Below are 57671 nucleotides of genomic sequence, written 5' to 3'. Positions count from 1 at the left end.
TCGAAGATATCGACGCCATCTTCCTGACCCACTTGCACCCCGACCATTGCATGGACCTTTGCGGACTGCACGTGGCCGTCCGCTGGAAGCCGGGCGGCTGGGGACGGGACAGGATCCCCGTCTGGGGCCCCGCCGCGACGGCCGACCGTATGGCCACGGCCTACGGCTTGGAGCTGGACCCCGGAATGCACGAGGAATTCGACTTCAGCAACTGGAGCGAACGCCAATCCGTGCGGCTCGGACCGTTCACCGTGACGCCGTATGCCGTGAACCACCCCGTGGAGGAGGCCTACGCCTTGCGCGTCGAGGTCACCGAGCCGGACAAAGAAGGCAAAGCGGTGAGCAGGATCCTCACGTACTCGGGAGACACCGACTCGTGCCCGGGCCTTGAGGACGCCGCCCGCAACGCCGATCTCTTCCTGTGCGAGGCCGCCTTTGAGGAAGGGCGCGACGACGACATCAAGGATGTGCATTTGACCGGCAAGCGCGCGGGCCAGGCTGCCAAAGCCGCCGGAGCCCGACGCCTCCTGCTGACCCACATCCCGGTCTGGACATCGCAGACCAAAGTCATGGCGGAGGCGCGGCCCGAGTTCGCCGGGGATGTCGCCGTCGCGGTTGCCGGAGTCCACTACACCGTCTGAACCCGGAGTCCGACTGCGCAGTCCGGCGAGGGCCGGGGGATCGCTAAGCTTGCAGTATGACTTCCGAAGCCACATCTGTCCCCGTCATCCGTGCCGACGGCCGTACGCCCGATCAACTCCGTCCCATCAGCATCACCCGAGGCTGGTCCAAGCAGGCCGAAGGTTCGGCCCTGATCGAATTCGGCAACACCCGGGTGCTGTGCACGGCTTCCCTGACCGAGGGCGTCCCGCGCTGGCTCAAAGGCGAAGGCCGCGGCTGGGTCACGGCCGAATACGCCATGCTGCCGCGGGCCACGAACACCCGTTCCGACCGTGAATCCGTCAAAGGCAGGATCGGCGGACGCACGCACGAAATTTCGCGCCTGATCGGGCGCTCGCTGCGTTCCATCATCGATACCAAAGCCCTCGGCGAGAACACGATCGTGCTGGACTGCGATGTCCTGCAGGCCGACGGCGGCACCCGCACCGCCGCGATCACCGGCGCCTACGTAGCGCTCGCTGAAGCGATCCGCTTCGCCCGCGAGAACAAGATGATCGCCAAGAACGCACAGCCGCTGATCGACACCATCGCTGCTGTCTCCGTGGGAATCATTGACGGTATCCCGATGCTGGACCTGCCCTACGTCGAGGACGTTCGCGCGGAAACCGACATGAACGTGGTGGTCACAGGCTCCGGCAAGTTCGTGGAAGTCCAGGGCACCGCCGAGGGAGCCCCCTTCGACCGCGATGAACTGAATGCCTTGCTGGACCTTGCCCTCATCGGCACGGGGGAGTTGGCAGCAATCCAGCGCGAGACCCTGGCCGAGGCTCCGTGAGCGAGGCAATTATCGCAACTACGCCGCGCCTCGTTCTTGCCACCCACAACAAGGGAAAACTGCGTGAACTCAGGGAACTCCTGAGGGGGCAGGTGCCAGGACTCGACGTCGATACCCAAGTGATTGACGCGGCCGCGGCCGGAGCCCCGGATGTTGCCGAGACCGGCGTGACATTTGCCGAGAACTCGCTGCTTAAGGCGCGGGCCGTGGCCGAGGCCACCGGGATGGTGGCGATTGCCGATGACTCGGGGCTGGCCGTGGACGTCCTGGGTGGAGCCCCGGGCATCTTCTCGGCCCGCTGGTCCGGCCGGCACGGTGACGATGCCGCCAACCTGCAGCTCTTGCTCGCGCAGCTCTCGGAAGTCCCCGACGCACACCGGGGGGCCGCGTTTGTCTGCGCGGCAGCGCTCGCTGTACCGGACGCCGTCGACGGCGGGGCGCGCGAGGTGGTCGAGTACGGCCAGCTGGAAGGCACTCTTTTGCGCGAGCCCCGCGGTGCGGGTGGATTCGGTTACGACCCCGTGCTCCAACCCCAGGGGCTGGACCGCAGTTGCGCGGAGCTGAGTTCCGAGGAGAAAAACGCCATCAGCCACCGCGGCAAGGCGTTCAGGGCGCTGCTCCCGGCGATTGTGGACGCCCTGCGCTGAAACTGGCTTATAGGACAAAACGTGGGTAAATCCCGGGCGCGTCGTGTCCGTCCCGGGATCGTCTTCGCCCGGATGTTGGATTCTGCTCAATCATTCGAATGGACAAATTCCGGGCCCGCGGAATCACGGGACTGCCAACTTCGGCGAAGAGAATGATCCAGCAGAATCCGACGGTGTCCATGAGCCGTCGTAGATCCCGTCGACCTGGATCTGGTCATGGATCCCCCGGCGCCGGGATCCGCAGGCAATGTCGGTCAAGCGCTAAAGAATGAGGCACCCCGCAAACGAACTGCGGGGTGCCTCGTTCCATGAGCCAGTGGGCTTAGCGCTCGCCGTGCTTTCCGGCTTCGTGTCCCTCGATGAACTCTTCGACGGGTTCAGTTCCGCGGTCCGCGGCCCTGCGCTTGGCCAGCAAGCCGCGGATGACCTCGACGGCCACGGGTACCACCGAGATAAGGACGATGACCACGAAGATGATGTCGAGGTTGTCCCGGACCCACGGCACCTTGTCGCCGAGCAGGTAGCCGAGCAGCGTGACGCCACCGCCCCAGAGCACCGCCCCGATGACGTTGAAAATGAAGAACTTGCGCTTGTCCATCTGCGCGACGCCGACAATCACCGGGACGAAAGTGCGGATGATCGGAACGAAACGGGCCAGGATCAGGGCCTTGCCGCCGTGCTTTTCGAAGAAGGCGTGCGCGCTCTCGACGTTCTCCCGCTTGAACAGCTTGGAATCAGGCTTGTTGAAGATGGCTGGTCCGGCTTTGGAGCCAATGAGGTAGCCGCTCTGGTTGCCGATGATCGCCGACACGACGATGAGGGCGGCGAGTGCCCAGATATTGAACTTGATGGTGTCAGTGGCGACGAGGAGCCCAGCGGTGAAGAGCATCGAGTCGCCGGGCAGGAAGAAGCCTACGAGCAGTCCCGTCTCGGCGAACACAATGCCGCACACGAGCAGGACCACCCATGGAGCCAAAGCGGGGTCGGCAAGGAAGATTTGGGGGTTCAACCAGTCTGGGAGGAGCGCAGACATATGCGGCTGCACCTGTCCTGCACCCCCCAAAGCGGATACGGCAAAGTCGTTCATCGCAGAAAGGGTCACCCTTCAAGGGTACGGGACAACCGCCGTCGGGCCCTTGAGACATCCGCTGGGGGTGTCTGACAGACACTGCCTCCAGTCGCCTGGTGTGGGTAGCGTGGTGGAGGTGGACAGCAGACACGAAGACTTCTGCGTCCGCAGCTAACTGAACATGACTGACGAGGAAGAACTTTGAAGCGAGACGCAGCCATATCCAGGACACCGGCGGCGGTCGCTGCTGCGTCAGCCCCGGCGTTTCCATGGGGAGGTCTTCTGGTCCTCGCCGCTGCAGGCTTCACCGCTGTCACCACTGAACTCCTCCCGTCCGGCCTGCTGCCCCAGATCAGCCAGGACCTGGGAGTAGACGAATCGGCCGTAGGGTCGCTCACGGCCGCCTATGCGGCAATCATCGTTTTCACAGCGCTTCCCTTGTCGAGGCTGCTCGGCGGAAGAGTCCCCCGCAAGGCGTTGTTGATCGCCACCGTGCTCGCGTTCGCACTTAGCAATGTGCTGCTGGCGTCCAGCCCGAGCCTGGGATTTGCCGTTGCCGCGAGGCTCCTCGGGGGCGTGGCCCATGGGATGTTGTGGTCAAGCATGGCCCCCTACGTTGCCAGGATCGTTCCAGCACACTCCGTCGGAAAAGCAATGGCCATGGTCTTCAGCGGTAATAGCATCGCGCTGGCCGTCGGCGCTCCGATCGGCACACTCATGGGATCGGTCCTCACCTGGCGCGCTTCTTTCATGATCCTCGCCGGGGTCGGCGCGGTTCTCGCCTTGCTGGCCGTTTGGGTGCTCCCCTCCGCCCCCGACGAGGACGGCAAGACGACGCCGACGCTCCGCGGAGCCCTGAAGCTGCCCGGCGTCATCGCCGTGGCCACGGCCTGGCCGCTCTTGCTCTTGGGCCACTTCACCCTCTTCACTTACATCGCGCCGTTCCTCCACGTCTCCGGACTGCCGGATGCCTTCACGAGCATTTCGCTGTCAGTGGTGGGGGCCTCAAGCCTCGTGGGGATCTGGATCGCCGGCCTCACTGCCGATTCCCATCCGCGGCGTTCCTTGCTTTCCGCGGTCTCCCTGCTCGTGCTGGCCTTTGGCCTCTTGCCGCTACTTGGCGGCACATGGGTGGGCGAACTCTTGCTGGTGACCATGTGGGGAACCGCCTTTGGGGCCATCGGTATCTACAACCAGGCAGCAATCCTTCGCGCTGGCGGAGAGCACAAGGACGCCGCGAACGGTTTGACCGTGGTGACCATTCAACTCGGCATCGCCGTCGGCGCCGGTTATGGCGCTCTGGCCCTGACTACCGTCGGCGCCCTGTGGGTGCCACTAGCTGCAGCCGTCCCGACGGCGGCAGCGCTCGCAATCATCCTGGCCAGCCGCCGTGGCGGCTACCCTGCCGGTCCCCGGGAGACGAAACCCCCAGGAACTCGGTAAGTCCCACCCGTGCCGGGGAGGCATTGCGGGGCGCGGCGAGCAATCTGGAGGACTCGTTACCGGGCGTGATGTTGTTTGCCTTCGCCGGGGGCGCCGCGGGAGCGGTCATCCATGTCCTGGCCCAAAGAGCAACCAAGAAGGCGTTGACCAGGCTGCAGGAGACAGCTGACGAGGTCTGAAAGGCGATCCGTGGCTGATGGCGGCCATCACCAGCGCTATTGGGGCCCCTTTCCACCTGTAACCTTGACCAGTGGCATTGGACTTTACGGCGATCGACTTTGAAACTGCGAACGGCTTCAGGGGTTCCCCGTGCTCTGTCGGTCTGAGCAAAGTCCGTGGCGGCGTGGTGGTGGAGGAAGCCTCCTGGCTCATGCGGCCGCCGGAAAACCATGACCACTTCGAATACCACAACACCCGGATCCACGGCATCCGGGCGGAGGATGTCGCGGGCGCACCACGCTTCGGCGAGCTCTTCCCTGAAATCGGGGCTTTCATCGGCGGGGATATCCTTGCCGCCCACAATGCGGCATTCGATCTGGGCGTGATCCGTTCCGGGCTCGAAGTTTCCGGCCTGCCGGGCCCCGCTTACGAGTACGTCTGCACGGTGATGTTGTCCCGGCGCTGCTACTCCTTGGTGTCCAATTCCTTGCCGTACGCCGCGGAGGAGGCGGGCGTGCCCCTCGTGAACCATCACGACGCCGCCGAGGACGCCCGGGCCTGCGCCGGAATCCTGGTGGACATCGCGCACCGGAACAACGCCAACAGCATCGCCGAGCTCTACTTGTCCCTCGGCCTGGCCATACCCAAACAGCAGGCCTTCCAGCCAGGAGACGGACTGTCCAAGCAAACGCTCGCCGCGCTCGCCGCCGTCGGTGGAGGGCGCGACGCGGTCGCTGGCCAGTCCGGCGTCGGGCGTAGTGCGGGCCAGCTTGGGCGCGCTTGGAGCAATTGGCCGGAAGAAGGCACCAATCCGGCGCCCAACCCCGCAGCGGAACCGGGCCACCCTCTGTTCGGGCAGACCGTCGTCTTCACCGGTGAGCTTGCGATTGCCCGGCCGGAAGCGAAACAGCGGGCGGCGGAGATGGGCGCGCGTCCGGAGAGCCGCGTGACCGGTAGGACCACGGTCCTGGTGGTAGGTGACGGCTTTGTGGCCGGCGATCTCCGGAACGGTCGTCTCACCGGCAAAGCAAAGCGCGTCCTGGAGTTGCACAGCCGCGGCCAGCAGATCGAGGTTCTCTCCGAGGGTGAGTTCCTGCAGATGGTCGGCGGACGTTAGCCGGGCCAAAATTCACACGGAGCAACAAAGCTTCCCGTAGCTTGCCTGCGCTCCTAGCCTTGAGCCATGACACAGGGAAATCGGCCTGACACTGTGCGGCCCACCGCAGGGACGCCGGCTCCGGCGGCCACCGGTTGGCGCGCCGTCTTCGCTTTCCCCAATCCCGTCAATGAGTACGCTGCGAGGATCACGGCCGGCCTTGTGGTTTTGGCGGCGGTGGGCACCCTCGTGAGCGGCTTTGGCTGGGGACTCGTGCTGATTGCTACCGGTTTCTGGTTGCGGGTCCTGTTTGGGCCGCGGATCTCGCCGTTTGCCTTGTTGTCCGTCAAGGTGCTGGCTCCCCGGGTCGGCCCTGCCAAACTTGTCCCGGGTCCACCCAAGCGCTTCGCACAGGGAATCGGTGCGGCGCTCAGCACAGCGGCCGTGGTCTTGTTCTTCGCCGGTTTCGCGCTGGGTGCGTGGATCCTGCTCGCCGTGCTGATTGTGGCCGCGTCGCTTGAGTCGTTTGTAGGATTCTGCCTCGGCTGCGCGATTTTCGGCTTACTGCAGCGGCGCGGGTTCATTCCCGAGGGCGTCTGCGAAGCGTGCAACAACATCGCGCTTCGCAGGCTTTGACCCGTTTGCCTCCTAGCCCACGGTGACGGCGATAAGCCGCTGCGCCATCCCGCGGATGACGTCAGGAGCTTCGAGGGCTTCAAGCCAGTCCGGGGGCAGGGCTTCTTCGCCATGGAGTGCACCGAGGATATTGCCCGCGATCGACGCGGTGGAGTCACTGTCGCCGTTGTGGTTTAGTGCCACGGCTATGGCCTGGCGGAAATGGGCTGCCGGATCACGCTGTGTCTCCGCTGCCGCGGTGGTTGCCAACACTGCATAGAGCCCGACGGCGAGTGCCTCCTCTGCGACCCAGCCTTCGCCCAATTGCCCAGTGAGTTCCTCCGGGCTGAGCAACGTGCCGGCGGAAGACAGTTCCAGCGCCTCACGGAGGCGGTCCAGAAGCTCGGGAGCTGGATCCGGCAGTGCTGACACCACGCTCAAGGCATGCTCAGCGGCAGTCCGTACATCCTCGCCCGCGCTCAGTCTGTGCACCAGCACGCTGAAGGCACCTGCACTTTGCCGCGCTGAAGGGTGTCCGTGGGTCAAGGACGCGGCATCGGTGCTCAGCTTGTAGACCGTGGCTTCGGAAATATGCGGGACAAGGCCAAATGGGGCGGACCGCATCACCGTGCCGCAGCCCTTCGATTCCGGATTGACAGGGCGGAACTTGGTCCCCATCTGTCCCGTGGCGAGCCCGCTCAGGCACGCTTTGCCGGGATGCCTGCGGTGCCGGAGTACGTCCTGGCTGTCGATCCAACGCGGTTGGGGAACCGGGGCCGACGACGGCAAGGCCACACCTTGGGTGGCGAGCCATCGCAGGTAAGCCAACCAGAGACATGCAGTTTCATCCGCCGCTACGCCGTCGTTGGCCCACTCAAGGGCTTCTACGAGGCCGTCAACGGTGTACAGCGTCATCTGGGTATCGTCGGAGAAGTGGCTGCCGCCGTCGAGCTGGCCAAAAGAGGTGAGGCCCGCGGCGCCGAAGCGGGAACGGATGGTGGCTACGTCGTCGAACTCGACGGCGTAGCCGAGCGAATCGCCCAAGGCGCCTCCCAGCAGGCAGCCGCGAACCCGGGACTCGAAGGATGGCACGGCGGTGGGGGACGATTCAGCACTCATAGTGGTAATTTACCGTGGCTGCTTCGTCGGTCTTCACATCCCCGCTGATACGGTGGCTCGTGAACCAGGAGGCAGTGATGCGTGAACCCGCGTGGCGGAAAACCGGAAAGACCCCGGACTACAGATTCTCCCTCGCAAACGAGCGGACCTTCCTTGCATGGATCCGTACCTCGTTGGCGCTGCTGGCTGGTGCCGTCGCCATCGACCAGCTTGCTCCGAACATCGCGCCGCAGCCCGTGCGCATCGTCTTGTGCGTTGTGCTTTCCATGATCGGCGCGGGCCTCGCGACGCTTGCCTACCGCCGGTGGGCGCAAATGGAGGCAGCGATGCGCAACGACCAAGCCCTGCCGTTCTCACGGGTCATGCTGCTGATGACCATCGTGGTTGCCGTGGCAGCCTTCACCTTTGCCGTGCTGATCCTGGTGGCGCGTTGACCATTGACGCCAGGGATCCGGGGCTGCAACCTGAGCGCACCACGCTCGCTTGGCGCCGGACCCTGATTTCGCTTCTGGTGGTGGATCTCTTCATCTGGCGCAGATGGTTGACGGCCAAGTCCGGCGCGGGACAACTTCCCACCGGTATACCGGGACTCGACTACCAGGGAATCTGCGCCCTGACGGCCGCCGCAGCGACGATCGTCCTGGGCTGCGTCGTCTGGGTCAGGTCCTATCAGCTGCACCATGGCGCGGATGAAGCGTCGGCTGTCTTGATGCTTGCAAGCGCCCTGTCTATTATTGCGCTCGCCTGCGCTGCGGTCGCCGCAATCGCGTTGGGCGGCTAGGCTCGGATTCAGGAAGCGTCCAGACTCGGCTGACAGGATGCCAGCAGGGCAAATGCGCGGTCCGCAGCATGGCTCGTTGCCGTGCGTGGAGCATTCTCCTCGGCAACAGACCACCCGAACCTCGAACTAAGGAATCATTCGACATGACCACAACTATGTCCGTTCCCTCCTCCCGCGGTACCCGGCTCCTTGCCCGGGCGTCCGCTGAAGCTCTGGGGACGCTGTTCCTTGTGGTTATTGGCTTGGGTGTGCTGATCTTCATCAACCCCCAGGCGGTTCCGATGCCGGCGTCGCTGGCCAGCGGCCTGACCGTTACTGCTGCCATGCTTGCCTTCGGCTATTTGTCGGGCGGGCACTTCAACCCGGCCATCACGGTTGGCCACTTGGTTGCCGGCCGGATGAAGCTTGTGGATGGGGCCGCGTACCTTGGGGCCCAGATCGTGGGCGGTTTGCTGGGCGCACTGGCGATTTTCGCCGTCGTGCGGACCGTTCCCGGGATCACCGACAGCCGGACTGTCTTTGATACGGCAACGTCCGGATTCGGCACCCATTCAAGCTTCCAGGTTCCCGTGACCGGCGTGATGCTCATTGAGGTCCTCGGCGCAGCGCTCCTGGTGGGGGTCTTCCTGGGCGTCACTGCCCGACGCAATCCCAGCAAGATCGCGGCACCGTTCGCCGTCGGCCTGACGGTCGCAGTCCTGCTGCAGCTGGGCCAATCAACTGGAAACCTTGCCTTCAACCCGGCCCGGGCCACTGCATCCGCCATCTTCAGCTCCAGCTGGGCCGTGGAGCAGCTCTGGCTCTTCTGGGTCGCGCCGCTGGTGGGAGCAGCGATCGCAGGCCTCATCTTCCGCGGTTTCGGCGAAACCACTCCGGCTACCGTGGCTGAGGTCGAAGAACCGTTGCCGGCCGACGGCTGGGACGAAAAGTCCGACGACGACGCCGAAGCGGCTGCCCCGGAACGTGCGGCCGAGGCTTCCACGCCGGCTGCGGCGCCCGCCGCGGCCCCAGCCGAAGAAAAGCCCGACGTTGACCCGGCCCGTGACTTCTTCGACGGCAAACGGGGCTGACGCAGGAATTCAGCTGCCCGGAGGGTCCTGTTACGGCCGGTGCCGCCGCGCCGCGCCAATAATGTCCGTGCCTCCGGTTAGCTTGAAAACATGAGGCTTTTGCACACTTCGGATTGGCACCTGGGACGCTCGTTCCATGGCGTCGGGATGCTCGACGCCCAGCGCGACTTCATCGAGCAGTTGCTCGCAGTCATCCGGGAGCAATCGGTGGACGTCGTCCTGATTGCGGGGGACGTCTATGACCGTGCCCTTCCGGGCCTGGATGTCGTTAAGCTGCTCGACGACGCCCTCGTGCGGATCACGGACGCCGGTGCCAAGGTGGTGCTGACCAGCGGCAACCACGATTCCGCGATCCGCCTTGGTTTCGCTTCGCGCCTGCTGGAGCGCGGGGGAGTCCACCTGCGGACCCGCGTAGAGGATCTCGATACCCCTGTCCTTTTTCCACTGGACAGCAACCACCGCGCGGCCGGGGCGGGCGTCCCGGTGCTTGCCGTCTACGGGATTCCGTACCTTGAACCAAGGCTTGTCGCCGAACGGCTCGGTGCCCAAACGGCGAGTCACTTTGACGTCACCCAGGCCGCGGTGCAGCTCATCCGTGAGGACATTGCCCGGAGAAGCGAGACAGGACCAGTGCACTCCGTTGTGCTGGCACACACTTTCGCGAGCGGCGGCATCACCTCGGACAGCGAACGCGATTTGAGCATCGGCGGTTTGGGGGCGGTGCCCCTGAATCTCTTCGATGGCTTTGGCTATACGGCCCTTGGGCATCTGCACGGGCGCCAGGAACTTTCGGAGCACGTCCGGTATTCGGGTTCGCCGCTGGCATACTCGTTCTCCGAGGCCAAGCATCGGAAGGGCGCATGGCTGATTGACGTCGGCATCGACGGTGTTGAGAGCGTCGAGGAAATTCACTGGAAAGCACCACGGGAGCTGGCGATTCTCCGTGGGAAGCTCGCCGAGCTTTTGGAATCGGAGGAATATTCCTGGGCCGAGACCGCGTATTGCCAGGTCACCCTCACGGACTCCGCGCGGCCGGCGCAGGCCATGGAACAGCTGCGTGCCCGGTTCCCGGACACGCTGGTCCTTGGCTTTGACCCTGAAGACGCCGCGGGAAAGGCAAAAGCCAGCTATAGCAGCAGGCTTGCAGAGGCCGAGGACGATCTTGGTGTTTGCTGCGGCTTCCTTGACCATGTGCGGGGAAGGCCTGCTGACGAAGCAGAACTTTCCGCCCTTCGTGAAGCCTTGGAAGCGGTCCGGCTGGAAGGAGCAGAGCTGTGAGAATCCACCGCCTTGAAATTGAGGCTTTCGGGCCGTTTGCCGGGGTTCAATCGATTGATTTCGACCACTTGGGGGCCCAGGGACTGTTCCTCTTGAACGGTGCCACTGGCGCGGGAAAGACGAGTGTGCTCGACGCTATCTGCTTTGCACTGTATGGCTCCGTGCCGGGGGCCCGCCAGGACGGCAAACGCTTGCGGAGCGACCACGCGGAACCGGCAGCGGAGCCGCGGGTCGTCTGCGAATTTTCGGCGCGAGGCAGACGCTTCGAGGTCACCCGCTCCCCGGCGTGGGACAGGCCAAGTGCCCGTGGGCGCAAGGGCTTCACCACCCAGCAGGCTAAAACGCTTCTGCGCGAACGGATTGATGGCTCGTGGGAAGAAAAGACCTCCCGCAACGACGAAGCCGGCATGGAAATCGGTGACGTCCTGGGGATGGACCGGGACCAGTTCACCCGGGTGGTCATGCTCCCGCAGGGAGACTTCGCGGCTTTCCTGCGTTCCAAGGCGTCCGACCGGCTGGATCTTCTGCAGAAGCTCTTCGGAACCCAGCGTTTTGAAGCGATCGAGCAGCAGTTGGCACTCCAAGCCAACGCCGCGCGCGTAAAAGTTCAGGATAACCAGAACGGACTTCAGTTGCTCGTGCAGCGGGCGGAGACAGAGTACGCGCAACTCGGCATCGAAGAGGCCGACACGGCGGATCTTGATGGCCCAGGATCCAGTGGGCTCGCGCCTGAACTTCGGCTCGGGAACCTCGAGGCCCGGGCCCGGGCCGAATCTCTCAAGCGGCAGCACGCTGCCGGCTCTGCCGATGCCGCCCGGATTCAGATCGCAGACAAGCTCAACTCCGCCCGGGAACGGGTTCAACGGCACGCGAAGCTCGACGCCGCCACGCGCCGGCACGAAGCGCTCTCCGCACGCGCGGCAGAAGTGCAGGAATTCCGCGAGCGACTTGGACGCCACCGCAAAGCCGCCGTCCTCGGCGGACAGCTCGACGCCGTGGACCGCGCCGCGAAGGCCCTCGACCTTGCGGGCTCGAACGCGGAGTCGGCGACGGCGAAACTGCTTGCCGCCTCTCTTGACGCGAGCGACCCCGGCACGTCGCTGACCGGGATTCAAGAGACGATGGCTATCCTGGAGGCCAGGGTCGGGGACGAACAAAAGCTCGAGGACATCACCGCCAGACTTGGTGCGCTCGGCCTCGCCGCTCGGCAGCGGGAGTCGGCCAAAGCGGTGCGGTCCCTTGCATTGGCCGGGCTTCGCTCGGAGGCGCTTGCCTTGGAGGGCGAGCTGGGCCCGCTGGAAGTTGCCGCTTTGGAGCTGCCCCTCCGCGAAAGCGAAGTTGCAGCAGCCCAGAACGCCGTCAAGACCGTAGCCCGTTACGCAGGCGCCCTTGATTCCCAGTCCGCGGCAGTGAAGCGCCACGCGTTTGCCCGGGCGCTTTCCCAGGACCTCCGACAGCTCTGGCTGGATCTCCGCGAATCCCGGCTGGCCAATGCCGCCGCCGAGCTCGCCGCAAAGCTGCATGACGGCGAAGCATGCCCGGTCTGCGGAAGCGCCGAGCACCCCTCTCCGGCGCCAGCCGGGCTAACCGCGCTGGCCCTTGCCGAGGAAGAGCAATCCGCCCACGAACGCTATGAGGAGAGCGAGCACGAACTTCTCCAAGCGGCGGGCGAGCTAGCGTCCGCCGAGCAGGAAGTTGCCGTGCTCGCCGCCCAGGGCGGAGACATCGATCCAAAGGAAGCCGCTTCGGCGGAGGACTTGGCCAAAGACGCCCTGGCCTCGGCGCGTTCCGCCGTGTCCGGGCTCAAACAGGGAAAGGCAGACCTTGCCCGCATGACGGAGAGCATTGCCCGCTTGGAGGAAGAACAACTCCAGGAGGACACCGCCGCGGCGCAGGCCGGGTCCATCAAGGTCCTGCTGGGCGAACAACGTGAGTCCCTGGAGACCTTGCTTTGCGGGCTGCGTGATGGCTTCGACACACTGCGCGGCCGGATTGAGGCCCTGACCAGGCAACGCGAACTCCTGCAGTCCGCTGTGACTGCAGGCGTGCAGTTGGAACGAGCCCGGGAGGCTGTGGATGATGCATCCACAGCCTTGGACCGTGCCCTTTCGGCACACGGATTCGACACCGCGGAGGCCGCGCGGCTCGAAATCCTCGACGAGCAGCACGCCGCACGGCTCGACGAAACCATCAGGGCCGCAGAGACCGAGAGCGCCCGTCTCGCGGAGCTCTTCGAGTCCGAGGATCTCGTGCTCGCTGCCAAGGAAGCACAGATCGGAGAGGTGCCCCTGACCGCCGTCAAGCTTGCCGCCCTCGAACAAGAGGCCGGACAGACAGAAGAAACGGCCCGCCGCCTGGACCTTGCCGCGGGACTCGCTGCCAGGACGGTGGCCAGCCTGGCTGCGATCCGCTCGCAGTACGAAGAAGCTGCGGCCTCGGGGCGCGGCCCCCGTGAACGCGCCCGGATACTCAACGAGCTCGCCGAAACTGCCAGGGGGGCAGGCGACAACGGTTACAAAATGAGCCTCAACAGCTATGTGCTGGCCGCCCGCCTCGAACAAGTCGCGGCAGCGGCGTCGGAGCGGCTTATCGCCATGAGCGATGGCAGGTACACCCTGCAGCACACGGACGCCAAGGCGGCCCGGGGCGCGAAATCCGGTCTGGGCCTGGAAGTCGTGGATGAGTGGACAGGCCAGCGGCGGGACACCGCCACACTGTCCGGCGGGGAGTCGTTCATGGCTTCGCTCGCGTTGGCCTTGGGGCTCGCCGATGTGGTGCAGCAGGAGGCCGGCGGCGTAGACATCGAAACCTTGTTCGTGGATGAGGGCTTCGGGAGCCTTGACGAGCAATCCCTCGAGCAGGTCATGGATGCACTGGAGGGACTGCGCGACGGCGGCAGGGTGGTGGGGCTGGTCAGCCACGTTGCCGAGATGAAACAGAGAATCAGCAGCCAGCTGCAGGTAATCAAGAACCGGAACGGCTCCACTGTGCGAATCGTGGACGCCGCGGCAGCCTAGACACCTGTCTGAGGCGCCGGCTCGTGCGCGCGGTCCGCTGGAACAGGCGCAGCCGTCCGGTAGACTTGGAGGGTTACACCGGGTCGCGCGCATCGGGAGGAGGGACGATGCGCATCATTCAGCGAACCCGGAATCATGAACTCCTCCCCACAGAACTCCGCGGCGAACACCGCGCTTCAGGCTCACCCTTCATTTCCTTCTGCGCCCACGTCGGCCGCGCCCCGCCGCTCGCGCCTACCTGGCCGCTTCGCCCGCCTGCCCGAGCTCGCCGGCCGCAACTTCCTGCCGCTGGGACTGTTCGCGAGGCTGCCCCTCGCCATGCTGACCGTCGGCACCCTCACCCTGGTCACGGCCGTCAGCCATTCTTACGCCATCGGCGGCCTGGCTGCCGGAGCCGTCGGCATCGGATCGGCCTTGGGCGCGCCGGTACTCGGCTCGCTCGCTGACCGCTCAGGCCAGCGCCCGGTCCTGCTCGTAGCCGCGGCTGTCAACGCCGTCACCGTCATAGCGTTGCTCGTTGCCGCGTACCTGACACCCGATTTCAACACCCCCACGGACGCGATAGCCATTTTGGTAACGGCTTTCCTTGCCGGAGCGAGTTGCCCGCAGGTGGGGCCCATGGCCAGGGTCCGTTGGATGGCGCTGACTACCCTGAATCTGAGCACCCGGAATTCGAAGCCGGGAGCCGGCGGGAATGCCGCCGGTCCTGGAAGCGTGGCGTCCAGCCGCGCAGACCTTGACACCGCGTTGTCCTACGAGGGAACCGCGGACGAAGTCACTTTCGTCCTCGGTCCTGCGCTGGTCGGTATTCTCGCGAGCCTCGTCGCCCCTTGGCTTCCGCTCGCCGTGGCGGCCGTCCTCACCGCCACGCTCGTGCCGGCTTTCGCCGTGCATCCTTCACAATTGGCTGTGGTGCCGGTAAAGCGCAAGGCGGGCGCCGGCGTCGAGCGCGTCCCTGCGAAGCAGAAGTCAAGTGTCCAATCTTTGGCCTGGCTGAAGGTCGCTGTTCCGGTGCTGGCCATGGTCTGCATGGGAACATTCTTTGGTGCGACGCAGAATGCGTTGAGCGCTTTCTCCGCCCAGTTCGCCACAGCGGAAATTGCGGGGCTGATGTATTCCGTCATGGGCCTGAGCTCCGCCGTCGCTGCGCTGTCTGTTGCCTATTGGCCGCAGCGCTTTCGGCTGGCTATCCGTTGGGTACTCGCCGCGGCCGCGATGACGGTCTTCTCTCTTCTGTTGTTCCTTCCAGCCGGGATCTGGCCGATGGTCATCGTTCTCTTGGTGCTCGGAATTCCCGTAGGACCCGTCATGGTGACAGTCTTCAGCATCGGGGGAGTCGTGGCACCGGCCGGCCGTATGGCAACGGTCATGACAGCCCTGGCGAGCGGCATCGTGGCGGGTACGGCGTTGGGAGCCTACCTTGCCGGCCAGTTGGCCCAAACCCAAGGTCCCGCCGCCGCTTTTGTGGTGTCCACGGCTGCTTCGGGCGCGCTTCTGGTGCTCGGCATCGTCGCAGGACTGGTCCTCCGGCGCCGGCCAAGCGCCCAACAATAACGACGCTCGCTCACTTATGGGCCACTTTTTGGGAACCCTCGCTCACATCATCTGCAAAAGGGTTAGCGGTTTTGGCCTTAAAAGTGAGCGAGCGTTGGATGATGCACGACGAACGGACGCACCAACGGGTGAAGCCCGGGGTCCTTATGCCAGCTGGGACTCTATGCGTGCCGCGCTCGCTGCCAGTGCTTCGCCGACGGCGGCCTGGTCCTGTTCGCGACGGATGTAGACGACGGCGATCGCCGCGGGCCGGCCGCCCGGCACCTGGATGGGGGCGGCCAAAGATGACAAGCCGGCGATGACTTCGTCGTGGCTTGCCGCATAGCCGAGCCGGCGCGCTTCTGCCGCTTCCGGGCGATACGGCAGGCCCGGAGCGCGGGCGGCCCATTCATCCTCGCTCATGGTGGACTGGATCGCGATTCCCGGTGCCCCGGTGTTCACGGGGTGGCGCGTGCCGGGATGCTGTGCCAACGTCGCGGCTGAGTGGCGGGGCTCGACCGTGACCAGCGTGACGCAGTCCTGATGGTCCCAGACTGCTACGAAGGCCGTCATGTTCAGGGTGTTCGCAAGCTGGGTCAGCTCCGGGAGGGCGGCCGTCTGGAGGTCTCGTGAGACGCCCCGGGCCAGCACCGCAAGGCCAGGACCGGGCTGAACGCGTCCGGCGTCGTCGCGCACCAGCAGGGAGTGATCCTCCAGCGTGCGAAGGATACGGTAGGCCACCGAGCGATGAACGCCCAGGGCGCCAGCGAGTTCTGCAATGGTCAAGGGACGCTCGGCAGCCGCCATGATTTCCAGGGCCTGGATTCCGCGGGAGAGGGTCTGCGACGGCGAGACCGTCGCCGTCGTTTCCTGCAGACTTTTCGCGGCGCTGGAAGACATCATGCGCTCCATCCTATGTTGGGGCCTAACGCGGCGGCCCGCCGTCTTGTGCTGTAGCACACAAAAGACTATGGTTCTGTATGAGAATTTGTTGTTCAAATATAGAACAAATTCACATATAGAACAATCTCCAGCCAGGAATCAACGATGATTGCCAAGTCCAGCCAGAATGCGGAACCGGGACCCCTGGGCCGCACGTCGCGGCCGCGGGCACATCATTTCCGCGGCAGCCTGGGCCGCTTTGCCACGGGCGTTGCCATCGTGACGTTTGACGGCGCCACCAAGAGGCATGGCATCACCGTCAATTCCTTCACCTCAGTGTCCATGGAACCGCCCCTGGTCCTGGTCAGTATCGCCCGCAACACCAAAGCCCACGACGAGCTCGCCGGGCGGCCGTTCAGCGTCAATATCCTGGGTGCTGAACAAAAGCAGCTCGCCCTGCATTTCGCGGGCCGTCCCGGGCCCGAGCCACGGTGGGTCGAAGGCGAGACTGCGCCGCGGCTATCCAACGTCCTCGCCTACTTCGAATGCACGCCGTGGGCAGCCTACGACGGCGGAGACCACACGCTCTATCTGGGTGAAGTGGTGGACTTCAACTACCGCAGCGGCGACGCGCTCGCCTTCGCAAACAGCTCTTTCACCACCATCCCGGAAAGCCAATTGGGAATGGAGGATCTTCTGTAGTTGCCGCCGCGCCCGTCGACGTCGCATCCACCACGCAATGCCGTTTCAGCTCAACCATCATTGGAGACAACCATGGGAATCCGGACCGGACAGCAGTACCTGGACAAGCTCAACTCGATGAACCCCCACGTCCTGATCGACGGCGAAATGGTCACCGAGAAGATCGCCGACCACCCGTCCTTCAGGAATGTGGCCCGCACGTACGCGAAGCTCTTCGATATGCAGCATGACCCGAAGCATGCGGACGCCCTCACCTACGAGTCCCCGACGACGGGTGACCGGGTGAGCGCCTCATTCCTGGTGCCGCGCAGCAAAGAAGACCTCGAACATCGGCATGCGGCCATCCGCACCTGGGCTGAGTACTCCCTTGGATTCCTGGGCCGGACGGGCGACTACATGAACGGCGCCCTCACGGCGCTCGCGGCCGCAGAAAAATGGTTTGCCCAGGCCGATCCGATGTTCGGCGAAAACATCCGCACATACTACGAGCATTGCCGCGAGAACGATCTCCTGGCTACGCACACACTGATCCCGCCGCAAGTCAACCGTTCGGTGTCAGGTTCCGAACAGCTCGGCGGCCAACTCTCGGCGAGGGTCGTGGAAGAACGCGAGGATGGCATCGTGGTCCACGGTGCGCGCATGCTCGCCACGATCGCGCCGATTGCGGACGAGCTCCTCGTGTTTCCGTCGACGCTCCTGCGCTCGACGCCGGAAGATGCTCCCTATTCCTATGCGTTCGCTCTCCCGAACGATGCGCCCGGCATGCGCTACCTGTGCCGGACCTCGCTCTACAACGGCGGAAGCACCCACGACGAACCGCTAGCGAGCCGCTACGAGGAGATGGACGCCGTCGTCGTTTTCGACCACGTGTTCGTTCCCAACGAGCGCATCTTCATGCTCGGCCATCCTGAGCTGTGCAATGCCTTCTACTCTGAGACGGGCGCCGGGGCCCTCATGACCCACCAGGTGGTCACACGGACCATCGCGAAGAGCGAGTTCTTCCTGGGCCTTGCCTCGGAAATTGCGGCGTCGATCGGGATTGACGGTTTCCAGCACATCCAGGAAGACCTCGCGGAGCTGATTGAAACCGTTGAAATCGGCAAGGCCCTCATGGTGGCGGCGGAAGCCCAGGCGGCTCCAAGCCCGGACGGCGTGTTCCTGCCGCACTGGCCCACCCTGAATGCGGCACGCAACTGGTACCCCAAGGTTGCCCAGCGTTTCCCTGCAATCATCCGGAAATTCTCGGCATCCGGTCTCATGGCCCTGCCGGGCGAAGCGGATGTGGCCAGTGAGGCATTGCCGGACATCGAGCTGTACCTGCAGGCGAAGACGCTGACCGGCCCGGAACGCGTGCGCCTCTTCAAGCTCGCTTTCGATGCCAGCATTTCCGCGTTCGCCGGGCGCCAGGCGCTGTATGAGTACTTCTTCTTCGGCGACCCTGTGCGCATGGCAGCCGCCCTTGTGAACAGTTACGACCGCGAGCCGGCCCGCGCCCGCGTGCGGGAGTTCCTCGAGCGACAGGACTGAACTCGCCACGGCACGTAAGACGACGGCGGGCTTCGCCGTCGTCGTCCAGCTGTGGGTGTGGTAGCGGCGAAACGGGCCAAGCACCGCCCGGGGAAAGAGGGACTGGCGGTGCTAACCGTCAGTCCCTCTTTCCCGTGCCGGACCGTGCTCAGGGCTTGGGGTATTTCGCGTTGGTGCGGTAGAGGAAGGCCGCGGTGGCGTCGCGGGCAACCGGGGTGAGGGGTCGGAATTCCGTCGTTCCGTCAGGCATTGCCCAGCCGGTGGTGATGTTGTTGCTGGCGAGCCAGGTGATTTCCTTGTAGAAGGGGTAGTTGGAAGGCACGTCGCTGAAGTTGCTGGTTCCGGAGACTGCGGGGCTTCCGTTCAGGCGATAGATGAAGGCAGCCATGGCGTCACGGTTGACTGAGCTTTGGGGATGGAAGGTCGCTGCCCCGTTGGGGCCGTCGTTGTAACCGGTGGTAATACCCTGGGCAGCCAGCCAGGACACTTCCTTGTAGAAGGCGCTGTTCGTGGGAACATCGGCGAACTTGGGTGTTGCCGGCGGTGTGTAGGCAGGGCTGCCCATGTATCGGTAGATGAAGGCTGCCATCGCTTCGCGGCTGATGGACTCCAAGGGCCGGAACTGGCGGCTATTGTCGGGCATGAGCCAGCCCGTGGTGATGCCCGCGTCGGCAGCCCAGGTGATTTCCTTGTAATAGGGGTAGCTCGAAGTCACGTCGGTGAAGGAATACGACGAAGACGCCGGTTCGTTCTTGACGATGAGGTCATCGACGTAGATGTCGGCCTGCTGTGTCGGGTGCTCGGAGCCCAGCATCACGCTACTCAGGGACGTTGCCGGGACGTTGAGGGTGCTGGACGAGTAGACGGACTTGTCATCGAACCAGACCTGGGCCGCCGTGGCGCTTCCGTTGGCGCTGACGTCGATGGCGATATGGTGCCAGCTGTTGAGGGCGACGGTGGAGACCATGGTCGTATAGCTGAACGTTCCGTCTGGCGCAGTGACTCTCAGCACGAAGTTGGCGGTGCTGTTGTAGCGGAAGATGTCCATGATCCGTGTGGCGCCGGAGAAGAAGCGGAAGTAGGGGACGTCGTTGCCTGCTACACCGGCGGTGGTGATGTTGAACCACCCGGCCGCGTAGGCGTGGGTGGACCCTGCCGGCAGGGGCACCGCCATATTCGAGATCGAACCGGAGTCAATCGTTGCATGCATGTAGGCGGAGCAGGCGCCGTCGTGGGCCAGGGTGGAGCTGACCCCGGCAGTGCCGGTCCCTTGGGTGACGACGGTGTAGGGGGACAAGGACCCGGATTCGAAGTTGTCGGCCACCACTGTGTTGCCCGGGAAGCTGTCAGTAGGTGCCGCGGTTGCGGGCTGGCACGAGACCGATGCTGCCTCGGCGGGTGCGGCAACGATCGCCGCGCCTGCACCCAAAGCGAGGCCGAGAATTCCGGAGAGCCCCAACCGGTACAGTCGTTTCATTGTTCGGTCCTCCAAGCTACGGTCGATACCCGGCTTCTCCGCCGTCGGAGTGAAGCCAAGCTTGATCTGCCTGTGGCGAAGGTTTGTTGCGACGGTACCCGGCCCAGGCACCCGGCAATGCCGTCGAGTACCCAATGGCACCATGGGGGCGGTTACAGTTGCGTTACCAAATCCAAGATTGCTTTGGTAGGCCGGGGCAGGGTTTCCGCAAGCTCAGAGTTGAGTGTTGAACACGTCCCGCCCGAAGCTCCGCAGTCCAGGCGCTCCGGCATATCCGAGACGGGGGACCGAGAAGATGTCCTCCATGGTGGCGAGAAGGCTGTAGTGGTTGTACATCGTTCCGGTGGTGGTCCCTGGACTGCTGAACGGAGACAGCACAAGCGCGCCGATAAGTCCTCCAGCTGTTCCTCCTGGCAGACCGGAAGGGCCGGTTGCGTTACCGTCCGCCTCGTCGAAGGTGATGACGAGCACGCCGTCCTGCCGGTAGGCCGGTGAGTTGAGGATGGTGGGGACTTGTTCCTTGAGCCAGGCGTCGGCGCTCTCCAGCCCGCCGGGTTGTCCGTCAACGCAGGGGCTGTCGTGACCGTCGTGGCAGAGATTGGGGCTGATGTACGCCAGGTTCGGTGTGGTGCCGGCAGACTGCAGGTCCTTCGCGAGGTTGGAGTAGTCCACCACGTTGTCTTGGCAGCCGGGGGAGGAAGTGATGCTGGTGAAATAGACGAAGGGATTGTGGCGGGTGGCGTACTGGTCATTGATTTTGGCGTTCTGGGAATCGTCCTTTGCGCCCGGGTTCGGGTGCCGGCACGGCGTGCCCATATCTTCCATGTATCCCTTCCAGGTTTTCCCGGCGTCGCTAAGTTGTCCCGCGATTGTCGGGACTGAAGCGGGGTAGACGCAGCCCGAGCCGAGCACCTGGCCCGGGTCCGCGGTTCCGGTTTGGATGAACGGCGCGTAGGTCGTGCAATCATTGCGCGTCGTCGGGTTGGATGCCTGTCCGGAGATCTGGGCCAGGTAGTTGGGGTTGGAGTGATGGGCGACGCCGTAATACTGGGTCAGGAGGACGCCCCGGCTACGCAGGGTTTGGGAAAGGTACGGGGCTGCCGAATCCGGCCCCCAAGTCTTGTTGTAGCTCTGGTTTTCCAAATTGATCACGAAGACGTGCCCGATCTTCCCGGCTGCAGCCGTCGGCACTGGGCTGTTGGTGGGTGACGAGGCCGACGTCGGGGACGGAGAGGAGCCGCTGATGGTGGTGCTCGGATCGGGAGGCGGTGTTTCGCCAGCCGACGGGCCTTGGCAAGCCGTGCCGACCACCAAGAGCGCGGCTGCGAGGACGAAGCGCTCAGTCCGTGGACGGCGGTGTTGGCGACGGCCGTGGCCCAGGACCTTTTTACCGGATCTCATTCTGGGTTTCATCTGATCCTGCTTCCTCCAAATTCCTGCCGATCTCGGGCAGCGGCCCTGGCTGGCATGCCGGCAGGTCTGTGCCAAAGGGTCACGCCCCGTTTTGGCGGTAGCAGGTATCGCGTAAGCGTTCCAGTCCGGACACTTTTGCACACTAAGTCCAACAGGGCCATGGTTCCCGGCTCCGGGTTCCCTGTGAATCCGTAGCCGAGGCCGTGGATGCAGCGGCTGCGGGCCCGGACGATCGAGCGGGCCGGGCCTTGTTTCGACATGTGTTTGCCGCCACACTGACTCCCATGCACGTGGAGGAACGGCGAAACGGCAAGAGTTTCAAGACTGTCCAGCGTGCGGGCATGACGATCGTGCTCGCCGCTTCCTTGTCGCTGGTCTTCTCCGGGTGCGTCGTCGACGGACAGCCCCGCCCGGCTTCCCCTGGCGCCAGCAGGACTACCGGAACTTCGACGGCGGGCGCAGAGGAGCAGTCCCAGGTCAGCGGAAAGATGCCCGTGGGTGACGTGCCCGGGTGGCGGCAGGTATTCACCGAAGATTTCAGCGAAGGGGACGTCCCGCTTGGGAGTTTCCCCGGGCCTGCATATAGCGCCAAATGGAGTGTGAACTACGCTGACGGAACACCGGACACGGCCGGTCAGCAAAGCGGCGGCAGGTCGGGGTACTACCCATCGAAGGTGCTCAGCGTCAAGGACGGGATGCTCGACATGTACCTGCATAGCGAGAAGGGTGTCTCGATGGGGGCGGCACCCGCGCCGAAGCTGCATCCGGCCAACGGGCGCCCGTACGACAGTCTGTTGTACGGGCGGTATTCGGTGCGGTTCAGGTCCGAGGCACTGCAGGGGTTCAAGACGGCGTGGCTGCTGTGGCCCGATAGCGGCGTATGGCCGCGTGAAGGAGAGATCGATTACCCCGAAGGTGATCTGTCCAAGTCCTTTTACGGCGCCGTCCATCAGGCCGGGTCGGACAAGAACATCTTCCATGAAGACCAGTCTGGTGCGCGGTTCACGGCTTGGCATACCGCGACAACCGAATGGACGCCTGGACGCGTTGAGTTCTTCCTCGACGGTGTCTCGATCGGTTTCGACACTGTCGGTATCCCCGACAAGCCGATGCATTACATCCTCCAGACCGAATCCTGCCTGACCGGCTGCCCCGCGCCGGCAACGGCCGGGCATCTGCAGGTGGCCTGGGTGGCAATCTGGGCAAGACAGTAGGTGCATTGCCCGCCCCTTCGTTATGGCGCCGGTTCCTTTCGCCGTGACCGTCGGTCCACGGCGGCGAGGAGGCCCAGAGTGAGCACGGCCAGGAGGGATACAGCCGCCGATGGATGCCAGAAACCGGCGTACAGCATCGCCGTCGAGAGCAGGATGGCCGAGGCAAGACTGAAGCTCACCGCGATCGCCACGGCCAACGGGAGCACCTCGAATCCCGTTCCTTTTCGGACTCGAGGGGGTTTCAGGAACAGGATGAGGGCCGTTCCAGGGCCGGCGAGGAGGAACGGTCCTATGACTACAAGGCGTAGTTCCTCAGGGCCAGTGAAAGACAAAGGAATCGAAGCCAGTGCCACAACGGCGACGACGACGCCGATCGCAGCGGCGCTCCTGTGCTTAGATGCCATTCGGTGCTCCCTGCAGGTGGTAGATCACTCCGCCGGCGTTGCGGTATTCCATTGACCAGCCCCCTTGGAGGGCGCACCTGTCGATCAAGTGTTGCAAGCCTTCGCTCGGCCCCGTGTTGAGAACGTCGGCTGCGGCGACCTGGCTTGCAGTGACTATCAAGTAGGCGCCTGTGGACGGGACGAGCTGGGTTATCGATGCGCAGCCGGGCTGCGGGTCGCCGGGGCGTGCCGGCTCCGCTTGGAGGAGGGTCTCGTACCGGTAGCCGGCGTAGTGCTCATACCGCCAGGCCGTGTCGTGAACCGCCTCGATAAGGACCGAGCCCTGGGGCGCGGCGGCGTAAAGCCGGTTGACCAGGGCGATCTCGTCAGGTGTGAAATTCTCGATGGCGTCATTGCCGTAGCGGGTGGCGACTGTGCCCGTGGCGATGACTGATCCGAGCAGCAGGAGCGCGGCCAGCTGGCGCAATCCGGGCGGACTGGGACCACGTGGAAGTAACGGAAGCACGACGAGGCTGGCGGCGAACGGAAGGCTGAAAAGGTATATCCGGAGCAGCAGCTCACCACCATAAGACTGGAGCGGGAACATGACGAAAGGCGCCACGGTGCCCAACGCGGCAGCTAGCCACGGCCTCCGCAGCCGTCGTCCGCGGAGGCTGCCTAGTCCCGCGAGGACCCAGACCACGGCTCCCTCCGCGAGCCGGGAGTAGACGATGAACTGGTGGGCCGGGTTACCGCCCACCCTGTTGAGCAACGAGGCGGAGGCGGCGGCATTGATGTTGCCGATGGACCCGAAGAGAGTGTGCAGGTGGCCGATGAGGAAAGGGGTGGCGGCCAGGACCAGCCAGCAGACCGGAAGCAACAACGCAAGGACCGGAAGGAAGCGTAGCCGGCACCTTCCACTCAGGGCGAGCAGCGCCAGGATAGGAATAGCGGCGAAGGGAGTGAGTTGATGGGCGACTGTCATCCCAGCCAAGAGCACTACGCACACTGCGGCCAATATGATGAAGGCCGACCGTGGTAGTTCGGCGGGAATCGGCGCCGATTTCCCGGGTTCGAGCCTACGCGCAAGATTCCTGAACCGACTAGCGAGTTTGCCCGCCGGCTTCCGCGGCCACCCGGGGAAAACTGTCAGAACACAGGCGACCAGGGTCAGCAGCAGCAGCAAGGCGCAGGCCTGCGGGGAGAGGTAATCCTGCCCCACCCAGCTGGCCAGGTAGAACATCCATACTCCTGCCCATGCTTGCCTTGGGCTGGAGGTAAGGCGCAGGGCAAGCGCCAGCAGGGCGGGCATGAGCAAGACGTTGACCCCGACCGGCGCCCACGTGGCAACCCATGCCAGATCGTGGACTCCTGTGGCATTCGAGAGCATCGCCAGTAGTCCGAAAAACCCGGGCCAGTTGAAATATGCGTCGAGCTTCCGGTCCAGGCCTCCGGACTGTGTGATGTAGTCGGTGATGCCCAAGTGGCGGTAGCTGGCTTCCAAGCGGGGCAAGCCGTGAATGATCGGGTCGGCCCCATGCAGAATGACGATCAAAACAAGAAGCTGAACGACGAGCAACCACAGGCGAAGGACCTTGAGACCGAGGGAACCGACGAAACCGGCCAGGCTCAGGCCCAGGGCAAAGAAATAGCTGGCAGGCAGGACCTGGATCAGGCCGCCGCCCCCAATGTCCTGCGCGTTCACTGTTTTGAGCGCCCACACCCCCAAAATCAGGGCGGTCGCCGCCATCACCGCGAGAGCGCCCGGAACCCGCGGGTCACCCCGGTCGGCCCGATGCTGGGCGGCCCGGGGACGCTTCGGGTCGGTGACGACGAGGGGGAGTTGTGTACCGACGTCGGATCGGTGCAAGCGGGAGGCGGAGACGCTCCAAGGGGATTGTACGGCCATTACGGCGCCGATACCCTGTGCGCGGGTGACCCGGACGTGCGCCCGATATTGCGTCTGACCCGGGCAGGGCCATGGTCCCGTGAGAAGCGGTGCAACCGGCCGCCAGCAACCACTGCTGCGCCCAGTTGGACGACCAGCCAGAGCACGGAAACTCCGGTGAGCCCAAAGTGTTGGGCGACCGCGGGAGCCGGTGCCACCGCGAGGACGCATGCCGCAATCGCGACCATCGTGGATTCAGCCAAACGTCCGGTGGAACGGCACACCCCGTAGTAGACCTGTGTGACACATGTGAGCATCAGGGCCGGGACCAGGAAAGGTAGCAGCACCCACGCCGACGCGTAGCCGGACCCCAACAAGGGCAGCAGCAGAGAGCCGGCCGCCAGCAGCAGCAGCCCGGCAAGCCCGGTGAGGAAGAGGCTCATCTGCAAGGCCTTCCGAACCAGGCCGGGGCGTGAAGAAACGCGGGGGTCGGCTGTGTCCGCCGCGATGGCTGTCTGGAGTGAGTAGCCAGCTGATTGGGGCACGAAAAAGATCGCTGAAGCAAGCATCCAAACGACATACCAGGCTGCTGCAGCCGACGTGTTCAGTGCCGCTGCCACGACGAGTGGAAGGACGTAGCCTGGTGCGCGGTCGGCAAGCATGAGTGCGTGCTGGCGCAGGCCCGGACCCCAGACTTTGATGACTTCGCGCCAATTCGCCTGCGTCCACTGCGGAGCCGTGTCGGTGCGTCTGAGCTGATGCACACCGAGGATCACGCTCGCCAAGGCACCCATTGCCACGGCAACGACGATGGCGGCCGGATCTCGGTAGCCGGTAAACAGGCAAATGGCGAGGGTGGCGAGCTGGAACACGGCCTGGACGAGGCTGCGCGTCAAGGCACGGTCCGCCCGCGCCTGAGCGACGGCGATGTGGTCGAACTGGTACGCGACGGCGGCGAAGAGCGCCGCGGCAAAAAAGGCGGCGCTCATGAGCGGGTTCGTCCAGGCAATGCCGACGCCGGATCGCTGGAAAGAGGTCACGACGAGCAATCCGGTGGCCATGAGGAGCGACGAAAAGCTCACGGCTGCGACACTTGCTGGTATCAGGGTCCGGCCCCCGTCGGCCTGGGCGGGTAGTACGGACAGGGTCGCCGGGCCGACGCCGAGCATTCCCAACTGCACCGTCAGCATTGTCGCAGCGACCACAGTAGAGGCCAGCCCCAGGCGGTCGGCAGGAATCACGACGGCGGCAAGGGCCCAGAACAGCAGCCCGGCGGCCATCGGTGCAATACGGGCCGCCGCGAGCCACATGGCGTTCCCGCCGAGGGAAAGGCCCTGCCTGGGAAGTCGCAGCAAGGTGCTGACAAAAGCCCCATAGTTGTACAGGACGAAGCCAGCCCAGTATGGCAGGAACCGGGGAGCGGTCGCCAGGGAGAGAAGGACGCCACGCGCCGTCGCAAGAAGAGGCAGGAATATCAACCAGCCGGCGCGGCGCGGGTGCTTGTGCATCGTGCGCGCCAAACCGGCCCCGTCCTGAAGCCATTGGTCGCGGGCGTATTCGAAGCTGTCAGCAAACCGGTGCCTGACGAAGGTCGTGGGGGAGACGCCGAGGCGGTATCCACCGTCCTCGAGCCGGATCCGGAGCTCGATGTCCTCGCCCGACCGGAAGCTCTCATCGAACCCTGCGTCGAGGAGGACACTGCGGCGCATGAGGGTGGCGCTGACGCCGAACCATGAGCGGACCCTGCTGTGGTTATGGTGCCAGGCAAGGGAGGCTCCCCAGTAGCCGGTGCCGTCGGGCTCGCTCACGAGTCCAAACTGCAAACCATCGAAGCCGCCTGCCTGGAACTCCTTCATCAGGTTCTCCAGAACGCCGGGAGGAACGATGACGTCGGCATCGATGAGCGCGACAAGATCGGCGTGCGCGGCCCTGGCGCCGAGCATGCGCGCCGCCGGCAGACCGCGTCCCCTGTCGGAGATGACGCGTGCCCCGTAGGAACGGGCGATCTGCACGGTGGCGTCCTGCGAACAGCCGTCTATGACAATCACCTCGCGGGGGTTCTGGTCAAGGACGGACTTCAGGCATTCGCCGAGCCAGTTGGCGGCGTTGCGGGCCGGGATCACGACAGACACGTCCAGTACGCTGCCAGCGCCCGCGCTCCCGCTCACGGCCCGCCGTCCACCATGGAGGTGACGGTGCCCGCGACATAGTCTGAGGTCCGGTCGGCGGACCACGCCGCGGGAAGCCGCAGCACGAAGCACGGAACATCACCCAACGCGCGGGCAATGACGGAGGTTTTTGCGGAGAAATGCTCGCCCAATGACACGAGACCCGTGGCCCCAAGGGCCTCGATGAGTCGCCGCGATACCAAAGGCAACTCAGAATGAAAGTTGCCCACAATGCGTGCCGCCATCCAGGCTTCTGTCCGGCGCTCCAACCGGGCATCCATTCCGTCGAAGCGTTCGAGGAAGACAGCGATCCGGGCAGGTGCCTGGGGAACGATTTTACCGGGGCCGAATACGTCTCCCGGGTGGACCATCCTGTGCTCGGGCGACCACCGCCGCGTGAACGCGGCCGTGCGTGGATAGCGGACGATGACAGGGTGCACAGCCGTGGCCACGCTGCTGATCGTCGAAGTCAGCCAGCCCGGCGCGAGCGGCTTGCGGACTCCTTGGAACAGGTCCGGATAGATTGGCCGGTGGTGGGGCTTGATGAACATCGGTTTTGCATAGGACAGGAGGGTCCCCTCCGCGGTGATGAATCCCCAGTCATCGGCCATGAAGCCGACGTCCGGCATGGCCAGGAGTTTCGCGACCGTACTCGTCTTCCCGACGCCGCCCCATGCGGGCATGAGAATGCCCGCTCCCCGATAGTTCACCATCGCAGCGTGAACCATCGCGGTTTCCTGCCTGATGCACAGGTGGTCCAACAGCGGCACGACCGCCGTCAGTAGTTCGCCCGCCCCTTCGATCATGAAGCCGTTTTCGGTGCGGGTGACCCGAACCCGGTCCTCAGGGAGGAACAACGAATCGTCTGTATACCGGTAGGCGTCTTCGGCATGGGATTGCGCGGGAACCGGAGTGACGCTGCCGCCGATGTTCAACTGCAGGTTTGAAGTCGAAGGGCCCAGGAACGGGGCAAGCATGTCGCGTAGCTGCGCCTCACCTGGCGTACCCTGGGCGACCCTGATTGCGACACGTCCGTGGACGTCAAAGACAACTGCCGGCGACGTGGCGATCTGCTGGTTAATCACTGGGCCCGCCTCCACTCTTGTCGCGAATAAGCCGGTACAAAACGGAGCTGGATACGCGCGCCTGGGGCGATGACGTCTCCCACAGGCTCTGCAGATAACCAACCGCGGTGACAGCCAGAACCGCTACGATCACTCCGGCCCTGGCCAGGCCTCCCACGTCACCGTCGCGCGTGCAGGAGCGTAATCCGGCAAGAACGGCGCGCGGCAGCACCCTGCGAACATATCGGCGTTCCGGTCCAAGGATTTCGCTCCGGCCGACAAGCCGGGTCACCTGAGCCTTCGAAACCCCCTCTGACCAGGCTCTCGCCAACATGTAGCGCACGGTGCCGCGCGTAGCCGGCACATGGTGGCGAACCACGGCTGCGGGTTCGTAAACCACGCGTGTTCCGGGGGAACCGATGGATGCCCGCAGGCACAATTCGGTCTCCTCGCATCCAAGGGGACGATCACCTTGCCGGCCAAGGGAAGCATTGAAGCCGCCGACCCGCTCAAAGACTTCGCAGCGGAAGGACATGTTCGCGCCGATAACGTTGCGCACCTGCGCGGCGACCCTGGGCAAGCCCTTATAGGTGCAACCGACAATCCAATCCAGTTCTTCGGGAAAGTGCGCCGGCCGACCTGATTCCCACACTGGTTCAACCCGGCCCCCGACCGCCAACACGTCCGGATCGTCATAGAGCAGGACGAGCCGGGCCAGCCAGTCCGGCGCGGCTTCGGCGTCATCGTCGAGGAAGGCCACAATGTCCCCGCTTGCCGCCTTCACCCCGGTATTGCGGGCGCCGGAAAGGCCCTGGGACCCCGAGTTCTCCACCACTTCGACGCCTAGCAGCGCACCCGTCAGCCGCCGGTACAGCCCCAATCGCCGGTAGAGATCCTCGTTGTGGTCAACAACGACAACAAACTGTACCGGCCGGAACGTTTGGGACTGAACCGACGCGATGCAGCGGAGCAGCAACTCCCACCTTGCTTCGGTGAAGCAACAGATTACGACGCTGACACTGGGCCAGCCGGCCGCGGCGGGCATTATCCGTCCGCCAGCATCGCCAGGACCGTCTTCGGGTCGGTAGGGACGTGGGGAAACCTCATGTCGGGATACCGGTACTTCACGCGCCGAAGGGCCTCCGGGCGTACCCCCGCCGTCGGCGCGTCCCATCCGACGCACTCACGGGTCAGCGTGCGCAGGACGCGCCACCCGTCGCGAAAGGTCTGCAGATGCGAATTGCCCGAAATGCGGGAGAGCTCATGACTTGGCACCTCAGCGATCCTAAGCCCCGCCCGTGCAGCCCGCGACACCAACTCGGTCTCGATTTCGAAACCATCGGACTTGAGTTCAAGAACCTCCAGGCACTCCCTGCGGAAAGCGATATACCCGTAGCAGAGGTCCGAGAAGTGGCAGTGCAGGGCCTTGTTCGCCAGCCCTGTGAGCGCACGGTTGCCTAGATTGCGCAAACGCGTCAAGTCATCGGAACCGCCGCCGGTGACATAACGGGAGCCCTTCACGAAATCGTGGTCGTGCTGGAGGGGTGAAACGAACCAGCCGATCTCCCTGGGGTCCATGCTGCCGTCCGCGTCGAGCATGACGATGATGTCCCCGGTGGCCGCGGCGAACCCTGCCCGCATGGCGGCGCCCTTGCCGGCATGCAGCTCGTTCACAACGACGACATCGAAGCGAAGCGCGCGCGCCACATCCACGGTGAGGTCTTCGGATCGACCGTCCACAATGATCACTTCGTCAACGTACGACGGCATCCGCCTGAGCACCCACGGCAGATTCAGTGCCTCGTTCAGAGTAGGAATCACCACACTGATCGAAGCCGCCGGAAACGAAGTCCCGGGGGCCGAAGCACCAGGGGTCCGGCTGCCGGCGGGCTCCAACTGACCAATGGACACCGCTCTCACCCCTGTCCGTTTACCCACACGAATGCGGAACACCAGCTGGGAAGCATATGGCGCCCTCTTTTGGAGGGTCGCCGGAAAAGGGGGTCTGGATGGTTCATGACCGCACCTCGATTTCGCTCGCCGTTGCACGCGCCAGGTCAGGTGCATGTTGGCATGAGCATGGGACCGGACCCGTTACAGCGCCGTTACAAGCAGGCGTGTCTCTTGTCGTGAATGTTTCGGCCGGAGGGCTTCCGAGGCCAGCGGGAACAAAAATCGTTTACGAGTAAGTAGGACATCCGTTAGGGGTTCTTGATTCAGGTAGTGGCCACTCGTGACCGGGCTGGTCAACGCTGGCTAACGTCAGACGACGTGGCGGTTTGCCCACCAGGAATCCGACGTTCGATTGGGGTATGAGACGTGGTTTCATCACCGGATCCTCAGTGGTCCCTGACCCTGCTCAACGGTTGGACACTGAGCAGGGATGGCCGGCGGCAGAAAGTAGCGCATCGGCAGCAACGCCTTATCACCGCCCTGGCCCTGCTCGGCGAGCGGCCGCGCACGTTCCTCTCCGGACTTCTCTGGCCCGACTCCTCCGATGCCCAGGCGGCGGTCGGACTCAGGGTGAGCATCTGGCACATCAATCACGAGCTTCCCGGCCTGCTCGATGCCGACGGAACCACAGATGATTCCGTGGCCCTCAGTGGGGAAGTACTCGTTGATATCACCGATCTTGAATGCGAGCTTCACGCCCCGGCCTCCGAGCTGAGCGATTGGTACGCGAGGTGGGAACGGCTGCGAACGGCGGAGCTTCTTCCGGGGTGGTACGAGGACTGGATCCTGGCCGAACAGGAACGCTTCCGGACAGTGCGGACAGCTGCCCTCGACTCCATCGCCGAGTACCACCTCAGCCATGGAAATGCCGAGGAAACCAAGGCCGCCACGACCGTGGCAATCTCCTTGGAACCGTTCCGGGAGTCCTCTTACCGGCTGCTGATCCAGGCACACCTCGCCTCTGGCGACCTCGTCTCCGCCCTTCGCACCTACAAGAGCTACTCCGCCGACCTGAGACAGGAATTCGGCGTGGGCCCGGCACCGTCTATCGCCAAGCTCATCCATCGGGCCGTGGGGGCGAGCGGTCGTCAAAACGTCGTCGGAGGCCTCCCGTTCACCCAGGTACTTCCTTCGAGCCAAATCGTGATGGGCAATCGGCGGCCGACAGCGTCATCGGGGTAGTCCTCGATCGCCTGCGGCTACCCCGCCTGCTCCAAAAGCCGCACCGCGTCGTCGTCGGTCAATTGCTCGAAGTGCTCGTAGAACGCCCCCACGGCGTGGAACTTGCCCGGCGTGTGCAGGCACATCATGAAATCGCACACCCGGCTGATGGACGCCTGGGCTTCGAGGGAGGACACGGGAACGGCGGCCACGACAGTCGCCGCTCCACCCGCGCGGACGGCCTCGACGGCGGCGCGCATCGTTGCGCCCGTGGCGAGTCCGTCGTCGACAAGAACGACAGTCTTGCCCGAGAGGTCGAAGTTGATACCAGGGTAGGTCTTCACGCGCCGCAGGAGTTCGCCCCGCTCGCGTACCTCCACGGCATCAAGGGAAGCCTGGGTGATTCCGTGCCGCAGCATGCGTTCGCCGAGAGGCCGGTTGAGCATGCGCACGATCCTGCCGTTGGACCAGGCCAGGGCGCCGAACGCTGTTTCCTCGCGCCCCGGGATGCCGAGTTTGCGCACCAGAATGGCACCGTATGGCTGCTGGAGTTCGACGGCGGCAGCGGCCGCCACGGGGACCCCACCGCGGGCGAGGCCCAACAAGATGGTGTCCGGCCGTTGCCGGAGCTGCGGAAGCCCTGCTGCCACACGGCGTCCGGCGTCCGCACGGTCCTTGAAGCGCATGCCCATTCGTCTCACTTCCACGTCATCCAGCGCTGAATCAAGCCTACCTTTGTTGCCGGGACCGCTCTGCGCTGCCACGATGGGCCATGTGAACAAGCCGATCGGTTACTGGACCAAACGCCTGGACGCCGCATTGGAGGCTCATCTGGACAGCACCTTGGCGAGATTGAAACTCAGCCGGAGGCAGTGGCAGACCCTCAATATCCTGGCTGAGACACCCCTTAGCCCCGAGGATCTTGACGGAATTCTCAACCCTTTTTGGGGTGGCGACACGCGGCGTCGCGAAAGCGAACTCGCCGCGCTCGTGGGCCGCGGCATGATCATCATGGTGGACGATCGCATCAGCCTCAGCGAACTGGGCCACGCAAAACACACCGAAGCCCAAAGGCTCGTTGAAGAATCCCGGCGGGACCTCTCGATGGGGATCGGTATCGACGAATACGCCATGGCCGTCAGCGTGCTGGAGCGCATGACGCTCAATGCGGAGCGGCTGGCCGGCTAGCGCCGCCCCTCCGCCACCACTTAGACCCCGAGGAACGCCACCGCAGCGTCCTTGAAAACCCTGCTGGTCACGGCGTTGCTGTGGTTCCGGCCCGGCACGAGCAGCTGTTCAACCAAGCCCCCGGCGTGGGAAGCGATCGAAGCCAGCTCCGGCATGGTGACGGCGCGTTCGTCCTTTTCGCCGGCCACCAGGAGGATCGGCATGTGGGGCACGGCTTCGGCAGGATCGAATGGTTCGCCCTTAATAGCCTCGATGAGAGACAAGAGCGCAAAAAGATCGTTGCTCGGCAAGAGCTGTGCCATCTTGAGCAATCCCGCGGTGGACTCGTCTTCAATGGGCGTGCCGTCCGCGAGGTAGCGCTGGGCGGCCGCGAGGTCGAAGGACGCCAGGGGGTCTTCCTTGTTCGGGCCGCCCAGCACCAGCCGGTGCACGAGTTCGGGCTGGGTCGCCCCGAATTCCCACGCGAGCCGGGAGCCCAAAGAATAGCCGATGACGTCGAGCCCGCTGGTAGGGTCACCGGCGCGCACAGGGCGCGCACCGGCGTCGGCGACTATCTGGAGCAGGTCCGCGCGGATCCGGCTCGGGGAGTAGGAGTCCAGGTCCTCGGGCGAGCTGCTCCGGCCGTGCCCTGGAAGGTCCACTGTGATGACACGCCGGCCGGCGGACTTGAGGGTGGAAATCCAGCCGGTATCGCCCCAATTGAGTTTGGTGGACGAAGAGAAACCGTGCAGCAGCAGGACAGGGCGCAGCCCCGCGTCGGTGCCTTCGGCAGGCTCATGGACTTCCACGAACAGATGCGGATCTGTTCCCTCCACAGTGTGGATGTGCTCTTCCGTGTGCCTGCCGCTCATGGTGTCAGTCCTCATCAAGTACGGCGCTCAGGCGGACCCGGCGCTTCGGTGCGTCATCCTTGGGAACGGTGCCCACGATGCCGGCAGTATTGTCCGGCACCTCGAACACCACCAGCGGCTCACCGACGTTGATGGTCTCGCCCGGCGAGCCGTGGATACGGATCACTTTACCCGCCTGCGGGCTCGGCAACTCGAGTGCGGATTTGCTCGTTTCCAGTTCCACGAGCGGCTGGTTCCGTTCCACCTGGTCGCCGGGGGAGACGAGCCAGTCCAGCACGGTCGCTTCGATAAGGCCTTCGCCAAGATCGGGCAGGGGGAAGCTGATTTCAGCCACGTCGATACTCCAGTACTCGTTGGATCCCCAGGAGGATGCGGTCAATGTTAGGGATGTATTCGTCCTCCAGGTCGCCGGAGGGATACGGCACGTCGAAGCCGGTGACCCGTTCCACGGGCGCCTTGAGCGTGTCGAAGCAGCTTTGCGTGATGAGTTGGGCCACTTCGGCCCCCAGCCCTGAGGTCAGCGGAGCCTCATGCACGACGACGGCGCGCCGCGTCTTTCCGACGGAAGTCGCCAGTGCTTCGGCGTCGATGGGCTTGAGCCAGCGCAGATCAAGGACCTCGACGTCGATTCCGTCCTCCGCCGCGAGCTCGGCAACCTGCAGGCACCGGGCCACCATGGCACCCCAGGCCACGAGGGTCAGATGGCGGCCCGGCCGGACAATGCGGGCGCCGGTGAGGGTACCGCCGTCGGCTGTGTCGACGTCGCCCTTTTGCCAGTACCGGGACTTCGGTTCCATGAAGATCACCGGATCAGGCCGCGAGGCCGCGTACTTGAGGAGGTGGTAGGCATCGTGGGGGTCCGACGGCGAAACCACCTTGAGGCCTGGAACGTGGGCGAAGAGTGCCTCGAGGCTTTCGCCGTGGTGCTCGGGGGCGCGGATGCCGCCGAAGCTGGGGACCCGGAGCGTGATCGGCATCGGCAAGGTGCCGCGGCTGCGGTAGTTCATCCGGGCGATCTGGCACACGATCTGGTTGATCGCGGGATATGCGAAGCCATCGAACTGGACTTCCGGCATCGGGTGGAAGCCGGCCATCGCCAGACCCACGGACATGCCCAGGATGCCCGATTCTGCGAGCGGCGTGTCAAAGACCCGGGATTCTCCGTGCTTGGCCTGCAGTCCGTCGGTGATGCGGAAGACTCCGCCCAATTGGCCGCAGTCCTCGCCGAAGACCACCGTCTTTGGATCGGTGGAGAGGATCTCGTCCAACGCGCGGTTGAGCGCCTGCTGCATGGAAAGCTTGACGGACTGGGTCTCGGTCGCTGACCCGGCTTCGAGGGTGGCGGTGTTGCTCTCAGACATGTTCGGACTCCTCGCGCCAACGGGTGGCCTGGTTTTCAAGGGCGGGGGTGGTTTCCTGGAAGACGAAATCGAACATTTCGTTGCCGGGCCGGGGACCGAGGGCTTCAATTCCGGTGCGGATGGCTTCTTCCTCTGCCCGGGCCGCCTGGTTGGCGGCGGTGAAGAATGCCTCGTCGGCTGCGCCCGCCGCCAGCAAACGCTTGCGGAGGCGTTCCAGCGGGTCCTCGCCGGCGTCGATGCGCTCGTCGTCGAGGCTCCGGTATCGGCCGGGATCGTCGGCGGTGGAATGCGGTCCGCGGCGGTAGGTCATGGCCTCGACCACAACCGGACCGTTTCCTGCGCGGCAGTGGGCGAAGGCGTTGCGGGTGGCCTCATACACGGCGACGACATCGTTGCCGTCTACCTGAATACCCGGGATCCCGTAGCCGGCGGCCCGTGCGGCTACCGAGCCGCCGGCCACCTGCCGCTCTGTGGGCACGGAAATCGCCCAGCCGTTGTTCTGGATGAAGAAGACAACAGGTGCTTTCATCACGGCGGCAAAGTTCATGGCTTCGTGGACATCGCCTTGGGAGGATGCGCCATCGCCGAAGTAGCTGAGGGCCACTCCGTGCTCGCCGCTGAGGGTCTGGCCGTGGGCCCAGCCGACGGCATGAAGGACAGAGCCTGCCACGACGGCCTGGATGGGCGCGAGGCGGCTTGCCAGGGGATCGTACATGCCGCCGTGCCACGTTGCTTTGTGGGTGGACATGTACGCCACCATGTCCACGCCCATGGTCCTTGCGACGCCCATTTCGCGGTACGTCGGAAAAGCGAAGTCGCGTGCAGTGTCGAGGGCGTAGGCGCTGCCGACCTGGGCCGCTTCCTGGCCGAGTTCCGGAGCGTAGCCGGGGATGATTCCCTGACGCTGCCAGGCGACAGCCGAGGTATCCAGGTATCGGACGGCAGCCATCAGGGAATAGAGCTCCCTGAGCTGTCCGGGGGACAGGGACGCGGCGTCGGCTGCGGCCACGGCGGGAAGAAGTGAGTCCATGGACGTGACCGTAGTCACTGTTCCGATCGTAGGCAATCCGCTTATTTAGCCCTGGTCAAACTGCCATGGGCTGCCAGTCTTCTTGTGGAAATACCTAGCAGTTTGTGCACCACTCTGTCACCCAAGTAATCCCCACCGCCACCCTCGCCTCGCAAGCTCGGCCAGGGAACCCTGGCGGCGTGGGCCCAGCAGTTGTTGTCGTTGTGAGGGCTCAGAACGACAACAACTGCGGCTAGTTGCTTTGCTTAGGCGTTTCGGGCGGACTTCACCTTCGCGCCGATCCTGCAGGCAACGGCGATGCACGCGATCAACAGGAACGTGCCGATCAGCTGGCCCGCGCTCTCGGCATTCGAGAAGCCCACCACGAAGATCAGGGCAAGCAGCGCCAGTCCGAAGACCGTGAGGAAAGGGAAGCCCTTCATGCGAAGTGGCAGTTCGGTTCCTTCGCGGTCGGAGCGGCGGCGCAGGATGAACTGGGACACGAGGGCCGTTCCCCAGACCACGAGGCAGGTGGAGCCTACGAGGTTGAGCAAGGCAGGAAGCACGTGGTCGGGGAAGAGCAGTTCCAGGATGGTGGCGATGAAGCCGAAAGCAACGGAAACCCCGACGGCGGCCATGGGCACCTGGGCGCCGCGCAGTCGCGACAGGAAAGCAGGCGCTTCGCCGCGCTCAGACAGGGAGAAGACCATGCGCGAGGCACCGTAGAGGTTGGCGTTGAGCGCTGAGAGCAGGGCTACGACGGCAACGAGGGTGATGGCCGTGCCGGCTCCCGGGATGCCGGCAAGGTTCAGGACACCGGCGAACGGTGATTTCAATCCTTCGGAGTCGGCAGGCAGCACTGCTGCAATGACGAAGACCGAACCGATGTAGAAAACCAGGATGCGCCACACCACCGTGCGGATGGCTTTGCCGACGCTGTGTGCGGGGTTCTGCGTCTCCGCAGCAGCCACGCTCACGATTTCGGTGCCGCCGAAGGCGAAAATCACGACGAAGAGCGCCGCGGCAATCCCAGACCAGCCGGATGGTGCAAAGTTGCCGGTGAGGTTTCCGAGGCCGGGTGAAGCAACGCCGGGCAGCCAGCCGAACAGCAAGGCCGCGCCGATGACGAGGAAGGCGACAATGGCTGCGACCTTCAGGATGGCGAACCAGAATTCGAACTCACCGAAGTTCCGGACCCCGGCGAGGTTGATCGCGGTAAAGGCCACCATGAACACCAAGGCCAGTGCCCACACAGGAATGACCGGCCAGACGGAGAACAGCAGCCCTGCTGCGCCGAGCGCCTCTGCGGCGATGACCACCACCAGCTGCAGCCACCAAAGCCAGCCGACCGTGGAACCGGCCGTCTTGCCCATGGCCTTTTCAGCGTAGACAGAGAAGGCGCCGCTGTTGGGGTTGGCGGCGGCCATCTCGCCGAGCGCCCACATCACCACGATGATCAGGGTGCCCGCCACAAGGTAGGAGATGAGTACTGCCGGGCCGGCCGCGTGGATTCCGGCACCCGAGCCGAGGAAGAGTCCCGCGCCGATGGCGCTGCCCAGGCCCATCATGGTGAGCTGGCGCGGCTTCATCGAGTGGCCAAGGTCTTGCGAAGGAATGGAGGGTCGAACAGCGGTGGACTTCGTTGTCATTCGTGTTTGCCTTCTTGTGGATGGTTTGTCAGCTGGTCCTCGTAGGACTTATCGAATTTACCGCTTCCGAAGGAAAGTGGCGAAAAACACTCGTGAGAGGATGGTTACAAGCTGGTGCGACATCTCGGCAAGGAACGCCGATTTGTACAGCTCATGGGCGGAAGTGGGAAAAACTGATGGTTGTCGACGAGTTGGATGCCAAGATTGTCCGATTTTTCACCGACTCCCCGCGGGCGTCTGTTCTCGAGGCATCCAGGGTCTTGAAGGTCGCCCGCGCCACGGTCCAGTCCCGGCTGGACCGGATGGCTGCGCGCGGGGTGGTGGCTCCCTGGGTTCCGCAGCCCGATCCTGCCGGCTTCGGCTATCCCGTGGTCGCCTTCTGCTCGCTGACCATCAACCAGGACCTGGGGCACGACGCCGTCGTCGAAGCTCTGGCCGCTATTCCCGAGCTCATTGAGGTCCACACCGTCTCCGGTAGTTCGGATCTCATGGTGCGGGTGGTGGGTAAGTCGAACTCGGACCTGCAGCGCGTCCTGGACAAGCTCATCGCCACGAAGACCGTGCTCCGTTCGTCCTCGGTGATTGTGCTGAATACCCATTTCCAGGGCCGCACTTTGCCCCTCCTGGAAGCTGCGGCCAAGGAGAATGCGGGCTGAAACATTTGGACACTGTGCGCCGGCAGTCGTACCATTAGTTCTAGTCATTTTGACTATAACTAGTTTTCTCGTCCCTACAGCAAAGAAGCGGGGTGAATACCGTGTACGCCACCTCCGCCAATGTCGCAGAGCGAAGGCTCGCGCCGCCGTCGTTGGCCATATCGACGGTGATCTTCGCCCTCCGCCCGAGTGAAAGCTCCGGCCGACCCACACTGTGGCTACCGCTGGTGCGCCGCATCCGCGAACCGTTCAAAGACATGTGGGCACTGCCCGGCGGCCCGCTGCAACACGACGAATCCCTCCAGGATGCCGCGTCCCGGAACCTGCGCGAGACCACCGGGCTGGCTCCCCAATACCTTGAGCAGCTCTACGCCTTCGGCGGCCTGCACCGCTCGCCTGCGCAGAGGGTCGTCTCAATCGTCTACTGGGCCCTGGTGCAGCCCACAGAAGCCGCCCTGGCCGACGAATCCGAGAACGTCCGTTGGTTCCGGGCAGACCGGCTCGCGGAATTGGCCTTCGACCACAACGCGATCGTGGACTACGCCCTGTGGCGGCTGCGCAACAAGATGGCCTACGGGTCCATCGCCTATCACTTGCTGGGAGAATTCTTCACCCTGGCACAGGTCCGCGAAGTCTACGAGGCTGTCCTGGACCGTCAGCTGGATCCGGCAAACTTCCGCCGGCAAATCAAGGGAGCACCGGAAATCGAGGAAACCGGTGAATACCTCCAAGGCGGAAAACACCGCCCGCCCCGCCTCTACCGCTTCACCGGCACGCCCGGACTCGGGCCAGACAACAGGAGTACACCATGAGCAGCGTCAACACAGCTATCCAGCTGATCACGCGGGAAGAAGCCGAAAGCGGCCGTTCCGCGGCCGGCTCGACGTGCAGCCCCGCTCTGGCCAAGGGCCCGTGGGAGTACGACCTCGCTGAAGCCCTCGCCGGCATCCCGGCCTACGGTCCCGGCGCGTCCAGCTCCGACGACGCCCCGGAGGCCACGCCCCGCCAAGGCCAGTTGCCCGAAGAGTACAAGTTGGCCAGCGACGCCGAGCTCGACGCCCGGATCCGCGCCGCCAAGGAGACGCTGGGGGACCGGGCCGTCATCCTGGGCCACTTCTACCAGCGCGACGAAGTTGTGCAGTACGCGGATTTCGTGGGCGACTCCTTTCAGCTAGCCAACGCTGCCCTGACCAGGCCCGACGCCGAGGCCATCATCTTCTGCGGCGTGCACTTCATGGCCGAGACTGCGGACATCCTGTCCAGCGAGGACCAGGCCGTGATCCTGCCGAACCTGGCCGCCGGCTGCTCCATGGCGGACATGGCGGACGAGGACTCGGTGGAGGAATGCTGGGAACAGCTCGAGGAGCTCTTCGGGACCGCCCCCGATTCCGAAGGCCGTGCACCGGTCATCCCGGTTACCTACATGAACTCCTCGGCCGCATTGAAGGCCTTCTGCGGCCGCAACGGAGGCATCGTCTGCACGTCCTCCAATGCCAAGACGGTCCTCGAATGGGCCTTCGAACGCGGCCAGCGGGTGCTCTTCTTCCCTGACCAGCACCTGGGCCGCAACACCGCCAAGGCCCTCGGCGTGCCCCTGGAGCAGATGCCCATGTGGAACCCGCGCAAGGAGCTCGGCGGAAACGGCGAACAGACCCTGCTGGATTCCCGCGTCATCCTCTGGCACGGCTTCTGCTCCGTCCACAAGCGCTTCAACGTGGGCCAGATCGAGAAGGCGCGCGCCGAATTCCCGGGCGTGAACGTCATTGTGCACCCCGAGTGCCCCATGGAGGTTGTCGACGCGGCAGACGGCGCAGGCTCCACCGACTTCATCAAGAAGGCCATCGCCGCCGCAACCGAACCCACCACCTTCGCGATCGGTACCGAGATCAACATGGTGAACCGCTTGGCCGCGGAGAACCCGCAGCACACCATCTTCTGCCTTGACCCGGTGATCTGCCCTTGCTCCACGATGTACCGCATCCACCCCGGCTACCTCGCCTGGGTACTCGAGGAACTGGTGGAAGGTCGCGTCGTCAACCGCATCACGGTAGACGACTCCGTCAAGGACAACGCCAAGATCGCCCTCGAACGCATGCTCGCAGCACGGCCGCTCTAGGCCACACCCCGTACCAACCAGTCGAATCGAGCCTCACATGACTGCAGAACGCATTCCCGGCGCTCCGGCGCGGCGGCGGCTCGTCGTCGTCGGAAGTGGCATCGCCGGCCTCTACTCCGCGCTGCTGGCCGCCGAGGCCGGTGCGGACGTCGTCCTGCTCAGCAAGGGGGCGCTTGCGGACAGCAACACCTTCTTTGCCCAGGGCGGGATTTCGGCTGTGCTGGACGAGCCCGCCCCCGGCGATACCGTCGCCGCGCACATCGCGGACACCCTCAAGGCTGGCGCGGGCCACTGCAACGAGGAGGCCGTGCGGGTGCTGTGCACCGGAGCGCGCCTCGACATCATGGGGCTCGAGCGTTTCGGTGTCCGTTTCGACGCGGACGACGACGGCGATCCCGCCTTGGGACTCGAAGCCGCCCACTCCGCGCCAAGGATCCTGCACACCGGCGGAGACGCCACCGGTGCCGGGGTCGCGAACGCACTCATCCTGGCGGTCCTTGACGCGCAGGACGCCGGGAAAATCCGAGTGCTGGGACATGCCCAGGCGACGTCCCTGATCCAGTCCGAGGGGCGTGTGACGGGCGTTGAATTCCTGCGCAACGGCCGCCTTGGGAGCGTATCCGGCGATGCCGTGCTGCTCGCCACCGGCGGGGCGGGGCAGCTGTTCGCACAGACCACCAATCCCTCGGTCGCAACGGCCGACGGACTTGCGCTCGCATGGCGGGCGGGCGCCGACCTCGCAGACCTCGAGTTCTTCCAGTTCCACCCCACGAGCATGGTCCTCCCCGCCGCCGGAGGACCAGCTCCCCTCGGCGCCGATCCGCTCCTCATTTCCGAAGCGGTCCGCGGCGAAGGCGCCATCCTGGTGGATGCGAACGGCGAGCGATTCATGCCTGGCTACCACCCCGACGCCGAACTGGCGCCACGCGACGTCGTCTCCCGCAGCATCGCCCTCCACCTCGCTTCACTCGGTGATCCGAACGGCCACGTCTTCCTCGACGCCCGGGTCGTGGAAGCGAACAAGGGGGAAGGATTCCTTGAGAAGCGCTTCCCCACGCTCAGCGCACGGACCCGCGAAGCCGGCATCGACTGGACCCTCGAACCCGTTCCGGTTGCCCCTGCCGCCCACTACTGGATGGGAGGCGTAGTCACCGATCTGTTCGGCCGTACTTCCGTTCCTGGCTTGCTTGCCGCCGGCGAAGTGGCCTGCACCGGGGTCCAGGGTGCGAACCGTTTGGCCAGCAACTCCTTGCTTGAAGGTCTTGTGTTCGGGCGGCGGGCTGTCGAGGGGTTTCTCGGGTGGGCGCCGCCGAACGGTGGGGTGACCGACTCGCCGGTTCCCTCGGCGCCTGCGCTCCGGTCTCCCGCCAGCGAACGCCTCGCAAGCTCGGCGGCCGGCGTGGACCTCCACGCAACAACGGCGCTTTCGGGAACCACCGGGCCGGCCGGGGCGCTCGCGTGGCAACCGGAGCTGATTCCCGATCCCTTCGGTCGAGACGCACTTCGGCGGCTTATGACTGCCAAGGCGGGGGTGCTGCGGACCGGGGGGTTGCTCCGGGAGGCTGCCGAGGCACTCGAGGCTTGGGCCGACGTCGTGCTTCCTGAGAATGTGCCGGACTCTGCGGATCCCCGCGTGCACGAGGATGCTAATTTGCTCCTCGCTGCGCAGCTGTTGGTGCGGGCTGCGGGGGCGCGGCGGGGGTCGCTCGGGGCGCATTACCGGAGTGACGCCGTCGAAACCCAACGCGAAGAAATTGTTCAGAGATACACGATCCGCCGGAAAGCGAGCCTCGTCAATGACTAGCCTGACCCTCCCCGCAGCACCCGTCCGGGACATTCTGGAGCGGGCTTTCGCGGAAGACGCGCCGAGCGGCGACATCACCTCGCAGCTGCTCATCCCAGCCGAAGCCCGCGCCACTGCCGTGCTCAATGCCCGGGTTCCAGGGGTCTTCAGCGGCGGAACGGTGTTCCGTGACGCCATGCTGCTCATCGACCCGGACACCGAAGTGGAGCTACTGCTCGCGGACGGTGAAGCGTTCGACGCCGGAACCCACCTCGCACGGGTCAGCGGCCGCGCGCGCTCGGTGCTGCTCGCCGAACGCGTCGGGCTCAACCTTGCCCAGCGCATGAGCGCCATTGCCACCAAGACCGCGGAGTTCGTCAAACTGGTCGACGGCACCAAAGCCCGCATCACGGACACCAGGAAAACAACCCCCGGGCTGCGGGTATTGGAACGCTACGCCGTGCGTTGCGGCGGGGGAGCCAACCACCGCTACAGCCTGTCCGACGCCGTCCTGGCCAAGGACAACCACCTGGCCGTGATGACCGGTGGCGATTCCGCGAAGCTCACTGCACTGCTCAAGACGGCCAAGGCCCAGCTGGGCCACACCACTCATTTCGAAGTGGAAGTGGACCGGGCCGAGCAGATCGAACCCGTGCTGGCGGCCGGGGTGGACACGATCATGCTGGATAACTTTTCCCTTGAGGAGCTGCGTGCCGGCGTGAGGCAGGTGGCCGGCCGCGCCGTCGTCGAGGCGAGCGGTAACGTCAACATCAACACGGTCGCAGACATCGCCGCCGCGGGAGTCGATGTCATATCCATCGGCGGACTCACACACAGTGTCAACGCGCTGGATCTGGGCCTGGACGTGACGCTCGACGTGACGCCGGACCCCTCCTTGGGTCTCGGCTGACGCCATGATTTTCCTCGACGCAGCGGCGACCACACCCGTCCGCAGGGAGGTCCTCGAGGCGATGTGGCCGTATCTGACGGGGGAGTTCGGCAATCCCTCAAGCCATCACAGCCTCGGCGAAGCGGCTGCGAACGCGTTGTCCGGTGCCCGTGCGGCGGTGGCGAAGGCCCTGGGCTGCCGGCCAGGGGAGATCACTTTCACTTCCGGCGGCACCGAAGCGGACAACCTGGCAGTGAAGGGAATCGCCCTCGCGAGGCGGGCGGCGGATCCTGCCCTGAACCGGGTTGTCATCAGCGCCATCGAGCATCCCGCCGTCGAGGAATCCGCGCTCTACCTGCAACGCGTCCATGGGTTCGAGGTGGACGTGGTCCCCGTGGACCGGCACGGTGTGGTGACGGCGGAGGCGCTCCGGGCTGTGCTGGGTCCGGCGACAGCCCTTGTCAGCATCATGTATGCGAACAATGAGATCGGGACCGTGCAGCCCGTGCGCAAACTCGCGGAGGTGGCTGCGGAACATGGCGTGCCGTTCCATACGGACGCCGTCCAGGCTGCCGGCTGGCTACCCATAGGCGTCAAGGAACTGGGAGTAGACGCCCTGAGTATCTCGGGCCACAAGCTGGGCGCGCCCAAGGGCAGCGGCGTGCTCTATGCCAAGGGCAGGTTGCGCCTTGAGCCGCTGGTCCATGGCGGCGGCCAGGAGCGGGGCAGGCGCTCCGGGACTGAAAACGTGGCGGGGGCTGTTGCGCTCGCCGCGGCACTGACTCTTGCCCACACTGGACAGTCCGGACTGGCCGGGCATGTTTCGGAGTTACGGGATGCCTTCATCCGCGCTGTCGTTAAGGCTGTGCCTGGTGCGGTGCTGACCGGCCACCCCTCGCAGCGCTTGCCGTCGGTGGCGTCCTTCTGCTTCCCCGGCACGAGCGGGGAGTCGGTCTTGCTTGAGCTCGAGCGGCTTGGGGTGGTGTGCTCGAGCGGATCGGCCTGCGCCGCTGGATCCGACGCTCCCTCACCGGTCCTGCTGGCCTTGGGAATCGAGCCCGAGGTGGCCCACACAGCTGTCCGTTTCAGCTTCGACTCCACGGTGACGTCAGCGGAACTGGAGCAAGCCGCGGAAGCCGTGGCTGCCGCCGTCGGGAGCGTCCAGGGGCTCGGTCGCCGCTGACCGTCCCCACCCCAACTAGCTCGCATTTAACGTCGTTTAGAAGGCTCAAAACGACACCTTCTGCGAGGGCCCACGCCGCCAGGGTTCCCTGGCCGAGCTTGCGAGGCGAGGGTGGCGGTGGGGATTAGTTGGGAATCAGACGTGGCGGGCCCTGCGGAAAATCCAGTGCCGCAGCATCGTGAACCGCACGGCCGTCGCCACGAACCCGGACAGCGTGGTGGTCCAGAGGTCCTCGGCGAGGGTGGCTTCGGGCCTTAACGCATGCAGCACGCCCAGGCTCCCGCCCGTGATGACCAGCGCCACGGCGATCACGATGAGCCCGTTCAGGTGGTCCCGCATTCTCTTCCGGTTGCCGCTGATCTTGAAGGTCAGGCGACGGTTCAGGGCCGTGTTCATGAGAGAGGTGATGATCAGTGCAGCGGCGTTGGCAGGTTGGGGTCCCATCCACGGCCGGAAGAGCGCGTACAGCGCCAGCGAGGTGACGGTACAGATGATCCCGACGCCGGTGAAACGGATGAGCTGCCTGACTACCGGATAGCGCAGCACGCCTTTGCGGCGCTTGCTTGTATTTGGCCTGTAAAGGGACGTCTGCCGCGTCTCAAGTGCCGGCACGGCAGGGGGCTCCATGCCTCAAGCCTGTCATATCAAGCTGGGAATTTTCTCCCAAGACGCTGCGATAACGGGGTTGCTGAGCTCCCCAATGCCCTCAACCCGGCAGGTCACAAGGTCTCCGGGCTCGATCCTCGCGCACTCGGCCGGGAAGCCCGTGAGGACCAGGTCCCCGGGGTGCAAGGTCATGAACGAGGTCAGGTAGACAAGGATCTCGTCCACTTTCCATCCGAGGTCGGCGGTGCTTGCCGTGCGCAATTCCCTGCCGTTGTGCACTATGCCGATCGAAAGATGGCCGTCATTGAGGTCGGTGACGATCCACGGTCCCGCAGGAGTGAATGTGTCCTGGCTTTTCGCGCTGATCCACAGTTCGTCGGTCTTTTGCAGGTCCCTCGCCGAGACGTCGTTGCCGATCGTGAAACCCAGGATGGCGTCGCGCGCGTTACCGAGTGTGAGGCCCCGGACCTTGCGTCCGACGACGACGGTCAGTTCCGCTTCGGGGTCTACGTAGCCGACGTCGGAGGCGAGTTCGATGGCGTCGCCCGGTCCGATGACACTTGTGGAGGCCTTGTGGAACGCCTGCGCGGGCAGGTCACGGCCCGGCTGGCCGGTGTTGTGCGCCATGCCGAACACGTTGGCGGGAACAGACGGTGCCAGGAACGTGAACGCATCCTCGGAAACCCCGGCGCCTCCAACCCACCCGGGCCGGCCGGCACTGCTGCCATTTGCCGGCGAACCGGGGAACGGGCTGTCCACCACAGTCCAGTTCCGGCCTTCTGCGGAAGCGAAGTCGGCGGCGTCGTTCGCGACGAAGAAGTGTTCGTCCGGCGAGATGGGGGAGAGCGGGCGGACGCGGGCGATCCGGCGTGGACGTGAGAAAGTCATGAAGACATCCTACGTCCTTGGGCCTGTTTGAACGGCCCGGCTTAGACGGGCAGGTAGAGCTCCCCCACAGGGATATCCGCGGCCAGGCGATTCGCCGGCCCGGCCAGGGGGCAAGCCCAGGCCTCGTTGTAGGCGCAGGAAGGGTTGTAGGCGAAATTGAAGTCGAGCACGAACTCCTGTTGCCCGGATCCTCGAAGGCCGTGGAAGGCGCCCTTGATGGTGTCCAGCAAGTACCGGCCGGCGCCGTAGCTTCCGCCCGGTTTGCCGGCCGTGGCGTCGCGGAAGGGCACAAAGATACCGCCGCCGTAGCTGCGCAGGCGCCACACAGCCAATGAGCCAAGCTCGTCGAGGTCGAAGGTGCCGAGGCGGACAAACGGCACCACGCCGTCGGTTCCGGTCTGGACGTTCATCTCCTGGCCGGCGCCTTCCGGAGAAAGGGAGGCATAGCGGCGAAACCGGGAATCGTAGTCCGCGGTGCGCAGGCCCGAGAAAGCCTGCTTGCTGGCGGGAGTCAGTGCCGAGGCCGGATGGGTTCCGAACATGCGGTCCCGTTCCTGGCGCCAGTAGACATGGGCCTGGAAAGGATCGTCCATCGCAATCTTGCGGACGTCGTCGTACAAGGCAAAGGTGCGCAAACGCCAGTCCGCGATGTCCACGGCGGAGATGTCCGCCACATTGTTTTCGTCCTCATCAAGCTGATCGGGAGCCATGCGTCCAGCCTAGTCCTACGACGCAGGCCGAAGCGGCCCGGGGTGCATCGGCCGCGTTGCACGTGCGAAACGCCGATCCGGACGGGCAGGCGGGGGCCCGGCGCCGCTAGGCTGGTGCGCATGAGAGCAAAGCGGATCCCGTTGAAGTTTTCAGTCGCCGTCCTCGGCGCGCTCATCGTGGTCGCCACGGCGGGCTGTAGTTCCGAGGGCAAGGGCGGACCAGTCTGGACTGCCGGGTCCAACAGTGCGGCACCCGGGAGCGCGACGCCGTCGGGCCCTGGTACGGCCCCGCCGTCGGGCGGCTCCACCGCTTCGGGGAGCCCCTCCACAGGAAGTACAGCGACGGCGGGAGCGACCGCCTCGGCGTGGAAGACGTACTCGGATGCGGCCAAGAAGGTGAGCTTCGACCTTCCGAGTGACTGGATTGCGCAATCGGTGGCGCCCGACGCGGGTTCCATGCCGGGCGCCCTGAAGATTGAGGTCAAAGACGCCAAGGGCGGGTATCTCGCGACCCTGCACACGGGACTGCCTTCGGCGAGTCCAGCTGACTGCAATCCGGCCGCCAAGCGTCCCTACGTGGTGGTAAGCAGCGTGCCCATTGACCTGCCCCATGCGGACGGTGATTCCACGATCCCCCCACACGTGGTGTTCCGGGTCATCCAAGGGTACAAATTCTTCGGTTCGTACGGCATCACCAACTTGGTGGCCGGATCTGATGGCCAGGCCTGCCAGCTGCGGAACCTTGTGGTGGGGCCCGCAGGAAAGGGCAACTACTACTTCGGGGACATGCCCGCCGTGCATGCCTTCGCGACGGACGAAGTCGTTGCTCCCGCGAAGTCATTTGACACCTTGGACCAAGCCGCCAAGTACGTTGACCAGAGTTCGGAATTCGCCAACGTCCAGCGGATGCTATTGTCTCTGAAGGTCAATCTGTAGAACCACGATTGACAGACAAACTCGTCGGCGCCAACTCCGCACATTTATTGGGTTGTCCAGCCGCAACACTCCGGAGATCCATGGAACGCAACGTTGCTGCCCAGCTCGTTTTCAAGACCGTCGCCAACACCAAAGTGGCCATGGCAATAGCCGTGGCCAGCAATCCTGGCTATGAGTCGTTGACCGAAGAGCTGTCAGTCACGGTGGAAGGCGAAGCTGTTCCGCTCACCGAGCTGACGGACCATCACGGTGGACGTTTCCAGTACATGGAGTTCGCCGAACCCAGCGAGGTAACTGTTGATTACCGGGCCTCGGTGGAGGGCTTTGGTGTCCCCGATGAGTCCTCCCGGATGGAGCTCATCCGCTATGTGCGGCCCAGCCGCTATGCCGAGTCCGATCGGCTCCTTCCGACGTCGTACGCCGAGTTCGGCGGGCTGCACGGCGAGGAGCTGTTGCAGGCAGTCCGGAACTGGGTCCACGACGAGCTGCGGTACGTCAGCGGTTCCTCGCGGGGGACGGATGGAGCGGTGGAAACGCTCCTGCACCGCAAGGGTGTTTGCCGGGACTTCGCCCACCTTGCCATTGCCCTCCTGCGCTCCAAGGACATCCCCGCCCGGCTCGCCGCGGTGTATGCGCCCGGGTTGAGCCCCATGGACTTCCATGCCGTGGCCGAGGCCCACATCGACGGAACGTGGTACGTGATCGATCCCACCGGCCTGGCTCCGCGCGAATCCATGCTGCGCATCACGGCCGGACGCGATTCCTCCGACACCGCGTTCCTCTCCACGGTGGGTGGCAGCCTGTCGTTGAAGAGCTTAAAGGTCACCGCAGTGGTGGCCGACGAGCTGCCGGATGAGGACCCGGCGAAGCTCGTCGTCCTCCGCTAGCTTTCGCGCGGCTGCTTGTGTGCGACGAACGCTTGCAGTTTTTCCGTCAGGCGGAGGAGCTCACGCTGCTCCTCGGCCGTAAGGGCCGGAGCCACAAGCTCGGCGATGTCGCGGATGTGCTCGCGCCCGATCTCTTTCTGTAGTTCCTGCCCGGCCGCGGTAAGCCCCAGCAGGATCCCGCGGCCGTCGTCGGGGGCGATGCTGCGCTCGACGAGCCCGCGCTTCTCCAACCTGTCAACCAGCCGGCTCAGGCTGGATTGGCTGAGCAGGACGTGATCGTTGATCTCGTTCAGCCTCAGCTTGCCCGTGGGGCAGCGGGAAAGAGTGAACAGGACGTCGTACTCCTTGATGGGCAGCTTCTTGAACGCCTGCCCGGACTGGAGGCGGCGCATCACCGCCACCTGGGAGCGGAACAAGGACTCCCAGGTTTCGGCGGCGAGGCGCACGGCGGACGAGGTGGGCGCTGTGGTGGTCACGGGTTCCCCCCTGCGCCGTCGCTGACAGCACCGGCAACCGCCTCACTGGCCGAGGCGATCACGGACGCCGCCACCCGGGATGCATGGGTGGGTGCGTCAGGTACATGGGCCGGCTTGCGGTCCTCGAATTCCTTGCGCAGGACCGGCAGGACTTCTTCGCCAAAGAGGTCCAGTTGCTCCAGGACGGTCTTGAGCGGCAGTCCGGCATGGTCCACAAGGAACAGCTGGCGCTGGTAGTCGCCGAAGTACTCGCGGAAAGTCAGGGTCTTTTCGATGACTTCCTGCGGACTGCCAACGGTCAGCGGCGTCTGGGATGTGAAGTCCTCGAGCGAGGGTCCGTGGCCGTACACCGGTGCATTGTCGAAGTAGGGGCGGAACTCCTTCACGGCGTCCTGGGAGTTCTTACGCATGAAGAACTGCCCGCCGAGGCCCACGATGGCCTGGTCGGCTTTGCCGTGGCCGTAGTGCTCATAGCGTTCGCGGTAGAGGCCGATCAGCTGCTGGTAGTGCTCCTTGGGCCAGAAGATGTTGTTGGCGAAGAAGCCGTCGCCGTAGTAGGCGGCAAGTTCCGCGATCTGCGGGCTGCGGATGGAGCCGTGCCAGACGAAGGGCGCGACGCCGTCGAGCGGGCGGGGCGTGGAGGTGAAGTTCTGCAGGGGGGTGCGGTACTTGCCGCTCCAATTGACGGTGTCCTCGTCCCAGAGGCGGCGCAGCAAGGAGTAGTTCTCCACGGCGAGTTCGATCCCGTCCTGGATGTTCTTGCCGAACCACGGGTAGACGGGAGCGGTGTTGCCGCGGCCCATGATGAGGTCCACGCGGCCATCCGCCAAGTGCTGGAGCATCGCGAAGTCTTCGGCGATCTTGACGGGATCATTCGTGGTGATCAGCGTGGTGGACGTTGACAGCGTGATGCGCTCAGTCTGCGCTGCGATGTACGCCAGTGTGGTGGTGGGGGACGATGAGAAGAAGGGCCGGTTGTGGTGCTCGCCGATCGCATAGACGTCCATGCCGATCTCTTCGACCTTCTTGGCGATGGCCACGGCGGCCTTGATGCGCTCGTTCTCCGTGGGGGTGTGGCCCGTGGTGGGGTCAGTTGTGATGTCGCTGACGCTGAATACGCCGATCTCCATGATGTGCCTTTCTGCCTGCCCGATTGGTGTCCGGGCTCTGCCAACAGTCTATCCCAAAATAGATGCATTTGCATGTATCACTGCCTGCAACAGGGTACGGCATCATTTTGTTCCCGGTGTTTGTCGCGCTACTCGGCGGGGCTGGAGGCGGATCGGCGGCCGGTGACTCTGGGAATCATTCCGGTGGTCCAGTCCAGGGGGTCGCCCTCGCCGTGGCCTGCGATGCCGTCCTTCGCGACGTCGGGGCGTTGCGTGAGTGCCTGGAGTAGCGCCTTCTTCTCCCGCCGGCCTTCGACCAGCTTGTAGAGGACAGGCACAAGGACGAGCGTCAATGCCGTGGACGAAACAAGGCCGCCGATGACCACGATCGCGAGCGGCCTGGAAATGAACCCGCCGCCTCCCGTGAGGCCCAAAGCCATGGGCGTCAGGGCGAATACGGTAGCAAGCGCCGTCATGAGGATCGGGCGCAGCCGTTGCCGGGCGCCGTGCGTGATGGCGTCCGCCACGCTCATTCCGGGGCTGCCATCGTGCGGTTTGCGGTACTGGTTGATGAGGTCGATCAGGACGATCGCATTGGTCACGACGATTCCCACCAACATCAGCATGCCGATCAGGGAAGGCAGTCCGAGCGGAACGCCCGTGACCAGGAGCAACGCGATGGCGCCAGTCGCCGCAAAAGGCACTGACACCAACAGGATGAGGGGCTGGATGAGCGACTTGAACGCGGCCACCATGATGACATAGACAATGGCGACGGCGGCCAGGAGCGCGAGGCCGAGCTGCCGGAACGAGTCGGCCTGCTGCGTCGTGGCCCCGCCGATCGTGGCGGTAACGCCTGCCGGCAGCTGCACCGCGGCCAGCCGGTCACTGACTGCCGTGCTGACGGCACCAAGATTGGAGCCCGACGGCGTCACGGTCACCTTCGCGCTCCGCTGGCCGTTGCTGCTGGTGATGGAGACCGGGGTGTCTACTTGGTCTACGGAAGCGATGCTCGACAGCGGAACGGGCCCGGCCGGCGTCGGGAGATTGATGCCCCTGACATCGGCGATGCTGCTGAAGTGCGTGCCTTCGCCGATCTGTACCGGGAAGTCCGTGGTGTCGATACGGACAGTGCCCGCGGGGATGGGACTGACCGTCGACGCCAGGACGCCGGCGACTTGTTCTTCGTTCAGCCCGGCGGCGACCGCCTTGGCGCGGTCAACCTTTACCTGGACCACCGACTGGCTGACATCCAGGTTGGTGGCTACCTCGGCACTCCCGGGCACACCGTCCATGGCCTTCGCTACGGCGTCGCTTGCGGTCTTGAGATCCGCCGAGTTGGCGGCGTTGACGGTGATGTCCACGCTGGAAGACGTGCCCAGGCCGCCTTGCTGTGCACCAACAGTGACCTTCCCGGGAGCCGAGGCGCTGGCGAGCCGGGACCGCACTGTGTCCTGAAGTTTCTGCTGGTCAGCCTTATCGTCCGTCACCACGGTGAACGTCGAGTTGGACGCACCGCTTGAGGTGAGCGCGGCGAATCCCGTTTGGGCGTTGCCCGAAGTGACCTGGACGTCCTTGATTCCGTCGATCCCGCGGAGGACCGATTCCACCTGGGCGGCGGCGGCGCCGGTCTGTTCCAGGCTTGTGCCGGCGGGAAGAACCTGGCGCACGGTCATGCTGTTCTGGCCGGAGTCTCCAAGCAGGTTCGTGGCGAGCAGCGGGGACATGGCTGCGGTTCCACCCAATACGAGGACTGCCGCGACGATCGTCACGACCGGGTGCTTTTGGGTTTTGACCAGGATGGGCAGATAGCCGCGCTGCAGGCGGCTGCGTTGCTCTGCCTCATGTGCCTTGGTTCGGGCGTCTTCCGCGGCACGCACGTCCTCCGCGGCGGAGGCCGGCGACGGCGACTTGAGGAACCAGTACGCCAGCACCGGAACGATGGTGAGGGACACGAGCAACGACGACAACAGGGCGATGGTCACCGTCAGGGCGAAGGGCCTGAACAGTTCGCCCGCCAGGTTGCCTACAAAGGCGATCGGCAGGAAGACGGCAACTGTAGTGAGGGTGGACGCCGTGATGGCACCGGCAACTTCCCGGATGGAATTGAGGATCGCCGTGAGCTTGTGCTCGCCGTAGCTGAGGTGCCGTTTGATGTTCTCGATGACGACGATCGAGTCGTCCACCACCCGGCCGATCGCGATGGTCAACGCGCCGAGCGTGAGGATGTTGAGCGAGTAGTGGGTCGCCGATATTCCGATGAACGTAATCAGGAGAGACAGCGGAATGGATACCGCCGTCACGAGCGTGGAGCGCACGGACATCAGGAACACGAGGATGACTGCCACCGCGAAGCCGAGTCCAAGAAGGCCCTCCGTGGTGAGGTCCTTGATGGATTTTTCGATGTACGGGGCTTGGTCGAACACCGGCGTGAAGTGCGCATTGGAGCCGAGTTCGGCTTCCATCTGGGCAATGGAATCCTTGACGGCGTGCGAAATGGCGACGGTATCGCCGTCGGGCTTCTTCGTGATGGACAGGGCCAGTGTCGGCTTCCCATTGGTCCGGGTAATCGAAGTTGCGGCGTCGTCCTGGATGCTCACGTCGGCAACGCCGCTGATTGTGGTTCCGGCCTTCGCTCCCGTGAGCGGCAAGCCCTTGATGACGTCGAGGGAGTCCACCGGGCTGCCGATCTGCAGGGAAAGCGTCTTGCCTTGGTCCTCGATGGTTCCGGCCGGGACCAGCGTCCCGTTGTTCTTGAGGGCATTCGTGAGCGACTGAACCGTGGCGCCGCTGGCGGCCATGGCCTGGGCTTTGGGCTGGATCAGGATGTGCTGGGTGGCACCACCTGTCACATCGGCGCTGCGGACCCCGTCCAGTTTCTGGAGCCGGGGAACGCTCAAGCGCTGCAGGTCAGTGTTCAGCTCGCTGAGAGGCTTGTCCGAAGACACCGCCAAGTACACGATCGGGAAGTCGCTGATGCTGCCGGCAAAAGACCGGGGCTCGACGTCGGCCGGCAGGACACGCTTGGCGTTGGAGATGGCGCGATCGATCTGGTTGCGTGCACGGTCCAGGTTCGAACCGTACGCGAACACCATGGAGATCTGCGAAACACCGTTCCGCGACGTGGACGTGGTCGATTCCAGGCCCTCGACGCTGTTCAGTGCTGCTTCGAGCGGGCGGCTGAGTTGCTTGTCGACAACTTCAGGGGACGCGCCCGGCATGGCCGTGATCACTGAGATCTGCGGGAACTCGATCGAGGGAATGAGTTCCTGTTTGAGGGAAGACATGGTGATCACGCCGAACACCGCCGCGAAGACGGTGATCAGCGCGATCAGTGCCCTGTTCGCCAATGAAAGCTTTGCCAGACGGAACATTGCGCTGTCTCCTGGGATCTACGGTCTGTTTCTTGTCTCGAACCGGCCGCAGCCTGGACGGTTGCTAGTGCTGAACGGCGTCGGCAGGCTCAAGTTGGAGCGAGCGGGCAGTGCTCGCTTCCAGCTCGGCCGAAAGTTCCGGGTTGTCGTTCAGTTTGACTCCGTAGCCTGGCATCATTTCCTTGAGCTTGGACTGCCAGCCCTTGAAGTTCTTCGGGAAGGACCGCTGGAGCATCTCGATCATGATCGGGACTGCGGTGGAAGCGCCGGGGGAGGCGCCAAGCAGTGCTCCGATGGAGCCGTCACGAGCCGTGATGACTTCGGTGCCGAACTGCAGCACGCCACCCTTCTTGGAGTCCTTTTTAATGATCTGCACCCGCTGGCCCGCGGTGATGAGCTCCCAGTTGCCGCCGTCGGCCTGGGGGTAGTACTCGCGGAGGGACTCCACTTTGGCATCGTGGCGCTTGGCGACTTCCTTGATCAGGTACGCAGTCAGGTCCATGTTGTCCTTGGCCACGGCCAGCATCGGGATGATGTTGCTCGGGCGGATGGACAGCGGCAGGTCAAGGTAGCTGCTCGTCTTGAGGAAGTTGGTGGAGAAGCCGGCGTACGGGCCGAAAAGCAGGGAACGTTTGCCGCCAACGTAGCGGGTATCAAGGTGCGGCACGGACATGGGCGGGGCGCCCACGGAGGCCTGGCCGTAAACCTTGGCGCTGTGCTGGCCGGCAATGGCCTCGTCGGTGCAGCGGAAGAACTGCCCGGATACCGGGAAACCACCGTAGCCCTTGCTTTCCGGGATGCCCGAGGCCTGGAGCAGGTGGAGTGCTCCGCCGCCGGCGCCGACGAAGACGAACTTGGCGTGGATCTGGCCGTGTTCACCGGAAGCGGGGTGCTTGAGCGAAAGGTCCCAGCCGCCGTCGGAGGCTTTGCTCACATTGGTGACGTCGTGGCCATAGTTGACTTCAACGCCGTTGGCAGCGAGGTAGCCGGTCAGTTCGCGGGTCAGGGCGCCGAAGTCGACGTCGGTGCCTTCCGCGGCGCGGGTGGCGGCAACGCGCTGCTTGGCGTCGCGGCCCTTGACGATCAACGGAGCCCACTTGGCGATCTGTTCCTGGTCTTCCGTGTATTCCATGCTGCGGAAGAGCGTGTTGGGTTTGAGCGCCTCGTAGCGGGTCTTGAGGAAGTCTGCGTGCTTGTCGCCGATGACGAAGCTCATATGCGGAACGGTGTTGATGAAGCCCTTGGGGGAGCCGATCAACTTGTTGTCCACGAGGTGGGACCAGAACTGCCGGGAAAGCTGGAATTGCTCGTTGATGTGGAGGGCCTTGGACGGGTCAACGGAGCCGTCCTTCGCTGCAGGCGAGTAATTAAGCTCACAGAGCGCTGCGTGCCCGGTTCCCGCGTTGTTCCACGGTCCGGAGCTTTCCAGGCCGGCTTCGTCGAGTCGCTCAAAGAGGGAGATGGTCCAGCTGGGTTCGAGTTGCTTGATGAACGCACCCAGGGTTGCGCTCATGATTCCGCCCCCAATAAGGACGACGTCAGCGTGGTGTGTCTTGGAAATGAAGGTCACGATCTATCTCCGATAGCGGCGGCACTGGCTGTCACAGAATATCCCCGCGTGGGCACATAACTGAAATTGCGGCGGGACGTCAAGACTTCAGGCGAACGTTTGTAAAAACTTCGTTTAAGACAGGCGACGCGGGGTACTTCTCGACCCGGTCGGAAAGGGCCAAAGCCGAGATGGGGAAGGCGATGGGTACTGCCGGGACGGTCGCAGCGATCTGGGCATTGATGGTCTGGTACTGGGAGTTGCGGTCAGCGCCGTCGGGGAGTCCCCGGGCCCGATCGATCTTTGAGAACACCTGTGGATCGCTGTAGCCGAACTCCCCGTTGTTTTCACCGAAGAGCGTGCCCACGAAGTTGTCCGGGTCCGAGTAGGCGCCATTCCAGCCGAGCAAATGGAGCGCATGGTCACCGGGGGATTGGACCTTCTGGAGGTAACCGTCGTCCCAATTCACGGGTACCGGCTTGATGTTCAGTCCGATGGCGGTGAGCTCCGCGCTGATCTCCGCGTAGATCTTCTCCGGGGTGGGAAGGTAGGCGCGCGTGACATTGAGCGGGTAGTAGAACTTGAGTTCCTCGCCTTTGTAGCCGGACTTGGCGAGCAGTTGCTTGGCCTTGTCCGGGTCGTATCCCAAGGACGGTGCGTTGTTGTTGAAGCCGCTCAGCTTGGGGGGAACGAACTGGGTCGCCGGTGACGTGTTGTCGATGAAGAACTTGTGGATGAGGGTGTCTTTGTCGATGGCCATTTCGATTGCCTGGCGCACCCCAAGATTCTGGAGGGGCGCCACCGACTCGTTCATCCCCAGGTACATCACGGAGAACGGATCCCGTTGGACGATCTGCATGCCTTTCTTGACCAGTTGGTCGAAGGTGCCGGCGGTGACAAGGTCGTATCCGTCGATGGTTCCTGCGAGCAGGGCCTGGAGCCGGGCCTGCGGATAGTCGAACGGAATGAAGTTGACCGTGGCTATCTCGCCGCGGTCGCCCCAGTAGCCCTTGTAGCTCGTGAGTGTGATGCGGTTTTGGCTCCATGAGGAGAAAACGTAAGGGCCCGTGCCCACCGGGTGGGAGGCGTAGGCCGACGCCGGTTGTCCTGACAGTTTCTTGTCCAGGACGTCGGCCTTGCCGTCGGCCATTGCTTTCGGCGATGACATCGCGAACGCCGGCAGCGTCAACGCCTGAAGGAAGCCCGTGAAGGGCTTGGCCAGGTTGATTTGGACGTGGTCGGGAGCTACAACCTTGCAGTTCTTGAAGAGCGAAAGCGAAGCGTCGTCCGAGAAGGATTTGAAGACGCTCTTGAATGCGATGCCCGGTGCCTGCTGGCGCACGGTCGCGGGGAAGTTGTACCAACGGTTGAAGTTGCTGCAGACGGCCGCGGCGTCAAAGACGGTTCCATCGTGGAAGGTGACTTTCGACCGCAACTTAAAGTCGTAGCTAAGTCCGTCATTCCCTTGCGACCAAGAGGTGGCAAGGAGGGGAGTTGGTTGGCCGGTGGACGCGTCGACCCCTACGAGGCCTTCCATCACTTGCCGGGTGATGCGATACGACTCGGAGTCGTTCGTCACGGCGGGATCGAGCCCAAGCGGCATCGACGGGGTGCCAAAGTTGAAGGTCTTGCTTGGCTCTGCCGAAGCGCTGCCCGCAGCCGATGTCGACGGTGCCGGTCCGGGACTTACCGTGCACGAGGTCAAGGCCACGGCCAGAAGGCCTGCGCCGATTTGTAGCGTGACTCGGCGAAGCTTGCTGCTTACCACTCTTGTCCCCTCAAGGCAGTTGGACGGGCTGGGGCCCGCGGCAGCCGGACCGCAGCCCAGTCTAGTTCAGGGCCCTGAGTCCCGGCTGGAAACAGGAAGTGCCCCGGCCAAGGACCGGGGCACTTCCTGAATGTGCGCAAGGGGGGACTTGAACCCCCACGCCCGAAGGCACAGGAACCTAAATCCTGCGTGTCTGCCAATTTCACCACTCGCGCTGGTGTTTGGTACCCGGACCGGGATCCACGGATTCCCGCTCCGGCCATATACCGGCCTCCATTGTACCCGCGGTTTTGCGCCAGCCGTTGCAGCCCCGCCCATGCCGCCGTGCGGTGGCTACTTGTCGAGTTTGAGGTCCCTGCGGAGTTTGGCGACATGGCCGGTGGCGCGCACGTTGTATTGGGCCACGGCGACCTTGCCGTCGGGGTCCACCACGATCGTTGAGCGGATCAACCCTTGGTAGGTGCGCCCGTAGTTCCTCTTCTCGCCCCAAGCCGCATAGGCGTCGGCCACGTGGTGCCCTTCGTCGGACAGCAGGGGAAAGGTCAGTGATTCTTCGGCCGCAAATTTTTCCAGGTCCTTCACGGTGTCCGGAGAGATGCCAAGGACGTCGTAACCGGCAGCCTGAAGGGTTGCGAGGGAATCGCGGAAGTCGCAGGCCTGCTTGGCGCATGCCGGCGTGGAAGCCGCGGGGTAGAAGTAGATGACTGTATTGCGGCCGCGGTGCGAGGCTAGGCTCACCTCGCGTCCCGTGTGGTCCTTGAGGGTGAAGTCCGGGGCAGTGTCGCCTGGAATGAGTCGTTCAGCCATTTGTGCTCCTTGCTATCGTTCGCGATCACTCAGCTTAGTGACGGGCTGGGCACTTCACGAATTGAACCCGGGCCTGAACCGCCCGCAGCGGTCTATATACTGGCCCTTATGCCTGATATGGAACGGTGGCCCACCGGGCGCCTGCTCTCCACGGCCGCGCGACTCGTGGAGCATGCCTGGAACGAGAAACTGCGCGGTATGGAGCTGACCCATGCCGGGGTCATTGTTATGGAAGTACTCGCCGTCAAAGGACCGACCACCCAGTCGATGCTCGCGCAGATCGTCCGGGTCCAGGCGCAGACAATGGGGAAGACGCTCACCAGGCTGGAGGCCCACGGCCACGTCAGCCGCGCCCGCAGCGTGTCCGACCGCCGGAGCCAAGTGGTCACTTTGACCGAGGCGGGGGAGCACACCCTCGGGCTCGCCACGCAGTTGGAACGGGAAGTGCTTGCACCTGTGCCCGTGGACACTGCCAAACTGCGGCGGGAGCTCCAGGCGCTGGTACGCGAACTGGCGAACAATCATTCCTCGGCAGTCGTACATGACATTGTGGCCGGAGCGGATTCGGGCGCGGCGCCGGGCGAAGCCTCCAACTAGGCTTCCGCAGCCGGTCCGGTGAAATTCGGTCCCGTGCGAAGCTCGGCCCGCGGCGAATCGGGCAGAAAAGCAAAAAGATCCCTGGACAGCCATTCAGCCATCCAGGGATCTTCCCTTTGGTGCACCCCCCGGGACTTGAACCCGGAACCCATTGATTAAGAGTC

Annotated in this window: 52 protein-coding genes and 1 tRNA gene (1 of these 53 running past the window's edge); 26 read left to right on the top strand and 27 right to left on the bottom strand. The window is 64.5% G+C overall.

Translation table 11 applies throughout. The annotated features are described in order from the left end of the window. The 3 genes in view from QRN59_RS22570 to rdgB are tightly spaced (at most 56 nt apart) and all read left to right on the top strand, a layout consistent with a single transcriptional unit that may run on beyond the window. Positions 1-641 carry the 3' portion of an MBL fold metallo-hydrolase gene (locus QRN59_RS22570; RefSeq protein WP_284984667.1) on the top strand. 157 nt of this gene lie to the left of the window's left edge, so 641 of the gene's 798 nt are visible here — the last part of the coding sequence; the start codon falls outside the window, past its left edge; the stop codon is at positions 639-641. 56 nt (positions 642-697) lie between these two features. Continuing rightward, positions 698-1456: a ribonuclease PH gene (gene rph / locus QRN59_RS22565; RefSeq protein ID WP_078108499.1), complete on the top strand. Its 759-nt coding sequence runs from the start codon at positions 698-700 to the stop codon at positions 1454-1456. Next, the gene (rdgB, locus tag QRN59_RS22560; protein ID WP_502871104.1) at positions 1453-2103 is read left to right on the top strand and encodes an RdgB/HAM1 family non-canonical purine NTP pyrophosphatase; all 651 of its coding nucleotides are present in this window, start codon (positions 1453-1455) and stop codon (positions 2101-2103) included. The genes rph and rdgB overlap by 4 nt, the downstream gene beginning before the upstream one ends. A gap of 322 nt (positions 2104-2425) precedes the next feature. Here rdgB and QRN59_RS22555 read toward each other — a convergent pair whose 3' ends face one another. Next, positions 2426-3190 (bottom strand): VTT domain-containing protein, encoded by a 765-nt coding sequence (locus QRN59_RS22555; protein ID WP_284984715.1) that lies wholly within the window; start codon positions 3188-3190, stop codon positions 2426-2428. A gap of 201 nt (positions 3191-3391) precedes the next feature. Here QRN59_RS22555 and QRN59_RS22550 point away from each other — a divergent pair, with 201 nt between their 5' ends. The 3 genes from QRN59_RS22550 to QRN59_RS22540 all read left to right on the top strand — a co-directional run bounded on the left by QRN59_RS22550 (position 3392) and on the right by QRN59_RS22540 (position 6506). Beyond that, a complete protein-coding gene (locus QRN59_RS22550) occupies positions 3392-4615 on the top strand; it encodes an MFS transporter (RefSeq protein WP_284984714.1) in 1224 nt (407 codons plus the stop codon). 250 nt (positions 4616-4865) lie between these two features. Further along, on the top strand, positions 4866-5891 hold the full coding sequence (locus QRN59_RS22545; RefSeq protein ID WP_284984666.1) for a 3'-5' exonuclease: 1026 nt from the start codon (positions 4866-4868) through the stop codon (positions 5889-5891). A 66-nt stretch (positions 5892-5957) separates the two neighbouring features. Further along, positions 5958-6506, top strand: a complete 549-nt coding sequence (locus QRN59_RS22540) for a DUF4395 domain-containing protein (protein WP_284984665.1) — start codon at positions 5958-5960, stop codon at positions 6504-6506. Between the two features lie 12 nt (positions 6507-6518). Here QRN59_RS22540 and QRN59_RS22535 read toward each other — a convergent pair whose 3' ends face one another. Then, positions 6519-7604 carry an ADP-ribosylglycohydrolase family protein gene (locus QRN59_RS22535; protein ID WP_284984664.1) on the bottom strand — a complete coding sequence of 362 codons (1086 nt, stop codon included), beginning with the start codon at positions 7602-7604 and terminating at the stop codon, positions 6519-6521. Between the two features lie 77 nt (positions 7605-7681). Between QRN59_RS22535 and QRN59_RS22530 the strand changes: the two genes are divergently transcribed. The 6 genes from QRN59_RS22530 to QRN59_RS22505 all read left to right on the top strand — a co-directional run bounded on the left by QRN59_RS22530 (position 7682) and on the right by QRN59_RS22505 (position 15304). Next, on the top strand, positions 7682-8038 hold the full coding sequence (locus QRN59_RS22530; RefSeq protein ID WP_059387628.1) for a YidH family protein: 357 nt from the start codon (positions 7682-7684) through the stop codon (positions 8036-8038). Continuing rightward, positions 8035-8385 (top strand): DUF202 domain-containing protein, encoded by a 351-nt coding sequence (locus QRN59_RS22525; RefSeq protein WP_284984663.1) that lies wholly within the window; start codon positions 8035-8037, stop codon positions 8383-8385. Before QRN59_RS22530 ends, QRN59_RS22525 begins: the two co-directional genes overlap by 4 nt. 143 nt (positions 8386-8528) lie before the next feature. Then, positions 8529-9455, top strand: coding sequence for an MIP/aquaporin family protein (locus tag QRN59_RS22520; protein ID WP_284984662.1), 927 nt, complete (start codon positions 8529-8531; stop codon positions 9453-9455). A gap of 90 nt (positions 9456-9545) precedes the next feature. Further along, complete coding sequence (locus QRN59_RS22515; protein WP_284984661.1) at positions 9546-10733, top strand: exonuclease SbcCD subunit D; 1188 nt, start codon at positions 9546-9548, stop codon at positions 10731-10733. After that, a complete protein-coding gene (locus QRN59_RS22510) occupies positions 10730-13750 on the top strand; it encodes an AAA family ATPase (protein WP_284984660.1) in 3021 nt (1006 codons plus the stop codon). The genes QRN59_RS22515 and QRN59_RS22510 overlap by 4 nt, the downstream gene beginning before the upstream one ends. A 135-nt stretch (positions 13751-13885) precedes the next feature. Then, positions 13886-15304: an MFS transporter gene (locus tag QRN59_RS22505; RefSeq protein ID WP_284984659.1), complete on the top strand. Its 1419-nt coding sequence runs from the start codon at positions 13886-13888 to the stop codon at positions 15302-15304. 144 nt (positions 15305-15448) lie between these two features. Here QRN59_RS22505 and QRN59_RS22500 read toward each other — a convergent pair whose 3' ends face one another. Then, positions 15449-16186: an IclR family transcriptional regulator gene (locus QRN59_RS22500; protein ID WP_502871103.1), complete on the bottom strand. Its 738-nt coding sequence runs from the start codon at positions 16184-16186 to the stop codon at positions 15449-15451. Between the two features lie 144 nt (positions 16187-16330). Between QRN59_RS22500 and QRN59_RS22495 the strand changes: the two genes are divergently transcribed. Beyond that, positions 16331-16867 (top strand): flavin reductase family protein, encoded by a 537-nt coding sequence (locus QRN59_RS22495; RefSeq protein ID WP_284984658.1) that lies wholly within the window; start codon positions 16331-16333, stop codon positions 16865-16867. Positions 16868-16939: 72 nt separating this feature from the next. Beyond that, the gene (gene hpaB / locus QRN59_RS22490; RefSeq protein ID WP_284984657.1) at positions 16940-18394 is read left to right on the top strand and encodes a 4-hydroxyphenylacetate 3-monooxygenase, oxygenase component; all 1455 of its coding nucleotides are present in this window, start codon (positions 16940-16942) and stop codon (positions 18392-18394) included. Positions 18395-18542: 148 nt separating this feature from the next. Here hpaB and QRN59_RS22485 read toward each other — a convergent pair whose 3' ends face one another. Continuing rightward, positions 18543-19871 carry an S-layer homology domain-containing protein gene (locus QRN59_RS22485; RefSeq protein WP_284984656.1) on the bottom strand — a complete coding sequence of 443 codons (1329 nt, stop codon included), beginning with the start codon at positions 19869-19871 and terminating at the stop codon, positions 18543-18545. Positions 19872-20084: 213 nt separating this feature from the next. After that, positions 20085-21272 carry an alkaline phosphatase family protein gene (locus QRN59_RS22480; RefSeq protein ID WP_284984655.1) on the bottom strand — a complete coding sequence of 396 codons (1188 nt, stop codon included), beginning with the start codon at positions 21270-21272 and terminating at the stop codon, positions 20085-20087. A gap of 272 nt (positions 21273-21544) precedes the next feature. Between QRN59_RS22480 and QRN59_RS22475 the strand changes: the two genes are divergently transcribed. Next, positions 21545-22498, top strand: coding sequence for a glycoside hydrolase family 16 protein (locus tag QRN59_RS22475; RefSeq protein ID WP_284984654.1), 954 nt, complete (start codon positions 21545-21547; stop codon positions 22496-22498). Between the two features lie 20 nt (positions 22499-22518). Here QRN59_RS22475 and QRN59_RS22470 read toward each other — a convergent pair whose 3' ends face one another. From QRN59_RS22470 to QRN59_RS22445, 6 genes are read right to left on the bottom strand one after another with little or no spacing between them, the layout of a single operon-like run. Next, entirely contained in the window at positions 22519-22902 is a 384-nt protein-coding gene (locus QRN59_RS22470; protein ID WP_284984653.1) for a hypothetical protein, read from the bottom strand. Beyond that, positions 22892-24790 carry a hypothetical protein gene (locus QRN59_RS22465; protein WP_284984652.1) on the bottom strand — a complete coding sequence of 633 codons (1899 nt, stop codon included), beginning with the start codon at positions 24788-24790 and terminating at the stop codon, positions 22892-22894. Before QRN59_RS22465 ends, QRN59_RS22470 begins: the two co-directional genes overlap by 11 nt. Next, entirely contained in the window at positions 24790-26901 is a 2112-nt protein-coding gene (locus tag QRN59_RS22460; protein ID WP_284984651.1) for a glycosyltransferase, read from the bottom strand. The genes QRN59_RS22465 and QRN59_RS22460 overlap by 1 nt, the downstream gene beginning before the upstream one ends. A 32-nt stretch (positions 26902-26933) precedes the next feature. After that, complete coding sequence (locus QRN59_RS22455) at positions 26934-28022, bottom strand: hypothetical protein (RefSeq protein ID WP_284984650.1); 1089 nt, start codon at positions 28020-28022, stop codon at positions 26934-26936. Beyond that, positions 28015-29046 (bottom strand): glycosyltransferase family 2 protein, encoded by a 1032-nt coding sequence (locus tag QRN59_RS22450; protein ID WP_284984649.1) that lies wholly within the window; start codon positions 29044-29046, stop codon positions 28015-28017. Before QRN59_RS22450 ends, QRN59_RS22455 begins: the two co-directional genes overlap by 8 nt. Further along, the gene (locus tag QRN59_RS22445; RefSeq protein WP_284984648.1) at positions 29046-29822 is read right to left on the bottom strand and encodes a glycosyltransferase family 2 protein; all 777 of its coding nucleotides are present in this window, start codon (positions 29820-29822) and stop codon (positions 29046-29048) included. Before QRN59_RS22445 ends, QRN59_RS22450 begins: the two co-directional genes overlap by 1 nt. Positions 29823-30320: 498 nt before the next feature. Between QRN59_RS22445 and QRN59_RS22440 the strand changes: the two genes are divergently transcribed. Then, the gene (locus QRN59_RS22440) at positions 30321-31136 is read left to right on the top strand and encodes an AfsR/SARP family transcriptional regulator (RefSeq protein WP_284984647.1); all 816 of its coding nucleotides are present in this window, start codon (positions 30321-30323) and stop codon (positions 31134-31136) included. A 17-nt stretch (positions 31137-31153) separates the two neighbouring features. On the opposite strand, the gene QRN59_RS22435 is transcribed toward QRN59_RS22440, so the two are convergent. Next, positions 31154-31807: a phosphoribosyltransferase gene (locus QRN59_RS22435; protein ID WP_284984712.1), complete on the bottom strand. Its 654-nt coding sequence runs from the start codon at positions 31805-31807 to the stop codon at positions 31154-31156. An 82-nt stretch (positions 31808-31889) separates the two neighbouring features. Between QRN59_RS22435 and QRN59_RS22430 the strand changes: the two genes are divergently transcribed. Then, entirely contained in the window at positions 31890-32303 is a 414-nt protein-coding gene (locus QRN59_RS22430; protein WP_284984646.1) for a winged helix DNA-binding protein, read from the top strand. Positions 32304-32323: 20 nt separating this feature from the next. Here QRN59_RS22430 and QRN59_RS22425 read toward each other — a convergent pair whose 3' ends face one another. The 5 genes from QRN59_RS22425 to QRN59_RS22405 all read right to left on the bottom strand — a co-directional run bounded on the left by QRN59_RS22425 (position 32324) and on the right by QRN59_RS22405 (position 37173). Continuing rightward, entirely contained in the window at positions 32324-33154 is an 831-nt protein-coding gene (locus QRN59_RS22425; protein ID WP_284984645.1) for an alpha/beta fold hydrolase, read from the bottom strand. Positions 33155-33158: 4 nt separating this feature from the next. Further along, a complete protein-coding gene (locus QRN59_RS22420; protein WP_284984644.1) occupies positions 33159-33488 on the bottom strand; it encodes a biotin/lipoyl-containing protein in 330 nt (109 codons plus the stop codon). After that, positions 33481-34515, bottom strand: a complete 1035-nt coding sequence (locus QRN59_RS22415) for an alpha-ketoacid dehydrogenase subunit beta (protein ID WP_284984643.1) — start codon at positions 34513-34515, stop codon at positions 33481-33483. Before QRN59_RS22415 ends, QRN59_RS22420 begins: the two co-directional genes overlap by 8 nt. Then, positions 34508-35545, bottom strand: coding sequence for a thiamine pyrophosphate-dependent dehydrogenase E1 component subunit alpha (locus tag QRN59_RS22410; RefSeq protein WP_284984711.1), 1038 nt, complete (start codon positions 35543-35545; stop codon positions 34508-34510). Before QRN59_RS22410 ends, QRN59_RS22415 begins: the two co-directional genes overlap by 8 nt. Positions 35546-35790: 245 nt before the next feature. Next, positions 35791-37173, bottom strand: a complete 1383-nt coding sequence (locus QRN59_RS22405; RefSeq protein WP_284984642.1) for an amino acid permease — start codon at positions 37171-37173, stop codon at positions 35791-35793. A 176-nt stretch (positions 37174-37349) separates the two neighbouring features. On the opposite strand from QRN59_RS22405, the gene QRN59_RS22400 reads away from it, so the two are divergent. The 6 genes from QRN59_RS22400 (at position 37350) to QRN59_RS22375 (ending at position 43800) form a co-directional block, all read left to right on the top strand. After that, positions 37350-37829, top strand: a complete 480-nt coding sequence (locus tag QRN59_RS22400) for an Lrp/AsnC family transcriptional regulator (protein ID WP_284984641.1) — start codon at positions 37350-37352, stop codon at positions 37827-37829. 101 nt (positions 37830-37930) lie between these two features. Beyond that, positions 37931-38641 (top strand): NUDIX hydrolase, encoded by a 711-nt coding sequence (locus tag QRN59_RS22395; RefSeq protein ID WP_241707528.1) that lies wholly within the window; start codon positions 37931-37933, stop codon positions 38639-38641. After that, complete coding sequence (nadA, locus tag QRN59_RS22390; protein WP_284984640.1) at positions 38638-39945, top strand: quinolinate synthase NadA; 1308 nt, start codon at positions 38638-38640, stop codon at positions 39943-39945. The genes QRN59_RS22395 and nadA overlap by 4 nt, the downstream gene beginning before the upstream one ends. 37 nt (positions 39946-39982) lie before the next feature. Then, positions 39983-41749: an L-aspartate oxidase gene (gene nadB / locus QRN59_RS22385; protein WP_284984639.1), complete on the top strand. Its 1767-nt coding sequence runs from the start codon at positions 39983-39985 to the stop codon at positions 41747-41749. Further along, on the top strand, positions 41742-42638 hold the full coding sequence (gene nadC / locus QRN59_RS22380; RefSeq protein ID WP_284984638.1) for a carboxylating nicotinate-nucleotide diphosphorylase: 897 nt from the start codon (positions 41742-41744) through the stop codon (positions 42636-42638). Before nadB ends, nadC begins: the two co-directional genes overlap by 8 nt. A 4-nt stretch (positions 42639-42642) precedes the next feature. Continuing rightward, complete coding sequence (locus QRN59_RS22375; protein ID WP_284984637.1) at positions 42643-43800, top strand: cysteine desulfurase family protein; 1158 nt, start codon at positions 42643-42645, stop codon at positions 43798-43800. Positions 43801-43935: 135 nt separating this feature from the next. Here the strand turns inward: QRN59_RS22375 and QRN59_RS22370 are convergent, their stop codons facing one another. From QRN59_RS22370 to QRN59_RS22360, 3 genes are read right to left on the bottom strand one after another with little or no spacing between them, the layout of a single operon-like run. Then, positions 43936-44427, bottom strand: a complete 492-nt coding sequence (locus QRN59_RS22370; protein ID WP_284984636.1) for a GtrA family protein — start codon at positions 44425-44427, stop codon at positions 43936-43938. Positions 44428-44439: 12 nt separating this feature from the next. Next, complete coding sequence (locus QRN59_RS22365) at positions 44440-45294, bottom strand: fumarylacetoacetate hydrolase family protein (protein ID WP_284984635.1); 855 nt, start codon at positions 45292-45294, stop codon at positions 44440-44442. 41 nt (positions 45295-45335) lie between these two features. After that, positions 45336-46004 carry a DUF1684 domain-containing protein gene (locus QRN59_RS22360; RefSeq protein WP_284984634.1) on the bottom strand — a complete coding sequence of 223 codons (669 nt, stop codon included), beginning with the start codon at positions 46002-46004 and terminating at the stop codon, positions 45336-45338. 120 nt (positions 46005-46124) lie between these two features. Between QRN59_RS22360 and QRN59_RS22355 the strand changes: the two genes are divergently transcribed. After that, complete coding sequence (locus QRN59_RS22355) at positions 46125-46940, top strand: hypothetical protein (RefSeq protein ID WP_284984633.1); 816 nt, start codon at positions 46125-46127, stop codon at positions 46938-46940. Between the two features lie 80 nt (positions 46941-47020). Then, positions 47021-47827 (top strand): transglutaminase-like domain-containing protein, encoded by an 807-nt coding sequence (locus QRN59_RS22350; RefSeq protein WP_284984632.1) that lies wholly within the window; start codon positions 47021-47023, stop codon positions 47825-47827. On the opposite strand, the gene QRN59_RS22345 is transcribed toward QRN59_RS22350, so the two are convergent. The 7 genes from QRN59_RS22345 to bcp form a co-directional block, all read right to left on the bottom strand. Further along, on the bottom strand, positions 47824-48303 hold the full coding sequence (locus tag QRN59_RS22345) for a MarR family winged helix-turn-helix transcriptional regulator (protein ID WP_284984631.1): 480 nt from the start codon (positions 48301-48303) through the stop codon (positions 47824-47826). The genes QRN59_RS22350 and QRN59_RS22345 overlap by 4 nt on opposite strands. After that, the gene (locus QRN59_RS22340; RefSeq protein ID WP_284984630.1) at positions 48300-49433 is read right to left on the bottom strand and encodes an LLM class flavin-dependent oxidoreductase; all 1134 of its coding nucleotides are present in this window, start codon (positions 49431-49433) and stop codon (positions 48300-48302) included. The genes QRN59_RS22345 and QRN59_RS22340 overlap by 4 nt, the downstream gene beginning before the upstream one ends. A 128-nt stretch (positions 49434-49561) precedes the next feature. Next, positions 49562-52786, bottom strand: coding sequence for an efflux RND transporter permease subunit (locus tag QRN59_RS22335; protein WP_284984629.1), 3225 nt, complete (start codon positions 52784-52786; stop codon positions 49562-49564). Between the two features lie 64 nt (positions 52787-52850). After that, a complete protein-coding gene (locus QRN59_RS22330) occupies positions 52851-54356 on the bottom strand; it encodes a malate:quinone oxidoreductase (RefSeq protein ID WP_284984628.1) in 1506 nt (501 codons plus the stop codon). Positions 54357-54435: 79 nt separating this feature from the next. Beyond that, the gene (locus QRN59_RS22325; RefSeq protein ID WP_284984627.1) at positions 54436-56103 is read right to left on the bottom strand and encodes an ABC transporter substrate-binding protein; all 1668 of its coding nucleotides are present in this window, start codon (positions 56101-56103) and stop codon (positions 54436-54438) included. 133 nt (positions 56104-56236) lie between these two features. Continuing rightward, positions 56237-56318, bottom strand: a tRNA-Leu gene (locus QRN59_RS22320). A 118-nt stretch (positions 56319-56436) separates the two neighbouring features. Next, positions 56437-56910 carry a thioredoxin-dependent thiol peroxidase gene (gene bcp / locus QRN59_RS22315; protein ID WP_284984626.1) on the bottom strand — a complete coding sequence of 158 codons (474 nt, stop codon included), beginning with the start codon at positions 56908-56910 and terminating at the stop codon, positions 56437-56439. A gap of 108 nt (positions 56911-57018) precedes the next feature. Between bcp and QRN59_RS22310 the strand changes: the two genes are divergently transcribed. Further along, positions 57019-57507: a MarR family winged helix-turn-helix transcriptional regulator gene (locus QRN59_RS22310; RefSeq protein WP_284984625.1), complete on the top strand. Its 489-nt coding sequence runs from the start codon at positions 57019-57021 to the stop codon at positions 57505-57507. The last annotated feature ends 164 nt before the right edge of the window (positions 57508-57671 follow it).

Origin of the sequence: Arthrobacter sp. efr-133-TYG-118 (genome assembly GCF_030209755.1) — a bacterium.
In the GTDB taxonomy this organism is placed as follows: Bacteria; Actinomycetota; Actinomycetes; order Actinomycetales; family Micrococcaceae; genus Arthrobacter.
The sequence above is the reverse complement of the archived record's forward strand: the minus strand, read 5'-3'. Positions and strand labels throughout refer to the sequence as shown.

Coding starts and splice junctions, on each gene's coding strand:
- QRN59_RS22340 (WP_284984630.1), bottom strand. CDS start 49,433: ATGGAGATCGGCGTATTCAGCGTCAGCGACATCACAACTGACCCCACC.
- QRN59_RS22435 (WP_284984712.1), bottom strand. CDS start 31,807: ATGGGCATGCGCTTCAAGGACCGTGCGGACGCCGGACGCCGTGTGGCA.
- nadC (WP_284984638.1), top strand. CDS start 41,742: ATGACTAGCCTGACCCTCCCCGCAGCACCCGTCCGGGACATTCTGGAG.
- QRN59_RS22400 (WP_284984641.1), top strand. CDS start 37,350: ATGGTTGTCGACGAGTTGGATGCCAAGATTGTCCGATTTTTCACCGAC.
- QRN59_RS22465 (WP_284984652.1), bottom strand. CDS start 24,790: ATGGCCGTACAATCCCCTTGGAGCGTCTCCGCCTCCCGCTTGCACCGA.
- QRN59_RS22350 (WP_284984632.1), top strand. CDS start 47,021: ATGGAACGCAACGTTGCTGCCCAGCTCGTTTTCAAGACCGTCGCCAAC.
- QRN59_RS22555 (WP_284984715.1), bottom strand. CDS start 3,190: ATGAACGACTTTGCCGTATCCGCTTTGGGGGGTGCAGGACAGGTGCAG.
- QRN59_RS22355 (WP_284984633.1), top strand. CDS start 46,125: ATGAGAGCAAAGCGGATCCCGTTGAAGTTTTCAGTCGCCGTCCTCGGC.
- QRN59_RS22360 (WP_284984634.1), bottom strand. CDS start 46,004: ATGGCTCCCGATCAGCTTGATGAGGACGAAAACAATGTGGCGGACATC.
- rph (WP_078108499.1), top strand. CDS start 698: ATGACTTCCGAAGCCACATCTGTCCCCGTCATCCGTGCCGACGGCCGT.
- QRN59_RS22375 (WP_284984637.1), top strand. CDS start 42,643: ATGATTTTCCTCGACGCAGCGGCGACCACACCCGTCCGCAGGGAGGTC.
- QRN59_RS22495 (WP_284984658.1), top strand. CDS start 16,331: ATGATTGCCAAGTCCAGCCAGAATGCGGAACCGGGACCCCTGGGCCGC.
- QRN59_RS22365 (WP_284984635.1), bottom strand. CDS start 45,294: ATGACTTTCTCACGTCCACGCCGGATCGCCCGCGTCCGCCCGCTCTCC.
- QRN59_RS22425 (WP_284984645.1), bottom strand. CDS start 33,154: ATGAGCGGCAGGCACACGGAAGAGCACATCCACACTGTGGAGGGAACA.
- QRN59_RS22310 (WP_284984625.1), top strand. CDS start 57,019: ATGCCTGATATGGAACGGTGGCCCACCGGGCGCCTGCTCTCCACGGCC.
- QRN59_RS22520 (WP_284984662.1), top strand. CDS start 8,529: ATGACCACAACTATGTCCGTTCCCTCCTCCCGCGGTACCCGGCTCCTT.
- bcp (WP_284984626.1), bottom strand. CDS start 56,910: ATGGCTGAACGACTCATTCCAGGCGACACTGCCCCGGACTTCACCCTC.
- QRN59_RS22480 (WP_284984655.1), bottom strand. CDS start 21,272: ATGAGATCCGGTAAAAAGGTCCTGGGCCACGGCCGTCGCCAACACCGC.
- QRN59_RS22515 (WP_284984661.1), top strand. CDS start 9,546: ATGAGGCTTTTGCACACTTCGGATTGGCACCTGGGACGCTCGTTCCAT.
- QRN59_RS22470 (WP_284984653.1), bottom strand. CDS start 22,902: ATGGCATCTAAGCACAGGAGCGCCGCTGCGATCGGCGTCGTCGTCGCC.
- QRN59_RS22530 (WP_059387628.1), top strand. CDS start 7,682: ATGCGTGAACCCGCGTGGCGGAAAACCGGAAAGACCCCGGACTACAGA.
- QRN59_RS22415 (WP_284984643.1), bottom strand. CDS start 34,515: ATGTCTGAGAGCAACACCGCCACCCTCGAAGCCGGGTCAGCGACCGAG.
- QRN59_RS22450 (WP_284984649.1), bottom strand. CDS start 29,046: ATGCCCGCCGCGGCCGGCTGGCCCAGTGTCAGCGTCGTAATCTGTTGC.
- hpaB (WP_284984657.1), top strand. CDS start 16,940: ATGGGAATCCGGACCGGACAGCAGTACCTGGACAAGCTCAACTCGATG.
- QRN59_RS22370 (WP_284984636.1), bottom strand. CDS start 44,427: ATGGAGCCCCCTGCCGTGCCGGCACTTGAGACGCGGCAGACGTCCCTT.
- QRN59_RS22485 (WP_284984656.1), bottom strand. CDS start 19,871: ATGAAACGACTGTACCGGTTGGGGCTCTCCGGAATTCTCGGCCTCGCT.
- QRN59_RS22505 (WP_284984659.1), top strand. CDS start 13,886: ATGAACTCCTCCCCACAGAACTCCGCGGCGAACACCGCGCTTCAGGCT.
- QRN59_RS22540 (WP_284984665.1), top strand. CDS start 5,958: ATGACACAGGGAAATCGGCCTGACACTGTGCGGCCCACCGCAGGGACG.
- QRN59_RS22500 (WP_502871103.1), bottom strand. CDS start 16,186: ATGATGTCTTCCAGCGCCGCGAAAAGTCTGCAGGAAACGACGGCGACG.
- QRN59_RS22405 (WP_284984642.1), bottom strand. CDS start 37,173: ATGACAACGAAGTCCACCGCTGTTCGACCCTCCATTCCTTCGCAAGAC.
- QRN59_RS22335 (WP_284984629.1), bottom strand. CDS start 52,786: ATGTTCCGTCTGGCAAAGCTTTCATTGGCGAACAGGGCACTGATCGCG.
- QRN59_RS22410 (WP_284984711.1), bottom strand. CDS start 35,545: ATGGACTCACTTCTTCCCGCCGTGGCCGCAGCCGACGCCGCGTCCCTG.
- nadB (WP_284984639.1), top strand. CDS start 39,983: ATGACTGCAGAACGCATTCCCGGCGCTCCGGCGCGGCGGCGGCTCGTC.
- nadA (WP_284984640.1), top strand. CDS start 38,638: ATGAGCAGCGTCAACACAGCTATCCAGCTGATCACGCGGGAAGAAGCC.
- QRN59_RS22535 (WP_284984664.1), bottom strand. CDS start 7,604: ATGAGTGCTGAATCGTCCCCCACCGCCGTGCCATCCTTCGAGTCCCGG.